Origin of the sequence: Pseudomonas sp. GM55, from assembly GCF_000282395.1 — a bacterium.
GTDB classification, from domain to species: Bacteria; Pseudomonadota; Gammaproteobacteria; order Pseudomonadales; family Pseudomonadaceae; genus Aquipseudomonas; species Aquipseudomonas fluorescens_CC.
On the sequence record NZ_AKJJ01000068.1, the window covers coordinates 1 to 42,440 of the forward strand.

The window sequence follows — 42,440 nt, forward strand, 5'->3', positions numbered from 1 at the left end:
CCGGCGATGCCTGCCGGGTGTGGCGGCTGGCCGATGGCGAACTGCATCGGGCGGGCGGGCGGATCTGGTGGCTGTCCGGCTGCTGGTTGCGTCCGCTACCCGCCGCTGGCGCGTGGCAGGACCCGGCTTCACCGCTGGCAATTGCGGACAACGGTGTGCTTTCGCTCACCGGGCAAATCCCCGATGGCCCGTTACAGATCCGCTATCGTGAAGGGGGAGAGATCATGGCTTTGCCTGGTCGCGGCCATCGGGACCTGAAACGTTTGCTCAATGAAAGCGGTGTACCGTCCTTCGTGCGCGGCAGATTGCCGCTGCTCTACAAAGAGGGGCAATTGCTCGCGGTAGCGAACCTCAAGGGGCTTGATGGTAGTGTGATCGGCGACTGGCATTTGCATTGGCAGCCACTGAACGAAGATCAAGGTTTGAGCTGAAAGGGGCTTTCCGGTAGACTACGCTCCCTTCTTGATACAACTTCTGTGGATTCGCCTGAATTGCAGGAGTTGCCGATTACCAAGCAGTCTTTGCTGGGCGATTCCAAAAAATGTGTAGCGAGCAACGAACCGGTGATTCTTTTTCCGGTCTGTCCCAACGCGGCGGTTTTTTTGAAAGGTGCACTGTGATTAATGCAGGTGATCGGGGGCTTCGGCCTTCCTTCGCTTTCCCCGGCGGCTCGGACCGCTTTAACGCAGACTTCTAGGGTTTTTCATGACGCGCTACATATTCGTCACGGGCGGTGTTGTTTCTTCATTGGGGAAAGGCATTGCATCGGCATCATTGGCGGCCATCCTGGAGGCGCGGGGACTTAAGGTCACCATGCTGAAGCTGGACCCGTACATCAACGTCGACCCGGGCACCATGAGCCCGTTCCAGCACGGTGAAGTGTTCGTCACCCACGACGGCGCCGAGACCGACCTGGACCTGGGTCACTACGAGCGGTTCATCCGCACGACCATGACCCAGAACAACAACTTCACCACCGGCCGTGTCTACGAACACGTGCTGCGCAAAGAGCGCCGTGGTGACTACCTGGGTGCAACCATCCAGGTGATCCCGCACATCACCGACGAAATCAAGCGCCGCATCATCAAGGGTGCCGGCGATGCCGACGTGGCAATGGTCGAGATCGGTGGCACCGTGGGTGACATCGAGTCGCAACCGTTCCTCGAGGCGATCCGCCAACTGCGTTTCGAAGTCGGCGCCAAGCGCGCGATGCTGATGCACCTGACTCTGGTGCCGTACATCGCCACTGCCGGCGAAACCAAAACCAAGCCAACCCAGCACTCGGTGAAGGAGCTGCGTTCCATCGGCCTGCAACCAGACGTGCTGGTCTGCCGCTCCGACCACCCGATCGATATATCCTCGCGTCGCAAGATCGCGCAGTTCACCAACGTTGAAGAGCGTGCGGTGATCGGCCTGGAAGACGCTGACACCATCTACAAGATCCCGGGCATCCTGCACTCCCAGGGCCTGGATGATTTTGTCGTCGAGCGTTTCGGCCTGCAATGCGGCGGCGCCGATCTGTCCGAGTGGGAAGCCGTGGTCGATGCCAAGCTCAACCCTGAGCACGAAGTCACCATCGCCATGGTCGGCAAGTACATGGAGCTGCTGGACGCCTACAAGTCGCTGATCGAAGCGATGAGTCACGCCGGCATCAGCAACCGTACCAAGGTCAACCTGCGCTACATCGATTCCGAAGACATCGAGAACCAGGGCACCGCGCTGCTTGAAGGCGTCGACGCCATCCTGGTGCCGGGCGGCTTCGGTCTGCGTGGCGTTGAAGGCAAGATCACTGCCGTTCAATACGCTCGCGAAAACAAGGTTCCGTACCTGGGTATCTGCCTGGGCATGCAAGTGGCCGTTATCGAGTTCGCCCGTAACGTGATGGGCTGGAAAGACGCCAACTCCACCGAGTTCGATCGTGCAAGCGGTCACCCGGTCGTGGGTCTGATCACCGAGTGGGAAGATGCCACCGGCGCAGTCGAAACCCGTACCGAAACTTCCGATCTGGGCGGCACCATGCGCCTGGGCGCGCAGGATTGCCTGCTGGAGCCGGGCTCGCTGGTTCACGGTTGCTACGGCAAGGACGTGATTGTCGAGCGTCATCGTCATCGCTACGAAGTGAACAACAACCTGCTGCCGCAAATCATGGAAGCCGGTTTGAAAATCTCCGGTCGTTCCGGTGATGGCGCACTGGTTGAGGTGGTTGAAGCACCGGATCACCCATGGTTCGTCGCTTGCCAGTTCCACCCTGAGTTCACCTCGACGCCACGCGACGGTCACCCGCTGTTCAGCGGTTTCGTCAAGGCAGCGTTGGCTCAACACCAGAAGAAGGCTTGAACCCTATGGCGCAGAAGATCATCCGTGTAGGCGATATCGAGATTGCCAACGACAAGCCAATGGTGCTGTTCGGCGGCATGAACGTGCTGGAAAGCCGTGACATGGCGATGCAGGTCTGCGAAGAGTACGTGAAGGTTACCCAGAAACTGGGTATTCCTTACGTGTTCAAGGCCAGCTTCGACAAGGCCAACCGTTCCTCCGTGACCTCGTATCGTGGCCCTGGCCTGGAAGAGGGCATGCGGATTTTCCAGGACATCAAGCAAGCCTTCGGCGTGCCGATCATCACCGACGTCCATGAGCCCGACCAGGCTGCGGTCGTCGCTGAAGTCTGCGACATCATTCAGTTGCCGGCCTTCCTGTCGCGCCAGACCGATCTGGTGGTCGCGATGGCCAAGACCGGTGCGGTGATCAACATCAAAAAAGCCCAGTTCCTCGCCCCCCAGGAAATGAAACACATCCTGAACAAGTGCGTGGAAGCAGGTAACGATCAGTTGATCCTCTGCGAGCGTGGTTCGAGCTTCGGCTACAACAACCTGGTCGTCGACATGCTCGGCTTCGGCATCATGAAGCAGTTCGAATACCCGGTGTTCTTCGACGTGACCCACGCGCTGCAAATGCCGGGCGGTCGCGCTGATTCCGCTGGTGGTCGTCGCGCCCAGGTCCTCGATCTGGCGAAAGCCGGCATGAGCCAGTCCCTGGCCGGCCTGTTCCTGGAAGCCCACCCGGATCCGGACAACGCCAAATGCGACGGTCCTTGCGCCTTGCGTCTGGACAAACTGGAGCCATTCCTGGCCCAGCTCAAAGCTCTGGACGAGCTGGTGAAGAGTTTTCCGACGGTAGAAACCGCGTAACATCGGAATCCGGTTGTAGGAGCCGGCTTGCTGGCGATAGCGTCCTTACGGGCCCCATCGCCAGCAAGCCGGCTCCTACAAATGTGACCTACAAGTTATAAATCGAGCAGTAAGCGTTTTCGTCAACTTTGGAGTGTTTACAACAATGGCTAAAATCGTCGACATCAAAGGTCGTGAAGTTCTCGACTCCCGTGGCAATCCCACCGTGGAAGCGGACGTGCTTCTCGACAACGGCATCATCGGCAGCGCCTGCGCGCCGTCCGGTGCTTCCACTGGCTCGCGTGAAGCGCTCGAGCTGCGTGATGGCGACAAGAGCCGTTACCTGGGCAAGGGCGTTCTCAAAGCTGTAGCCAACATCAACGGTCCGATCCGCGACCTGTTGAAAGGCATGGACCCAAGCGACCAGAAAGCGCTCGATCTGGCAATGATCAAGCTCGACGGTACTGAAAACAAAGGTTCCCTGGGCGCCAACGCGATCCTCGCCGTTTCCCTGGCCGCGGCCAAGGCAGCAGCACAGGACCAGGACCTGCCGCTGTACGCTCACATCGCCAACCTGAACGGCACCCCGGGTGTCTACTCGATGCCGGTTCCGATGATGAACATCATCAACGGCGGCGAGCACGCCGATAACAACGTCGATATCCAGGAGTTCATGGTTCAGCCGGTTGGCGCCAAGTCTTTCTCGGAAGGCCTGCGCATGGGCACCGAGATTTTCCACCACCTCAAAGCCGTGCTGAAGGCCCGTGGCCTGAGCACTGCCGTCGGTGACGAAGGCGGCTTCGCGCCAAACCTGGCTTCCAACGAAGACGCTTTGAAAGTGATCTCCGAAGCTGTGGCCAACGCCGGTTACAAGCTGGGCACCGACGTGACCCTGGCGCTGGACTGCGCGGCCAGCGAATTCTACGAAGACGGCAAGTACAACCTGTCCGGCGAAGGCCAGGTGTTCACCGCCGAAGGTTTCGCTGACTACCTCAAAGGCCTGACCGAGCGTTACCCGATCATCTCCATCGAAGATGGCCTGGACGAGTCCGACTGGGCTGGCTGGAAGATCCTCACCGACAAGATCGGCGAGAAGACCCAACTGGTAGGCGACGACCTGTTCGTAACCAACACCAAGATCCTGAAAGAAGGCATCGATAAAAAGATCGCCAACTCGATCCTGATCAAGTTCAACCAGATCGGCACCCTGACCGAAACCCTGGAAGCCATCCAGATGGCCAAGGCTGCCGGTTACACCGCCGTGATCTCGCACCGTTCCGGTGAAACCGAAGATTCGACCATTGCCGACCTGGCCGTGGGCACCTCGGCTGGCCAGATCAAGACCGGCTCCCTGTGCCGTTCCGACCGCGTTTCCAAGTACAACCAACTGCTGCGTATCGAAGAGCAGCTGAACGGCAAAGCCAAGTACAACGGTCGCGGCGAATTCCGCGGTTGATAAGGTAAAAAGTCAGCGGATTGTGTCGAAAAAAATCGCTACAGCGACGTTTTTGCCACTAATCTGATGCCTTATAAGCACAAGCCTGGGTCTTCCAGGCTTCGTGCTATCAGTAGTTTCACGTTTGGCATGGCTGTCTTTTTTCACTGGATACCTGATATTCGATGCGCAGTCCCAATTGGTTGTTCCTCGTCTTGCTCCTTCTGCTGGCTGGCCTGCAGTACCGCCTGTGGGTGGGAAATGGCAGCCTGGCGCAAGTGGCCGACCTGACTCAGCAGATCGCGGATCAGCAGGCCGAGAACCAGACATTGCTGGAGCGCAATCGGGTGATGGACGCTGAAGTCAGCGAGTTGAAAAAGGGCATGGAGACCGTTGAAGAGCGGGCTCGCCATGAGTTGGGCATGGTCAAGGACGGTGAAACCCTTTACCAGTTGGCCCAATGATCAAATCGTTACCGGCCTACTGGGCCGTGATTCCTGCCGCGGGCGTCGGTGCCCGTATGGCCGCGGACCGTCCCAAGCAATACTTGCAACTGGGCGGGCGCACTATTCTCGAACACAGCCTCGGCTGTTTCCTTGGTCATCCAGGCCTGAAAGGTTTGGTGGTCAGTCTTGCTGTTGACGATCCTTATTGGCCGAGCCTGGCGTGTGCCAGTGATCCGCGGATTGCCCGGGTCGAGGGCGGTTCTGAACGTTCAGGGTCGGTGCTCAATGCGTTGCTGTATTTGCACGCACAGGGTGCTGATGATGAGGATTGGGTTTTGGTTCATGATGCCGCACGGCCGAACCTCAGTCGTGACGACCTGGACAAGCTGCTGGCTGAACTGGCTGACGATCCTGTCGGCGGACTGCTGGCGGTCCCGGCGCGGGATACGCTCAAGCGCGTCGACAAGCACGGTCGTGTGGTCGAAACCGTGGATCGTAGCGTGATCTGGCAGGCCTACACGCCGCAGATGTTCCGCCTTGGGGCGTTGCATCGGGCATTGGCGGACAGTCTGGTGGCTGATGCGGTGATCACCGACGAAGCGTCGGCCATGGAGTGGGCGGGGCTGGCGCCACGGCTGATTGAAGGGCGGTCCGACAACCTCAAGGTTACGCGTCCTGAAGATCTTGAGTGGCTGAGACAGCGTTGGGCTAATCGCCGCTGATTCTTCCAGCGTCTGATAGATTGCCATCGCGGGCAAGCCCGCTCCCACAGGGTTCATTGGTGTTTACAAGGTTTGTTATCGCCTCCGACCACTGTGGGAGCGGCGGTGCGGCGACCCGACTTGCCCGCGATGGCGGCGGCCCGGACAACCAGCCTTCCGCTGACACACCGACCCATTTCTAACTCCGGTATTCCGGCCGTTCAGCCAACCCTTCCTTCAAATAATCCACCAGCTTGCGCACCTTCGGCGACAAATGCCGTTGCTGTGGGTACAGCGCCCAAACCGCAGTGTTCGGTGGTTGGTGCGCTTCCAGCAACGAAATTAACGCGCCACTATTCAAATGCTCCAACACGTAATAGTCCGGCAATTGACACAGCCCTACACCCTGTAGCGCGGCATCAAGTACTGCTTGCCCGCTGTTGCAGCGCCAGTTTCCCTGCACCCTTTGCGAAAATTCCCGCCCGTTCTGCTCCAGTTGCCAGAGGTCCGAGCTGCCGATGAGGCAGTTGTGGCGGCTCAGTTCCGAAAGGCTGTGTGGCCGACCGTAGCGTTCAAGGTAGGAAGGTGATGCACAGAGAAACATCCGTCGTGGCGCGAGGCGGGTGGCGACCAGTCGTGAATCCTGCAAACGCCCCAGGCGAATTGCCAGATCGAGGCCCTCATGTACCAGGTCGAGTTGCCGGTTGGTCAGTTCAATATCAATCCGCAGTTGCGGATACAGCCCCATGAAACGCGTCACCAGCGGCACGATGAAGCGTTCACCGTAAGCCACGGCGCACGTCATGCGCAGCATGCCTTTGGGTTCGCTGGTCAGGTCGCCGACCGCGCGCAATGCTTCTTCACGTCCATCCTGCAAGCGTTGGCAATGTTGCAGGAAGGTTTGCCCTGCCTCGGTCAGCGTGACCCGGCGGGTGCTGCGGTAGAGCAAACGGGTTTGCAGGCGTTCTTCGAGGCGTACAATTTGTCGACTGATGTGGGATGAAGAAACTCCGAGGCGTTCCGCGGCAGCGGTGAACTGGCTGCATTCGGCCACGGCGACAAATTCGTCGATGCCTTCCCAGCGGTTTTCGGACATGGATGATTATCCCTGTGCAGCAATAATGTTTTGCTTTTGTCTGGATTATTCACTGTAAGGCGCTGTATTACACTCCCTGTCTCGTTTTTATTCATTGGAGAACCACCATGATCAAGTCGCGCGCTGCCGTTGCCTTCGAGGCCAAGAAACCCCTCGAAATCGTAGAAGTCGATGTCGCCATGCCCAAGGCTGGTGAGGTGTTGCTGCGCGTGGTGGCCTCCGGTGTCTGCCATACCGATGCCTACACCCTGTCCGGGGCCGACCCGGAAGGCATCTTCCCGTCGATCCTCGGCCATGAAGGCGGGGCGATCGTGGAAGCTATTGGCGAGGGCGTGACGTCCGTTGCGGTCGGCGACCATGTGATCCCGCTGTACACCCCGGAATGCCGAAAGTGCAAATTCTGTCTGTCGGGCAAAACCAACCTCTGCCAGGCGATCCGCGCGACCCAAGGCAAAGGCTTGATGCCGGATGGCACCTCTCGCTTTTCCTACAAGGGCGAGACGATTTTCCACTACATGGGTACCTCGACCTTTTCCGAGTACACCGTGCTACCGGAAATCTCCGTGGCCAAGATCGCTAAAGAAGCGCCACTGGAAAAAGTCTGCCTGCTGGGCTGCGGTGTCACCACCGGCATCGGCGCGGTGCTGAACACCGCCAAGGTGAAACCGGGTGACACCGTGGCCATTTTCGGCCTCGGCGGCATCGGTCTGTCGGCCGTTATCGGCGCCGTAAAAGCCAAGGCTGCCCGGATCATCGCCATCGACATCAACCCGGCCAAATTCGAGATCGCCAAGCAGCTGGGTGCAACCGATTGCGTGAACCCGAAAGACTTCGATCGTCCGATCCAGGAAGTCATCGTCGACATGACCGATGGCGGCGTCGACTTCTCCTTCGAATGCATTGGCAACGTGCAGTTGATGCGTGCCGCGCTTGAGTGCTGCCACAAGGGTTGGGGCGAGTCGGTGATCATCGGTGTGGCCGGTGCCGGTCAGGAAATTTCAACCCGTCCGTTCCAGTTGGTCACCGGCCGCGTCTGGCGCGGTTCGGCGTTCGGTGGCGTGCGCGGCCGTACCGAGTTGCCGAGCTATGTGGAAATGGCCGAGACCGGTGAAATTCCTCTGGATACCTTCATCACCCACACCATGGGCCTGGAAGATATCAACAAGGCGTTTGACCTGATGCATGAAGGCAAAAGCATCCGTAGCGTCATTCATTTCTAAGGAGCAGCGAAAAGCTTCAAGCCATAAGCTGCAAGTGGGCTCACCGCCCTCTTGCAGCTCGAAGCTTGCAACTTGCAGCTGAAATTCATATGAGTTTGGAAAATATCTCCTGTCAGAAAAGTTTTGGTGGTTGGCACAAACGCTATCGCCATCGCTCAGAAGTACTCGGCTGCGACATGGTGTTTGCCGTGTACCTGCCGCCGCAAGCGGAGCAGGGCGGCAAGCTGCCGGTGTTGTACTGGCTGTCCGGCCTGACCTGTACCGACGAGAACTTCATGCAAAAGGCGGGCGCCATGCGCATGGCCGCCGAGTTGGGGCTGATCATCGTCGCACCGGACACCAGCCCGCGCGGTCCTGATGTGCCGGGCGATCCGGATGGTGCCTGGGACTTCGGTCTCGGTGCCGGGTTTTATCTGAACGCCACGCAGGAACCATGGTCGCGGCACTATCGGATGCATGACTACGTCGTGCAGGAATTGCCAGCATTGGTCGAAGCGCATTTCCCGGCGTCGGACAAGCGCGGCATCAGCGGCCACTCCATGGGCGGCCATGGTGCGCTGGTTTGCGCGTTGCGCAATCCAGGGCGTTATCAGTCGGTGTCGGCATTCTCACCAATCAACAACCCGATCGATTGCCCGTGGGGGCAGAAAGCCTTTTCCCGCTACTTGGGTGAAGACCGGTCGAAATGGCGCGAGTGGGATGCCTGTGCATTGATCGCCGAGGCCGACGAGAAGCTGCCGCTGCTGGTGGATCAGGGCGATCGCGACGATTTCCTCGCCACCCAACTCAAGCCTGAAGCCCTGCAACAGGCGGCTAAACTGGCTGGTCATCCGCTGACGTTGCGCCTGCAACCCGGCTACGACCACAGTTATTTCTTCATCGCCAGTTTCATCGACGACCACTTGCAGCATCACGGACGCGCTCTAGGCGTCTAATGCAGGTAGAATCACGCCCTGACAAAAATCGGGGCGTTTTTTTATGCGTATTGGCCACGGCTATGATGTGCACCGTTTCGCTGAAGGCGATTTCATCACTCTGGGCGGTGTGCGCATTGCACACAGTTTCGGATTGCTCGCTCACTCTGACGGTGACGTCCTCTTGCACGCCTTGAGCGATGCCTTGCTCGGCGCCGCGGCGCTGGGAGACATCGGCAAGCATTTCCCGGATACCGACCCGCAGTTCAAGGGCGCCGACAGCCGTGCGCTGTTGCGTCATGTCGTCGCACTGGTCCATGCCAAAGGCTGGAAAGTCGGCAACGTCGATAACACCATTGTCGCCCAAGCGCCGAAAATGGCCCCGCATATCGAATCGATGCGCGCGCTGATTGCCGCGGATCTTCAAGTAGAGTTGGATCAAGTGAACGTGAAAGCTACCACCACCGAAAAGCTTGGCTTCGTCGGTCGCGAAGAAGGCATTGCCGTGCACTCCGTTGCCTTGTTGCTGCGCGCATGAACGAACTGCAATTGCTCGGCCCGCGAGCTTACGGTGAGGCCCTCGGCACGGCGGTACTGAAAGCGATCGCGGAAGATTTTCAGGTCGACGAAGTCCTCGACATTCCCCTGAGTGGCGAAGGCGAACACCTGTGGATCTGGGTGGAAAAGCGTGGTCTGAACACAGAAGAAGCGGCGCGGCGGATTGCCAAGGCGGCTGGCGTGCCGTTGCGCACTGTCAGTTACGCAGGGCTCAAGGACCGTCAGGCGTTGACCCGTCAGTGGTTCAGTGTGCAACTGCCGGGCAAGGCCGACCCTGATCTGTCGGCCGCGGAAAACGATACTCTGAAGATCCTCAAGACCGCCCGCCACAAGCGCAAACTGCAACGCGGTGCGCACTCGGCCAACGGCTTCACGTTGCGCCTGACGCAATTGGCTGGCGACAAGGCAGCGATTGAGGAGCGTCTGCAACTGATCGCGAAACATGGCATCCCCAATTATTTCGGCGCTCAGCGCTTCGGCCATGACGGCGGTAACGTTGTCGATGCCCGCGCCTGGGCCGCACGCAAGGCCTTGCCGGAGCAGCGCAACGTGCGCTCGCGGCTGCTCTCCACAGCGCGCAGTTTTCTGTTCAATCAGGTGCTGGCCGCGCGTGTCGCCGATGGCACCTGGCAGCGTGCCCAGGTGGGCGATCTGCTGGCGTTCACCGACAGCCGCAGCTTTTTCCCGGCAGGCGAAGCCGAGTGCAGCGACCCGCGCCTGGCGATTCTCGATCTGCACCCGACCGGTCCGCAGTGGGGCGAAGGTGACTCGCCGACCACGGGCGTTGTCCATGAACTGGAGCAGGCCATCGCCGCACGCGAAGCGGATTTGCGTGACTGGTTGATCAACGCCGGTATGAGCCACGAACGTCGCATCCTGCGGCTGCCCATTGGCGGGTTGACGTGGCATTATCCCGAGCCTGACATTCTGCAACTGGAATTCGTCCTGCCGGCCGGATGCTTCGCCACCGTATTGGTGCGCGAGCTTGTTGATCTGGTGCCGGTGGGGCAGACGGACAGCCCATGCGTATTCTGATTTCTAACGACGATGGGGTAACCGCACCCGGACTCGCCGCGCTTTATGCTGCGCTGGCGGATTACACCGAATGCGTGGTTATCGCCCCGGACCAGGACAAAAGCGGCGCCAGCAGTTCGCTGACGCTCGACCGTCCGTTGCACCCGCAAACCCTGGCCAACGGCTTTATCAGCGTGAACGGCACGCCAACCGATTGCGTGCACCTGGGCCTCAACGGCCTGCTGGAGCGCGAAGCGGACATGGTGGTTTCCGGTATCAATCTGGGTGCGAACCTGGGGGACGATGTCCTGTATTCCGGTACGGTGGCGGCGGCCCTTGAGGGACGTTTCCTGAAGCACCCTTCGTTTGCCTTTTCACTGGTCTCACGTCAGGTAGAGAACCTTCCCACAGCTGCCTATTTCGCGCGCAAACTGGTCGAAGCCCATGCTGACCTGGATCTGCCACCGCGCACGGTACTGAACGTGAACATTCCCAATTTGCCGCTGGAGCGTATCCGCGGTATCCAGTTGACTCGCCTGGGCCATCGCGCCCGAGCCGCGGCACCGATGAAAGTGGTGGATCCGCGGGGCAAGTCCGGTTACTGGATCGCGGCGGCCGGGGATGCCGAAGACGGCGGCCCGGGTACCGATTTCCATGCGGTGATGCAGGGTTATGTTTCGATCACGCCACTGCAACTGGATCGCACATTCAATGATGCCTTCAGGAGTCTGGACGGCTGGCTGGAGGGGCTACGCTGATGAGTCGCGAACAAGACGATATGCTGCGTCGCGGCATCGGTATGACTTCCCAGCGGACCCGGGAGCGGCTCATCCAGCGCCTGTACGAGGAAGGCATTTCCAACGCCAGGGTGCTGGAGGTCATTCGTCGGACCCCGCGTCACCTGTTCGTCGACGAAGCGCTGGCGCACCGTGCCTATGAAGACACGGCGCTGCCGATTGGCAATAACCAGACCATCTCCCAGCCTTATATGGTGGCGCGCATGAGCGAGCTGCTGCTGGAAGCCGGTCCTCTCGACAAGGTGCTGGAGATCGGTACGGGGTCGGGTTATCAGACGGCGGTACTGTCGCAACTGGTCGAGCGAGTGTTCTCGGTCGAGCGCATCAAGGTTTTGCAGGATCGGGCAAAGGAACGCCTGGTCGAACTGAACCTGCGCAACGTGGTGTTCCGCTGGGGCGATGGCTGGGAGGGCTGGCCGGCACTGGCGCCATACAACGGGATTATCGTCACCGCAGTGGCGACCGATGTGCCCCAGGCACTGCTTGACCAGTTGGCGCCGGGAGGGCGAATGGTGATCCCGGTCGGGTCCGGTGAAGTCCAGCAGTTGATGCTGATCATCCGCGAGGAACAGGGTTTTTCCAGGCATGTTCTGGGGGCTGTGCGCTTCGTGCCATTGCTCAATGGGCCACTGGCCTGAGCATTTGTTTCGACACGCTGAATTCTCTTCGATTGCCTTTGTCTTACAGCGGCATCGTTCGGTTGAACGGGATTCATCGTCAGGCAGCAAACGTGTGCGCAACACCGATTCGCCACATAAAAGGTAAAGCGTGCACGGCCCGTTATACTTGCGACAGTTCATGCCGGACTCCGGTATTTCACATTTTCAGCCACCACAGAGGGAGCGGCGGGTGAGTCTCACAGTCATTGCGCAGCGTATGAGTAAAACGAGCTTTCAGCGCCTGGTGACTGGCCTTGTCTTGAGCACCTTGCTGGTTGGTTGTTCCAGCAACAAATCCAGCGATGTTCGTGTGGTGGACCGCAACAATGCCGCGGCCCAGCGTCCAGCAGTGACCACCGGACAATACGTCGTTCGGCCCAAGGACACCCTGTTCTCCATCGCCTTCCGTTACGGCTGGGACTACAAGGCCCTCGCGGCACGCAACAACATTGCCGCGCCTTACACTATCCATCCGGGTCAGACGATTCGCTTTGATGGTCGAAGCGATTCAGCGTCGACGGCGGTGGTCAGTTCGTCCAGTTCAACACCTTCGTCGTCGAGTAAAACCACGGTTATCCGTCGTCCGGTAAACGGTTCGACTGCCAGCACAACGACGGTTGTACCGTCCGTCGCGAACAAGCCTGCACCCGCTCCATTGCCCCCTCCCGGGCCAGCCCCGACCGGCTGGGGATGGCCATCTAATGGCATTCTGATTGGAAAATTCTCTTCAAACGGTAGTTTGAATAAAGGAATTGATATCGCCGGAGATTTGGGACAGCCTGTTTTAGCTGCGTCTGATGGGACGGTGGTTTACGCCGGGAGTGGCTTAAGGGGCTACGGCGAACTGGTGATCATCAAACACAGTGAAACCTACGTCAGTGCCTACGGACATAACCGCAGGTTGTTGGTTCGGGAGGGGCAGCAGGTCAAGGTTGGGCAGACAATTGCCGAAATGGGGTCAACGGGTACAGACCGGGTGAAACTGCATTTTGAGATTCGCCGCCAAGGTAAACCTGTAGATCCGCTGCAGTTCCTGCCACGACGTTGATCGCTTACCAGCCTGTTCCGTCGCGTAGAGGGGACAGGCTCCAGCGTTGCCAGGGATAAAGGCGCCGCTTGAGCTTGAGGTCGAACTCACCAAAGGACTATAACAATGGCTCTCAGTAAAGAAGTGCCGGAGTTTGACATCGACGATGAGGTTCTCCTGATGGAGAGCAGCATCGATACGGATTCGATGTCGAATGATGAAGGGGCGGCTCCACCTTCCGTTCGTGCCAAATCCAAACACTCCGCATCGTTGAAACAACATAAGTACATTGACTACACGCGGGCACTTGATGCCACGCAGCTGTATCTCAATGAAATTGGTTTCTCTCCTCTGCTGTCACCCGAAGAAGAAGTTCATTTTGCGCGCCTGTCGCAAAGTGGCGATCCGGCCGGGCGCAAACGCATGATTGAAAGTAACTTGCGACTGGTGGTGAAAATCGCCCGACGTTACGTCAATCGTGGGCTGTCGCTGCTGGACCTGATCGAAGAGGGCAACCTCGGCTTGATCCGGGCGGTGGAGAAGTTCGATCCGGAACGCGGTTTCCGCTTCTCGACCTACGCGACCTGGTGGATTCGCCAGACCATCGAACGCGCAATCATGAATCAGACCCGGACCATCCGGTTGCCGATCCATGTGGTCAAAGAGCTGAACGTGTACCTGCGGGCCGCGCGGGAGCTGACGCAAAAACTCGACCATGAACCCTCACCTGAAGAAATCGCCAACCTGCTGGAAAAACCGGTGGGAGAGGTCAAGCGTATGCTCGGCCTTAACGAGCGGGTTTCTTCGGTCGACGTCTCGCTGGGTCCGGATTCTGATAAAACCCTGCTGGACACCCTCACTGACGACCGCCCAACCGATCCATGCGAACTGTTGCAGGACGACGACCTGTCCCAGAGCATCGATCAATGGCTCTCGGAGCTGACCGACAAGCAACGCGAGGTGGTTGTACGCCGCTTCGGTTTGCGCGGTCATGAAAGCAGCACCCTTGAAGACGTGGGCCTGGAAATCGGCCTGACCCGGGAACGGGTCAGACAGATTCAGGTGGAAGGCTTGAAGCGGCTGCGCGAGATCCTGGAAAAAAATGGTCTGTCGAGCGAGTCGCTGTTCCAGTAAGGCACTCACTGCGATGGCATGAAAAACCCCGACTGGCTCGGGGTTTTTTTTTGCCTGGCCCGGGGGCAGAATCCGCTCGGGATTGTGGTTTCGTGCTGTAAGTCTTGGCTTACTCTTGCGTAAGTGTTCGTTATTTTTACACCCTGGCAGTCGTCTATATCGAACGCTGCATGTGTCTATCTTTTTGATTCATAGGGATATTTTTTATAGTCGATGAAGTGTGACAGTAAGGTTTCGCCCTAGGGGGCGATTGATCCCGGAGGGGAAAGCTCTAATATTCAGGCTGTGTCGACGGACAGACACGCCCTTCAAGGATGAGGGGAAAGGACATCGCAGGAAGCGATTCATCAGGACGATGAAAAGGAACACAGGGAGTAGGGAAAAAAATGCGGGCGGGTCAAACCGCCCCTTTTTTTGCCCGCAGAAAAGCAAAAAGGCCCTTGTGGGGCCTTTTTCGGGAACGCGGGGGTAATCAGCGTTCGAGGTCTGCGATCTTGCCTGGCTTGCCATCCCATTCTGCGGAATCGGGCAGCGGTTCTTTGCGTTCGGTGATGTTCGGCCAGATATCGGCCAACTCAGCGTTCAGCTCGATGAAGTTTTCCATGCCGGCCGGAACTTCATCTTCAGAGAAGATAGCCACAGCAGGGCATTCAGGTTCGCACAGCGCGCAATCGATGCACTCATCCGGGTGGATCACCAGGAAATTCGGGCCTTCGTAAAAGCAGTCCACCGGACAGACTTCTACGCAGTCGGTGTACTTGCACTTGATGCAGTTGTCGGTGACGACGAAGGTCATTTCTAATTTTCTCCTCAGGCGCGGCTTGCTGCGCCCCTTCTCGTAGGGGTCGCCAGGTTCGGGAGCGATAGTCTGCTGGCCAGGCTATTAGCCAGCAGCATCCCAAACCGCGCGAGATTCTAACAGCTTGCAAGCCGCTGCGTTAGATCCGTGTCTTTAGTGTATAGAGCATTTCGAGAGCACGACGTGGTGTCATGTCGTCCAGATCGAGCTTGGCCAGTTCCTCCAGCACCGGGTGCGGCAGGCTGGCAAACAGGTCGCTTTGCAGTGGCGCAGCCGGTTTGCCTTTGGCAGGTGCAGGCACCTCATGGGGCAGGGCGGTGTCTTCCAGGCGGCTCAAATGCTCACGAGCACGGGTGATGACCTCACTCGGTACACCCGCCAGTTGCGCAACGGCCAGGCCATAGCTCTGGCTGGCCGGCCCGGGCAGCACGTGGTGCAGGAACACGATGCGTTCATTGTGCTCGGTCGCATTGAGGTGCACGTTGGCCACCAGCGGCTGGGCTTCCGGCAGGACGGTCAGTTCAAAGTAGTGGGTGGCGAACAGCGTGTAGGCGCGCAGATGCGCCAGGCGTTCGGCTGCTGCCCATGCCAGGGACAGCCCGTCGAAGGTGCTGGTGCCGCGCCCGACTTCGTCCATCAGTACCAGGCTGCGCTCAGTGGCGTTGTGCAGAATGTTCGCGGTTTCGCTCATTTCCACCATGAAGGTCGAACGCCCGCCGGCCAGGTCATCGCTGGAGCCGATCCGGGTGAAGATGCGGTCGACCAGCGACAATTCGCAACTGGCCGCTGGCACGAAGCTGCCGATGTGCGCCAGGAGCACAATCAAGGCGGTCTGACGCATGTAGGTGGATTTACCACCCATGTTCGGGCCGGTGATCACCAGCATGCGGGTGTTGTCGTCCAGGCTCAGGTCGTTGGCCACGAACGGCGTGGTCAGCACTTGCTCGACCACCGGGTGGCGACCCTGGCTGATGCGCATGCACGGCTCGCTGACGAAGCGCGGGCAGTTCAGGTCGAGGTTCAGCGCACGCTCGGCCAGGTTGCTCAAGACGTCCAGTTCGGCCAGGGCGCCAGCGGTGTCCTGCAACGGTGGCAACTGGGCGATCAGGTCTTCGAGCAGCGCTTCGTAAAGCATCTTCTCGCGGGCCAGGGCGCGGCTCTTGGCTGACAATGCCTTGTCTTCGAACGCCTTGAGTTCCGGGGTAATGAAGCGCTCGGCGCCTTTGAGCGTCTGGCGGCGAATATAGTCGGCCGGTGCCGATTCCGCTTGCTTGCTTGGCAGCTCGATGAAGTAACCGTGGATGCGGTTGTAGCCGACCTTCAGGTGCGACAGGCCGGTGCGGGCCTTTTCCCGCGCTTCGAGGTCGATCAGGAATTGTCCGGCGTTTTCGCTGAGCGACTGCAGTTCGTCGAGTTCGCTGTCGTAGCCGTTTTTCAACACGCCGCCGTCACGAATGACTGCGGGCGGGTTGTCGATGATGGCTTTTTCCAGCAGGGCCGCCAGTTCCGGGTAGGTGCTGGTGATGGTGGCGAGTTGCTGGAGGTGCGGCGCTTCGAGTTCCGTCATCGCCACTTGCAGCTCGGGCAGTGCACCGAGGGCGTCACGCAAGCGGGCGAGGTCGCGCGGGCGGGCATTGCGCAGGCCGATCCGCGCAAGAATCCGCTCGATGTCGCCGATTTCCTTGAGCTGCGGTTGCAGTCTTTCGAAGCGGTAACCGTCGAGCAGGCAAGTGATCGAGGTCTGACGCGCCAACAGCACCGTCAAATCGCGTAACGGGCGATTCAGCCAGCGAGTCAGCAGGCGGCTGCCCATGGCGGTCTGGCAACGGTCCACCACCGATTGCAGGGTGTTGTCGCGGCCACCGGCCAGGTTGGTATCGAGCTCCAGGTTGCGACGGCTGGCGCCATCGAGCACCACGGTGTCGTCCAGGCGCTCATGACGCAGGCTGCGCAAATGGGGTAGGGCGGTGCGCTGGGTTTCCTTGGCGTAGGCCAGCAGGCAACCGGCGGCGCCGATCGCCAGGGTCAGGTTTTCGCAGCCAAAACCCTTGAGGTCCTGGGTCGAGAACTGCTGGCACAGGCTTTTCAGCGCCGAATCACGCTCGAAATCCCACGGCGCACGGCGACGCACACCGCGGCGTTTTTCCGCTGGCAAGTCCTTGGGCCAGTCATCCGGGATCAGCAGTTCCACCGGGTTGACCCGCTCCAGTTCCGCCAGCAGGTTTTCCCAACCCTTGATTTCCAGCACGCTGAAGTTGCCACTGGTGATGTCCAGCACCGCCAGGCCGAACAGGCGCTCATCACCCAAAACGGCAGCGATCAGGTTGTCCCGACGCTCGTCGAGCAGCGCCTCGTCACTCACCGTTCCCGGCGTGATGATGCGCACGACCTGCCGCTCCACCGGCCCCTTGCTGGTGGCAGGGTCGCCGACCTGCTCGCAGATCACCACCGACTCGCCGAGCTTCACCAGTTTCGCCAGATAACCTTCGGCGGCATGGTAAGGAATCCCGCACATCGGAATCGCCTGCCCGGCCGACTGTCCGCGGGCGGTCAGGGTGATGTCCAGCAACTTGGCGGCCTTCTTCGCGTCCTCATAGAAGATCTCGTAGAAGTCGCCCATGCGGTAGAACATCAGCTGGTCCGGGTGCTGGTTTTTCAGGCGCCAGTACTGCTGCATCATCGGGGTGTGGGAGGACAGGTCGGAGACGGCTTTATTCATCGGATTGTCAGGAAGCTCGTTGAAAGAGGTGGGGCAAAAGCAGGGCAATGGCCGGGCTTTTCCGCGATGGGCGCAAGGTTACCATGGGCGGTCTGCCCGACGCAGGCGCCACGGCCGGGTGACATCCTTTATGATGCAAAAATCATGTTATGCATCGATCATGCAAATCGGCATTGTCTTCTTCGAGAAGTGCAAGCACTATGCGCGTTATGCAAAAACGCAACGTATCTACCGTATTAAGAGCATTGCTCGATCAGCACGGGATCTCCCCTACGGAGCTTTACCGTCGTACCGGCGTGCCTCAATCCACGCTCTCGCGCATTCTCAGCGGGAAGATCGTCGATCCTTCGGATAAGCATATTTCGAAGATCGCCGAGTATTTCTCGGTGAGCACCGACCAGTTGCGTGGTCGCGCAAACGTCGCGCCTGCCGCTAACGCCGGGCGCGCTCCTGTGCATTCGGAACTCAAGGATATAAGTCTGTGGGACGACGATACCCCTGTCGATGACGACGAGGTGTCGGTCCCCTTTCTTCGCGAGGTTGAATTGGCTGCGGGATCAGGAAGATTCGTTATCGAGGAGAGCGAGCGCTCTAGTCTGCGCTTCGGCAAACGAAGCCTGCGCCATAACGGCGTGCAGTTCGACCAGGCCAAATGCGTGACAGTTCGGGGCAACAGCATGTTGCCGGTACTGCGCGACGGCGCCACGGTCGGGGTCAATGCCGGCAAGTGCGGCATTGGCGATATCGTTGACGGCGACCTTTATGCAATCAATCACAACGGTCAATTGCGGGTGAAGCAACTCTATCGCCTGCCGACCGGGATTCGCTTGCGCAGCTTCAATCGCGATGAGCATCCGGACGAAGATTACACCTTTCAGGAAATCCAGGAGGAGTCGATTGTTATCCTCGGACATGTCTTCTGGTGGGGTATGTACGCCCGCTAACCCCCATCCGTTTAGATCAAACCCGCTTCCCGAGCGGGTTTTTTTCGTGTGCTGAAAGCATTGGATATACTTTATTAATGCGTTTGTGCATTGACTGAGTATGCATCAGTGCATAGTCTTGTTGCCTGACCATTCAAGAATACGGTGTGATTACTCACTCAAGGAGGCATGAAATGACCGCTGAGCAATATGCGTTGCTGGACATGCCTCTGTGGCTGGTCATCAGCCTGCCAATACTGGGTGGCGCTACCGGTGAATTGTGGCGTGCCGATAAAGAGGGCGTTCGTGGCTGGCCCCTTGTCCGACGCCTGGGCCTGCGGTCTGGATCCAGCATGATCTGCGGCGCCTCGGTCATCATGTTGCTGCACGCCGCCAATGTTTCCATTTGGGCTGCGTGTGCAGGTGGTTGTTTAACGGCGATGGCCGGGACAGACGTCGTTTTAGGGTTGTATGAGCGTTGGGCGGCCAAGCGTATGGGTATCGCTCAGGTTCCGGCCGGTGAGGTGGAAGATTGATTGTCCGAGCCCCTTTCCAGAGCCTCTGATTCCTTACATTTTGATCGGTCCTGTCGCTTGCAAGTGCGGTCTGCTCGTGTACGGTTAACCTCATCCCGCCCGATCAGGAGATGACCGTGAACGAAATCACCCAGCTCGCCGCCGAACTTGGCAGACGCTTGCAGGTTCTCAATGCCCACGTCACCACGGCGGAGTCCTGCACTGGCGGAGGCATCGCCGAGGCTATTACCCGTATCCCCGGGAGTTCGGCCTGGTTCGAGGCCGGTTATGTCACTTATTCCAATCGGCAGAAAACCCTGCAACTGAATGTCCCGGTGGAGTTGTTCACCACTGTGGGCGCGGTCAGTCGCGAGGTGGTCGAGGCGATGGTCAGGGGCGCGCAGGAAAAGAACCGGGCGTATTTTTCCGTGGCGGTCAGTGGCATAGCCGGGCCGGATGGTGGAACGCCGGGCAAGCCGGTTGGCACGGTGTGGCTGGCCTGGGGCGTCGGAGATCAGGTGTTCTGTGAGCGGCAGCACTTCCCGGGCAATCGCAACGACGTCCGCCGACAAACGGTGAAGGCCGCGCTAGAGGGGCTGCTGAGGTATGCCGCGGCAGAAATCTCAAATCAGGGGTAGGCGATCCGGAAACGCTGTGGAATAATACTGGCTACTTATACAGGTGTTGGCCGTCAGGCCTTATTGATTACGTGAGGACTTTAATGGACGACAACAAGAAGAAAGCCTTGGCTGCGGCCCTGGGTCAGATCGAACGTCAATTCGGCAAGGGTGCCGTAATGCGTATGGGCGATCAGGACCGTCAGGCGATCCCGGCCATCTCCACTGGCTCTCTGGGTCTGGACATCGCTCTCGGCATCGGCGGTCTGCCAAAAGGCCGTATTGTTGAAATCTACGGTCCTGAATCTTCCGGTAAAACCACGCTGACCTTGTCCGTGATCGCCCAGGCTCAAAAAGCCGGCGCGACCTGCGCATTCGTCGACGCTGAACACGCCCTCGACCCTGAGTACGCCGGCAAGCTGGGCGTCAACGTTGACGACCTGCTGGTTTCCCAGCCGGACACCGGCGAGCAGGCCCTGGAAATCACCGACATGCTGGTGCGCTCCAACGCGGTTGACGTGATCATCGTCGACTCCGTGGCCGCCCTGGTGCCAAAGGCTGAAATCGAAGGCGAAATGGGTGACATGCACGTGGGCCTGCAAGCCCGTTTGATGTCCCAGGCGCTGCGTAAAATCACCGGTAACATCAAGAACGCCAACTGCCTGGTGATCTTCATCAACCAGATCCGTATGAAAATCGGCGTGATGTTCGGCAGCCCGGAAACCACCACCGGTGGTAACGCGCTGAAGTTCTACGCATCGGTTCGTCTGGACATCCGTCGTACTGGCGCGGTGAAAGAGGGTGATGAAGTCGTCGGTAGCGAAACCCGCGTCAAGGTTGTGAAGAACAAGGTGGCTTCGCCGTTCCGTCAGGCCGAGTTCCAGATTCTTTACGGCAAGGGCATCTACCTCAACGGCGAGATGATCGACTTGGGGGTTCTGCACGGTTTCGTTGAGAAGTCCGGCGCCTGGTATGCCTACGAAGGCACCAAGATCGGTCAGGGCAAGGCCAACTCGGCCAAGTTCCTGGCGGATAACCCGGAAGTCGCCGCGAAACTTGAGAAGCAGCTGCGTGACAAACTGCTGTCTCCGGCATCGGTAGCGGAATCCAAAGCTTCTGCGGTCAAAGAGACCGAAGACGACCTGGTTGACGCTGATATCTGATCGAAGCGATGACCGCCGTACTCGATACACTCGTCGCGGTGCGGCGAACCGCAATGGACCTGCTCGCACGACGCGAGCACGGTCGTGTCGAGCTGACGCGTAAACTGCGTCAGCGCGGCGCCCCCCCTGAAATGATCGAAACAGCACTCGACCGGTTGACGGAAGAGGGGTTGTTGTCCGAAACCCGTTACCTCGAAAGTTTCGTTTCCTACCGCGCCCGTTCCGGTTATGGCCCTTTACGCATTCGCGAAGAATTGAGCCAGCGTGGCTTGCAGCGTACCGATATTGAACTCGCCCTGCGTGAGAGCGGTATCGACTGGCAGGAGCAACTGGCCGATACCTGGCGACGCAAGTTCTCAGGACAATTGCCGACAGACGCTCGGGAGCGAGCGAAACAAGGCAGGTTCCTGGCGTATCGGGGATATTCCATGGAAATGATCAACCGCCTGTTCAGCGGTCGAGGGATGGATGATTGAACTGAAACGGCCCGCTATTTCGATAGCGGGCCGTTTTTTTATGCCTCACGTAACTTTTGACGGCTCCCGTGTGCGCTGCTGTACCTGGGCTTTTGATTGTGTCCAGTTTTCCGGCAGGTTGATGTAGTCCACAAGCTCGCGCAGGCGGCCGTGATTGCGGGCGTTGAAGTTGAAGACCAGCCGCGCCAGATGGCTGAATTCGGCTTCGTCGTGTTCTGCACCGCTGTAGGCATGCTGATGGAAATGATCGTTCAGACACAGATCGGCGAAAGCCACCTGTATGTGTTCGAGTGCGCTGTCGCTAAGTGCGTGATTCATGCGAATCAGGAACTGGTGCTTGAGCCAGCGACTGGAGTGGAAGTTGCCGTAGAACTGGTTGATGTGCTCTACCGCTTCTTCGACGTTGTAGACCAGTTTCATCAGCTTCATGTCAGTGGGCAGGATGTAGTGGTTTTCCTCCAGTTGCTGGTGAATGAAGTCCAGTGCGCCTTGCCAGAATTTGCCGCCCGGCGTGTCGAGCAGCACCACTGGTACCAATGGGCTTTTGCCGGTCTGGATCAGCGTCAGCACCTCCAGCGCTTCATCGAGGGTACCGAAGCCACCCGGGCACAGCACCAGGGCATCGGCTTCCTTGACGAAGAACAGCTTGCGGGTGAAGAAGAAGTGGAAGGGCAGCAGGCTGGTCGTGCCGTCGACAGTGGGGTTGGCATGCTGTTCGAACGGCAGCGTTATGTTGAACCCCAGGCTGTTTGCCAGTCCGGCGCCCTCATGGGCGGCGGCCATGATGCCGCCACCGGCGCCAGTGATGACCATCATGTCCGAGCGCGCCAGCGCAGCGCCGAGTTCCCGGGCCATGCTGTAGAGCGGATGTTCCATGGGGGTACGGGCCGAGCCGAAGACAGTGACCTTGCGCCGCCCCTTGAATTGTTCGAGCACGCGAAAAGCCTGTTCCAGTTCGCGCAGGGCTTGCAGGGTGATTTTGGCATTCCAGCGGTTGTGGTCTTCCTGGGCCATGCGTAGCACGGTCAGGATCATGTCGCGGTAGATCGGGGTGTTCGGGCTGTTGGGAGAAATCAGCTTGAGCTGTTCTTCGACCTTGCTGATGAGGTCGTGGCCGCTTTCTTCAAAATGACGGCTCAGGAGGTCATTCGGTTGGTAAGGCATTCAACTTCTCCTTCTGCACAGAACCCTCGGCCCGACAACGTACGTCGATGCCACGACACTTCATGTGTCGCTGTCTGCCCCGGCCCATGCCTGGGCGATCTACTTGACCCGAAAAACACCGGATCATCCAAACAGGCTCTGTTTTTTCCTTGGATGAAAGAAACATTCGCACAATACGACAAACGACGGGCAGCCCCTTTCCAGCCCTGAAAAAGTGAACGTGGATACCTGAAATCTAGACCTTCACAGTGATTTGCGCTGACTTGATCATTGCGCCACAAAGTCTTTCCTGGCAACCGCTTATTGACGATATGCAAGGTGGTTTCACCGCTCGTCCGAACGTACGTCGCATGTGCTGCACTCTGATTTACTAAGTTACAGGTGTCACACGACAGCTTTGCGTCAACGGCATGGCGCACGGTACAAGCGGTTCAAGGATTTATCGCTCAAACGAGAGTGAGGTGCAGGGAGGCGGGATACCATGACCAGAATCGTTCTGGAGATCGATACGCAGCTGTATCGATTGCTGAAATCATCAGCCGAGACCAATCATTTGAGTCTCGAAGAGGAGTGCTGCCGGCGTTTGCGTGGCGGCGAACGCCGTTCGCATTACTTGCAGGCGCTGCTGGCGGAATTGCGCGCCGAAGATGAACAACGGCGCGCCAATTCGCGGTGATTACTTTTTCTTCTTGGTCGGTTGCAGGCAATCCGATTCCTGGAAGCTTGCGGAGCCGACCGGACGGTTGGTCTTCACCTCGGTGAAGTCGTAACGCATGATCGCGCCCTTGGCCATCAGCTTGCGAAACCCTTCGTTTCTGCAGACAGAAGCTCCCAGCTGGAAGTACACCGCTTTCGGGTCTGCACGCATCTTGTCGGCGTGGCTGCTCTGCACGCTCAGATGGTTGATCAGCTGTTTGCCTTCAACGGTGTAGCCTTGATCGAGTATGTCTTCGTTGATCGCTCGTGGAGTGCCGACGCTGCTCTGGGTGGCGACGTTTTGCAGCATTTTGTTCAGTTCCGTGTCTTTCAGGGACGCCGCCTGGGCGTTGAAGGACGACGCCAGCAAAATGGCCGCGGTAGGAACGATAAGGCGCAGCATGAAACTCTCCTGGTTCAGTGATGGGGGTTTGACCCGTCACGTGACTGTGCGTTCAGTGGCGGCGAATTATAGGGGAGGCAGGCTGGACGGTACAGGCTTGCGCCGGGCGGTCTGTTAAACTGCTGGCACTTTTTACCCTGTCGAGTGTTTTTCGTGTCGATTTCCCTTCTCTGCGGGCGTTGCCCGCTATGAGTCATACCCCTGCGCGCTTTGCCTTGAATGCCGTAGCCCGCCTGCGCGATCAGCGCGAGGAGGAGGGCATCAAGCCGATTCAGGCCCGCGGCTGGCGCGCGCCGCGTTGCCGTGATTGCCGGGTGATCGAGAGTCACTGCCTGTGCGCATGGCGTCCGCAGGTCGCTACCCGCTCCGGCGTGTGCCTGATCATGACCAACAAGGAAGTGTTCAAGCCGAGCAACACAGGTTGGCTGATCGCCGACGTGGTCCCTGACAACCATGCCTTCATCTGGTCCCGTACGGAGGTCGATCCGAAGTTGCTGGCGCTGTTATCCGACCCGCAATGGCAGCCTTACCTGGTGTTTCCGGGGGAGTACGTCGCGCCTGAGCGTGTGACAAACAGCGTGGATGTCGATGACACGAAGCGCCCGTTGTTCATTCTGTTGGATGCGACCTGGACCGAAGCGCGGAAGATCTTTCGCAAGAGTCCCTATTTCGATCGCTTGCCGATCCTAAGCCTGCTGCCCGAGAAACTCTCCCGCTACCGGTTGCGCCGCTCGACCCGCAGCGAGCATCTGTGCACGGCGGAAGTGGCGGCGCTGTGCCTCGACCTTGCAGGCGATGTAGCCGCAGCCTCGGCGCTGGATGCCTACTTCGATGTGTTCAGCCAGCACTACCTCGACGCCAAACATCAGTTGGACATGAACGTTTCGACCCCGGCGCATGTCGAGTTGATGCCCTATGTCCAGCCGGTCACAGCATTGATGGACTGATTGTCGCGGATACTGCAATAAAGTGTACCGGCCCTGCTGCTTGACCACCCCGGCTTCGCTGGGCATGCTTGGCGCCGATTAGGGTGCGGCCAGAGTTTGCAACGCGTTTTTTGCGTTGAGCGTGCCTTGTAAGTGCAGCTCCGTGGCTGTGCCTTGAGTTGCTTTGGCGAAATCCGAATGCAGCGGGCGTTCCATGAAAAACAGGATCATTTGAAAAATGGCCACATACGAAATCCTGATTGCCGATGACCACCCACTTTTTCGTAGTGCCTTGCATCAAGCGCTGACACTGGGCCTTGGCCCGGATGTCCGTCTGGTGGAAGTGGCGAGCATCGCCGAGCTGGAAGTCCGCCTGACGGAAAAGTCCGACTGGGATCTGGTACTGCTGGACCTGAACATGCCGGGGGCCTACGGTTTTTCCGGACTGGTCCTGCTGCGCGGTCAGTACCCGCAGATTCCGGTGGTCATGGTCTCGGCCCAGGAAGAGGCGACCATTATGGTCAAGTCTCGTGAGTTCGGCGCCAGTGGCTTCATTCCCAAATCCAGCGACTTGAGTGTGATCCAGAAAGCCGTGCGGGCGGTCCTCGATGGCGACGTGTTCTGGCCGCCGCAGGCGTTCGAAGAGGTCAGCGTCTCAGAAGAGGCGAAGGCGGCCAGCGAAGGTCTTGCCAGCCTGACACCGCAGCAGTTCCGGGTGCTGACCATGGTCTGCGAAGGCTTGCTGAACAAGCAGATCGCCTACGAGCTGAGTGTTTCCGAGGCGACGATCAAGGCGCACGTCACCGCGATTTTCCGTAAACTGAATGTACGGACCCGGACCCAGGCCGCGCTGCTCTTGCAACAACTTGAGTCAATTTCCAGTCATTAAAGGCTGGCGACTTCACGCTTTTTTGACTTTGGTTGAACTAGCTTTCCCACTTCTTTTTTGTCAGTTGCCCACTCTATGTCACCTTTCAAAGGCCAGACCGGCCTGAAACGAATCCTCAATGCCTCCGGTTATTCGCTGGACGGCCTGCGCGCAGCCTTCACCGGTGAAGCCGCCTTTCGGCAACTGGTATTGCTCAACGTCATCCTGATTCCCTTGTCGTTCTTCCTGAATGTCAGCCGGGTCGAGCGGGCGTTGTTGATTGCGGTATGCCTGTTGGCATTGATCGTCGAGTTGCTCAACTCGGCAGTGGAAGCGGCCATCGACCGCATTTCCCTTGAGCGCCACCCACTGTCCAAGAATGCCAAGGACATGGGCAGTGCCGCCCAGTTCGTGGCATTGAGCATGATTGCCCTGGTGTGGGCGGTGATTCTGCTCTAGGCGATCGTTGGCAGTACGATCTCGTCGCTGCGCTGAACCCCGGCGGTGAAGGCGCGGCACAGGTCGAGGAATTCGCGCATCGCCGAGGTCTGATACTTCTGTTTATGCCAGATGAAATAAAACTGTCGCGCCAGATCCAGATCCGGCGTCTCGACAGGCACCAGGCTGCCGCGGCGGAATGCGTCGCGCAAAGCCAGCCTGGAAATGCAACCAATCCCCAGACCTGACTCCACTGCGCGCTTGATTGCTTCGGTGTGCTCAAGCTCCAGGCGGATATTCAAAGAAGTGCGGTGATGGCGCATGGCTTGATCGAAGGTCAACCGTGTGCCGGAGCCTTGTTCGCGCAAGATCCACGCTTCGTGACTCAACTCCTCCATGGTGGCCGTGCCGCGCTTGGCCAGCGGATGCTGAGGGGCGCAAAACACCACCAGTTCGTCCTCGACCCAGCTTTGTACTTCGATGTCCGGGTGACTGCAGTCACCTTCGATCAGACCCAGATCAATTTCATAGTGGGCCACTTGTTGCACGATATTGGCAGTGTTCTGCACGTGCAGCTTCACCTGGCTTTCCGGATGGCGCTGCATGAAGCTGCCGATCAGCAGGGTGGCCAGGTAATTGCCGATGGTCAGGGTCGCGCCCACGGCCAGCGAGCCGAAGCCGGACTTGCCGTTGAGCAGGTCTTCGATTTCCTTGGCCTGGTCCAGCAAGGCCACCGCCTGGGGCAGCAGCTGTTTGCCGAGCGCGTTGAGGCTCAGGCGTTTGCCGGCGCGGTCGAACAGCTGGCAGCTGCACTGGCGCTCCAGTTCGGTGATCGAGGTGCTCGCCGCCGATTGCGAGAGGTTGAGCAGGCCCGCAGCACGGGATACGCTTTCCTGCTGGGCGACGGCGACGAATACTTGAAGTTGACGGAGAGTAAATCGCATATCGATATAACCGATAACCCTTATCTTAATAATCCATTTAACAGATATTGTCGCTGCCATTAGAATGCGATGCAATTGTGCACATCATCGGCGCAGGCAAAATCTCCAGGAGTCCCACGTACATGAGCAACATGAACCACGAGCGTGTCCTCAGTGTTCACCACTGGAACGACACTCTGTTCAGCTTCAAGTGCACCCGTGATCCGGGTCTGCGCTTCGAGAACGGTCAGTTCGTGATGATCGGCCTGCAACAGCCCAACGGCCGCCCGCTTATGCGCGCTTACTCGATTGCCAGCCCGAACTGGGAAGAGCATCTCGAGTTCTTCAGCATCAAGGTGCCTGATGGTCCGCTGACTTCGCAGTTGCAGCATCTGAAGGAAGGCGACGAGATCATCATCAGCAAGAAGCCTACCGGCACGCTGGTACTGGATGACTTGAAGCCTGGCAAACATTTGTACCTGCTCAGCACCGGTACCGGTCTGGCGCCGTTCATGAGCGTCATCCAGGACCCGGAAACCTACGAGCGCTTCGAAAAAGTGATCCTGTGCCACGGCGTGCGTTACGTCAACGAAGTCGCCTACCGCGAATTCATTACCGAGCACCTGCCGCAGAACGAATTCTTCGGCGAAGCACTGCGTGACAAGTTGATCTACTACCCGACCGTGACCCGCGAGCCGTTCGAGAACGAAGGTCGTCTGACCGACCTGATGCGCAGCGGCAAGCTGTTCAGCGACATCGGTCTGCCACCGATCAACCCGCAGGACGACCGCGCCATGCTGTGCGGCAGCCCGAGCATGCTCGACGAGACCAGCGAAGTGCTGAACAGCTTCGGCCTGAAGGTTTCGCCGCGGATGCGCGAGCCGGGTGATTACCTGATCGAGCGTGCCTTCGTCGAGAAGTGACCGCAGGTCACCTGTAGGAGCGAGCATGCTCGCGATGCTCGTTAACGATAACGCGGGAAGCCTGACACCCCGCGGCGTCCTCAGGTTTTTCGCGAGCATGCTCGCTCCTACGGAAGAAGATTTGCAGCGCATCTAAAAAGCCCGCATGACCTGAGAAGGTCATGCGGGCTTTTTCGTTTCCGGAGTTCAGACCGTTGCGGGAATCACCTCGAGGACTCGGATCAAATCCGGCGTCGGGTAGTGCCAACGCACATCCAGATCCCAGAACTGCGCGCCATATTCCCGCTCGGGTGCAGGCGTTTGATAGGCCGGGCGAGGATCCTGCGCCAAACATTGCTCGATCAGCTCCACCAAGGGTTCTTCAAGGCGTTGAGCGTGCCTGTGAGCCTGTTCCAGGGCAGTGTCCGTCCACTGCACGGGAGTCAGCTGCGGCGCGGCGCTGGCGATGCTGTTGGTGGCTGTAGCGATGATGTCGGCATAGGGCACGTAGGGTTTGATATCGAGAATCGGCGTGCCATCGAGCAGATCGATGCCCGAGATCCACAAACGGTTGGCTTCGACCTTGTCCAGTTTCACCACTGACTGCCCGATGCCATTGGGGCGATGGGTTGCGCGGGTGGCAAACACGCCCATGGACTTATTGCCGCCGAGGCGAGGAGGGCGGACCTTCAAGCGTGGCTTTTCCTCCAGGGCCTGGTGGAACAGGAACAGCAGCCACACGTGACTGACCTGCTCCAGGCCCTGCACCGCGTCCCCTTGATCGAACGGTGTCACCAGTTCCAGCACCCCGCGGGCGGCCGGGGCCAGCTGCGGCTGGCGCGGAATGGCGAACTTCTCCTTGAAGCAGGAGCGCACGAAGCCGATGGGGGAAACGCTGTAGGTCATGGTTTGAGGTCGAGGCGGGATTTAAGGCAGGCATGATAACCCGATCAACCCTGGCATCGGTGTCGACTGTGAGTCCGCTATCGCGGGCAAGCCCGCTCCCACAAGGTTTTGTGTATGTCGCAGGATCCATGCACGACACATAACCTGTGGGAGCGGGCTTGCCCGCGATGGCCGCACCGCCGATCTAGAGACTGAATCCGCCATCCAAAGGAATAATATTTCCAGTCATATAGGCCCCGGCAGTACTCGCCAGGCTGATCGCCAGCGCCGCCATCTCTTCCTCGCGACCCCAACGCTTCATCGGGATCAACTCCGTATCCTGCGCCAGCGCCTGCTCATCATTGCCAATGTGCTGGGTCATCTTGCTCGGAAAGCGCCCTGGAGCGATCACATTGACGTTGATGTGCTGGCTCACCAGTTCGCGCGCCAGAATCCTCGACAGTTGATGCAGCGCAGCCTTGCTCGGCCCGTAGGCATACGCCTGTTCACCGAAGGATGAAATCCCAGCCACTGAGCCAATGTTGATGATCCGCGCGGGATTCTGTGCCGAGCCGGCCTTGCGCAGCAGGGGCAGGAATTGCTGGATACAGTTGAATACCGACGTCACGTTGAGTTGCATGACTTTTTCCCAGCCCTTGACCGGGTAGCTCTCCAGCGGTGCACCCCAGGTGGTGCCAGCATTGTTGACCAGGATGTCCAGATGGCTGATCTGCTCGCCCAGGCGTGTGGCCAGTTGCAGGACGCCCTCTTCGGTGGCGAGGTTGGCCGCCATGGCGTGGCAGCGTCCAAGCGCTGCGAGTTCATCGGCGGTCTGCTGGCAGGCCTCGGCATCGCGAGCACAGACGTACACGGTGGCGCCCGCCTCGACGTAGGCCTTGGCGATCATCTTGCCGATACCACGGGTGCCGCCGGTCACCAGGGCGGTGCGGCCTTGCAGGGAAAAGTAGGGGTGCATGGCGAATCCTGAAAACTGAGGTCTTTACACCCTAGTCGTCAGCCGCCAGAAGCGGAGCCACTATTTTTGCGCGGAATGAGGGAGCATACGACTGTGTAGGAGCTGGCTTGCCAGCGATGGTCGTTAACGATAACGCGGATTCACTGGATCACCGCGGCGTTATTGAGTTCTTCGCTGGCAAGCCAGCTCCTACAGAAAACAGATGTGTCTTGAGCTTATTGCGGGCGCACTCGCAGGGTCAGCCCCTTGAGGAAGTTGCGCAGCAACTGGTCGCCGCACGGGCGATAGTTGGTGTGGCCGAACTTGCGGAACAGCGCGCTCAGCTCAGGCTTGGACACCGGGAACTCGGCGGCCTTGAGGATCGCGTGCATGTCGTCTTCTTTCAGCTCGAACGCCACCCGCAGCTTTTTCAGGATGATGTTGTTGGTCACGGGCACTTCGATCGGTTGCGGCGCACGGCTTTCGTCCTTGCCACGCTTGAAGATCACCAGACCGTCGAGGAAATGCGCCATGACTTCGTCCGGGCAGCGTACGAAACCTTCCTCGTCTTCCTCTTTCTTGTCGAGGTAGGTCACCAGGTCCGGCAGGGCCACGTCCAGGCCGCCGAGCTTGATGATCTCGATGACTTTCTTGTCGCTGATGTCGAGCATGTAGCGCACGCTGCGCAGTACGTCGTTATGAATCATGTGTGCAGTCCTGATAATTCAGCTATGGGCGCCGCTGAAAACAGCAGCGCCGAAAGGTGTGGCGGCGCGGGAAGCCTTAGAACTTCTCTTTGCCGGACAAGTAGCGCCATTGCCCCACGGGCACTTTGCCGATGGACACACCGCCGATACGGATGCGGCGGATGGCGACGACCTTCAGGCCGACGGCCTGGCACAGCTGGGCGATGATGCCCGGTTGCGGGTTCTTCATGGCAAAGCGCAGGCGGTTTTCGTTCTGCCAGCTGGCCTTGACCGCCGGCAACTCCTTGCCCTTGTAGGTCAGGCCGTGATTCAGGCGGTTGAGGCCGTGAGCCACCATCTCGCCTTCAACCTCGACCACATACTCTTGCTCGATCTTGCTGGAGTCGGCGGTGAGTTTGCGCAGGATTTTCCAGTCCTGGGTGAACACCAGCAGACCGCTGGCGTTGGCCTGCAGGTCGGTGCTGGCGGTCAGTCGCAGGAAGTGCCCGCGCAACGGGCGCTTGCCGTAGCGGTGTTCTTCGCTCAGGGTCTCTGCGCCGAGGGTGGCCATGGCGGTGTCTGCGTCCATGCCGGCGGGCACATTCAGCAGCAGGGTCACCGGTTCCGGCGCAGTGGCCTTGGCTTCTGGATCAAGCTCGACTTTCTGGGTGTCGACCTTGAATTGCGGTTCGTCGATGACCTCACCGTCGACGGTGACCCAGCCGCCCTCAATGAACAGCTCAGCCTCCCGACGGGAACAGCCGACGAGTTCGATGAGGCGTTTGGAGAGACGAATCGGGTCAGTCATGTCAGGGCCGTAACAAAAAGGGGGTGGGCATTGTACCTGCCTGGCGCCGGTTAATCGCGATTCCATTTCAGCTCAGGGCTCTTTTGTAGGAGCTGGCTTGCCAGCGATGGATTCAAGAGCACCGTGTTTATCCTGAAAGAACGCGGCGCTCTCTCATTCTTCGCTGGCAAGCCAGCTCCTACAGTTGTACGTGTTGTGTCAGCCCTGTTGTGAAAGCTTCTGGTTTTGGCGCAAACGCATGTGCAGCAACGGATACGGTTGCCCCATGCCATCGACTTCCGAGCGGCCGATCACTTCGAAACCCTGCTTGAAGTAAAAACCGAGGGCCTGCGGGTTCTGTTCGTTGACGTCCAGTTCGTCGGCGTTCAGGTGTTCCAGGGCATAGCGCAACAGTTTCTTGCCCAGGCCCTGGCCGCGATGGTCAGGGTCGATGAAGAGCATTTCGACCTTGCCGGCCGCGACGCCGGCGAACCCGGTGATGCGTTGGTTCGAATCCTTGGTGCAGATCAACATCACCGCATCGAGGTAACGGGTCAACACCAGGTTTTTCAGCAATTCGATGTAACTGTCGGGCAGAAAGTCGTGGGTGGCGCGGACCGAGGCCTCCCAGACCCGGGTCAGTTCTTCGTAGTCGCTGAATTTCGGCGTGTGGATGACCGAATGCTGACGCATGCCTGTCTGCCCCTGATGCGTGAGTGATGTGATTCCGTTCAATCTCAAACGATAGCCGTAAAAAAGCCCCGCATCTCGTCAAGAGAGCGGGGCTTTGCGTATTTTTTGCGTTTAGATCTGTTCAGCCCACAGGTCGTATTCGTCGGCGTCGGTCACTTTGCACCAGACCTTGTCGCCCGGCTTGAGGTTGCTGCCGTTGTCGATGAATACGTTACCGTCGATTTCCGGGGCGTCGAAGAAGCAGCGGCCTACCGCACCTTGCTCGTCGACTTCATCGACCAGCACTTCGATCTCGCGGCCGATGCGCATTTGCAGGCGCGCCGAGCTGATGGCCTGCTGGTGCGCCATGAAGCGCTCCCAACGATCCTGCTTGACGTCGTCCGGGACGACTTCCAGGTCCAGGTCATTGGCCGGTGCACCTTCTACCGGCGAGTACTGGAAGCAGCCGACGCGGTCGAGCTGGGCTTCGGTCAGCCAGTTCAGCAGGTACTGGAAGTCTTCTTCGGTTTCGCCGGGGAAGCCGACGATGAAAGTCGAACGGATGATCAGGTCCGGGCAGATTTCGCGCCAGTTCTTGATGCGCGCCAGGGTCTTGTCTTCGAACGCCGGGCGTTTCATCGACTTGAGCACTTTCGGGCTGGCGTGCTGGAACGGGATGTCCAGGTACGGCAGGATCTTGCCGGCAGCCATCAGCGGGATCAGCTCGTCAACGTGCGGGTACGGGTAAACGTAGTGCAGGCGAACCCAGACGCCAAGGGTGCTCAGGGCTTCGCAGAGTTCGGTCATGCGGGTTTTCACCGGCGCGCCGTTCCAGAAACCGGTGCGGTATTTCACGTCGACGCCGTAGGCGCTGGTGTCCTGGGAGATCACCAAAAGCTCTTTGACGCCGGACTTGACCAGACGCTGGGCCTCGTCGAGCACATCGCCTACCGGACGGCTGACCAGTTTGCCGCGCATCGACGGGATGATGCAGAAACTGCAGCTGTGGTTGCAGCCTTCGGAAATCTTCAGGTAGGCGTAGTGGCGCGGAGTCAGCTTGATGCCTTGTGGCGGTACCAGGTCGATCAGCGGGTTGTGATCCTGGCGTGGCGGCACGACTTCGTGCACGGCATTGACCACTTGCTCGTACTGCTGCGGGCCGGTCACGGCCAGCACGCTCGGGTGTACGTCGCGGATGTTGCCTTCTTCGACGCCCATGCAGCCGGTCACGATGACCTTGCCGTTTTCCTTGATGGCTTCGCCGATCACTTCCAGGGACTCGGCCTTGGCCGAGTCGATGAAGCCGCAGGTGTTGACCACCACGACGTCGGCGTCCTGGTAGGTGGACACGACGTCATAGCCTTCCATGCGCAGCTGGGTAAGGATGCGCTCGGAGTCGACCAGTGCTTTGGGGCAGCCCAGGGATACGAAGCCAACCTTTGGATTGGCCGACGCAGGAGTGGTGGACATGTCTAACCTCGGTATTTTGTGACGCCTCGTGCCGAGTGCGGCAAGACGACGGACGGGCGCTTACTTGGCGCCTCTGATCAAAAAGTGCGCAATTCTAGCGATGGTAAGCGCACTTGACCAGCTTTATGCAGGGAAATACGACGAGTGCTGCGCTATGCTTCGCGCCGTTACGCTTTACTGTTTTTTTACAGTCAACAAAACGTCTGTAACGTGAAGTAAAACAGCGCATGCTGCACGACAAAGCATAGTGCTTCTTTCAAAGAAGCCCGAGTCTGGGTAGTAGGAGTGGTGGATGGGTCAGGCAAGTAGTCAGACTGCGGGCGCCGAGCATTCGGCGGTCAAGCCGATCGGTATGCTGGTCGCGGCAGTCGGGGTGGTTTATGGCGATATCGGCACCAGTCCGTTGTACACCCTTAAAGAAGTGTTTTCCGGAGGCTATGGCGTGCCGGTCAACCATGACGGGGTGCTGGGGATTCTGGCACTCATTTTCTGGTCGCTGATCTGGGTCGTGTCGATCAAGTACATGATGTTTGTACTGCGCGCCGACAACCAGGGCGAAGGCGGAATCATGGCCTTGACCGCGCTGGCGCGGCGGGCGGCGGCGGGGCACGCCAGATTGCGCACGTTGCTGGTGGTCTGCGGACTGATTGGTGCGGCGTTGTTCTATGGCGACAGCATGATCACCCCGGCGATCTCCGTGCTGTCGGCGATTGAAGGCCTGGGCCTGGCATTCGAGGGCATCGATCATTGGGTCGTGCCATTGTCGCTGGTGGTGCTGGTCGCGCTGTTTCTGATTCAGAGTCACGGGACCGCGCGCATCGGCATTCTGTTCGGGCCGATCATGGTCACCTGGTTCCTCGTGCTGGGCGCACTGGGTGTCTATGGCATCAGCCAGCATCCAGAAGTCCTGCAAGCGATGAATCCGGTATGGGGTGTACGTTTCTTCATGGTCCATCCGGGCATGGGCGTGACGATTCTCGGCGCCGTGGTGCTGGCATTGACCGGTGCCGAAGCGCTGTACGCGGACATGGGCCACTTCGGCCGCAAGCCGATTGCACGTGCCTGGTTCATCCTGGTACTGCCGGCGTTGGTGCTGAACTACTTCGGCCAGGGCGCCTTGCTGCTGGGCGACCCGGAAGCTGCCCGTAACCCGTTCTACCTGCTGGCACCGAGCTGGGCATTGATCCCGCTGGTCGGTCTGTCGACCCTGGCCACGGTGATTGCCTCGCAAGCGGTGATTTCCGGTGCGTTCTCCCTGACCCGTCAGGCGATCCAGCTCGGTTACATTCCGCGCATGCACATCCGGCACACCTCCAGCGCCGAACAGGGCCAGATCTACATCGCCGCGGTGAACTGGGCGCTGATGGTCGGTGTGGTGCTGTTGGTGTTGGGTTTCGAATCCTCCGGAGCTCTCGCCTCGGCCTATGGTGTGGCGGTGACCGGGACCATGCTGATGACCAGCATTCTGGTGTCCGCGGTGATCCTGCTGCTGTGGAAATGGCCACCGGTGCTTGTGGTCCCGATCCTGTTGGGTTTCCTGTTGGTAGATGGTGTGTACTTCGCCGCCAACGTGCCGAAAATCATTCAGGGCGGTGCATTCCCGGTAATCGCCGGTTTCGCCTTGTTTGTGCTGATGACCACCTGGAAGCGCGGCAAACAATTGCTGGTGGAGCGTATCGATGAAGGTGGACTGCCACTGCCGATCTTCATCAGCAGCATCGCCGTGCAACCGCCGCATCGTGTTCAAGGTACCGCCGTGTTCCTGACGGCTCGGCCGGATGCCGTGCCCCACGCGCTGTTGCACAACCTGCTGCATAACCAGGTGTTGCACGAGCAGGTGGTGCTGCTGACGGTGGTGTACGAAGACATCCCGCGGGTGCCGCCATCACGACGGTTCGAGGTCGATGCCTACGGCGAAGGTTTCTTCCGGGTGATCCTGCATTTCGGCTTCATTGATGAGCCGGACGTGCCCCAAGCGTTGAAGCTGTGTCATCTCGATGAACTGAACTTCAGCCCGATGCGCACCACGTACTTCCTCAGCCGCGAAACGGTCATCGCCTCCAAGCTTGAAGGCATGTCGCGCTGGCGCGAGGCGCTGTTTGCGTTCATGTTGCAGAACGCCAACGGCAACCTGCGTTTCTTCAATCTGCCGTTGAACCGGGTGATTGAACTGGGTACGCAGGTGGAAATGTAAACCTGATCCTGTAGGAGCGAGCCTGCTCGCGAAAAACCGGAGTTCACCGCGGACATTCAGGCAGCCAGCGTTATCGTTGACGACTATCGCGAGCAGGCTCGCTCCTACAGGGATTTGTGGCGTTGAATGAAAAAGCCCCCGCTATCGTGAGATGGCGGGGGCTTTTTCATTCAGCGGGGCTCAGATCACTCTTGAGCTTGCTCCTCTTTGGCTTGACGCTTCTCGATCACATCCACCAAACGCTTGGCCAACGCCGGGTAGTTCTCGTCGAAGTGGTGGCCGCCAGGCAGCTTGATGGCTTCGCCCACTGCCGTCTTGTCGGTGCAGCCACTCTCGTCGGTTTCCTCTTCACCGTAGATGCACACCACTTTGGCGGCTGGCAGCTTGGCCATTTCCGGGCCGGTGGCGGCTTCTTTGCCGGCGTTGCCGAGCCAGCCTTCGACTTCGATCTCGAAGCTGCCGGTACGGGCGAAGGCCAGCAGGATGATCGCGTCGACGCGTTGCTGCTCGGACTCGGCCAGGCGGTTGTAGATCGCCGGCAGGACATCGGCGCCGAACGAGTATCCGGTCAGGATGAAGCGCTTGGTGCCCCATTTCTGCCGGTAGTGTTGCATCAGTTCAGCCAGGTCCAGCGCGCTTTGCTCCGGGCTCTTGTGTTGCCAGTAGTAGCGCAGGGTATCGATGCCGACCACCGGGTAGCCGATCTTGGCCATCTCGCCCGCCACATCGCGGTCGAGGTCGCGCCAGCCGCCGTCACCGGACAGGAACAGGGTCACGGTGTCCCTGGCCTGGCCGGCGGGCACTTCGACCACCGGGATCTGCAGGCCGCCAGCGGCCTTGTCGCCACCGACGAGGATCTTGCGCAGTTCGTTGTTCAGCACTTGCGGCAGGTTGATGTCGTAGTCGCTGATGCTGGTTTCGGCGTTCGGTTGATCACGCACGAAGCCGGCACTGGTGTCGTCCGGGTTGTCGTTCCATGCGACCAGCCAATGTCCGTGGGCAGCGCTTTTTGGCAGCAGGTGAGTGCAGCCACCTTTTTCCAGGGCCAGGTCGACCGAGACGGCCTGGGCCTTGTCATTCTTCTGCTCGGACAACCAGCGCCAGGCCAGCACGGCACCCGGGCCGATACCGCTGACCAAGGTCGCCGGGCCTTTGAGTTCTCTGAGGCCCGATTGCAGGGCGCGGCTTTGCAACAGGCAGTCCTTGGGCAGGATCACCTGGACGATTTGCGCCGAGCCACTGCGGCTCAGGGTCAGCAATTGCTTGTCACTGAGCTTCTGGTCTTCGTTGATCGCCACCAGCACCTGGGCGCGAGGCGTAGTGCCGGGGATGACACGGGTCATCGCCGCACCATCGGCCGGGGTCAGCAATTCGAGGGTCGGTTCCGGTGCCGGGCGTTTCAGGTACCAGTAACCGCCACCGAGAATCAGGGCCACTATTACCAGTGTGCCCAATACATACCGCAAGGAGCGTTGAATCATCAGCGTTTCACCAATCCGGTCAAGCCGCCCGCGATCAGGGCAGCAGTGTCGGCCAGCGCAACCAGCGGATCGAGTCCGGCGGGCACGGCCATATAACGGGGTTCCCAATCAGGCTGGAACTTGTCTTTGAAGCGGCGCAAGCCTTGGAAGTTGTAGAGCTGCTCACCACGGCGGAATACCATCGAGCCCAGGCGCTGGGTCAAGGGTGCGCCGCGACGGGGTTGCAACCCCGACAACGGCACCATGCCCAGGCTGAAGCGCGCGTATCCATGATTTTTATAATGCTGGATCAGGCCGACCATCATGAACTCCATGGTCAGCTTCGGGGCGTCCGGATGCGCGCGCATCAGGTCGAGGCTGGCCAGGTCGTGGCCGTAGGTCTCGAGCAAGTTGGCGAATGCGACCGGGCGACCTTCGAAACGAATCACCGCGATGCGGAAATACTTGAGGTAGTCATCGCCGAAGCGACCCAGCGAAAAACCTTTCTCCCGGACGTTTTTGCCGGTCAGCCAGGCGTCGGAAATCACTTTGAGCTCATCCATCGGCGCGTGGCCCGGCTCAAAGATTTCCAGCGAGAGGCCGTCACGGGTGCCGCGGTTCCAGGTGTAGCGCAGGTCTTTCATCTCCTTGCCCTTGGCTTCGAGATCAAACCGCTTGAGATCGACCCGGGCTTCTTCGCCGAGCTTGATCGCGGTCAGGCCGATGTCCATGTAGTACGGCAGGTTCTCTGCGCGCACCTGATAGAACACAGGACGGGCGTGGTGGATGTCGCACAGGTCGCGGAACTGCCAGATCATTTCCGCCCGTTGCTGGCCCGGGCCGATCGGGTCATACAACGCCACCAGGCTGCGGCCACGGCGGGCGTACATCAGGAACGCTTCGTCATTGGGGTGAAACAGCAGCGCCTTGTCTCCGGTCAGGGCCAGGCCGCCATCCGGTTGGGCCGATGCCATGAGGATCTTGCTGGCGCGCTCCAGTTCGTCGGGCGTCGGCAGGTGAATGACCGGACGCGCGGTGCGCAGCAGCCAGGTCAGCGACACCACCACCAACAGCACGGCAGCCCCGAGCAGCGAGCGCAGGCCGCGAGGGGCATCGGCATCCAGGGTGAACTGCCACCAGAGCTGGTGGCTGTACGGAACGTCCTGATAGGCGAACAGCAGCAACCAGATCGACGCACCGAGCACGCACAGGCTGGCCACCAGGTACAGCGGCGAGAACGGCACTTCGGTCAGGCGGCTGGGGCGATAGAATGAGCGGCGGAATACCCCGAGCAGGCTCGCTGTCAGCACCATCAGGCTGGCTTCTTCCCAGTCGAAGCCTTTGAGCAGTGAGAGCAGGGCGCCGACCAGCAACAGAATGGTGGTCAGCATCCACGCAGCCGACAGCCGGCGGCGCAGCCCCTGGGCCAGCAACAGACAAAGAACGCCGACCAGGCTGGCGCCAAAGTGCGAAGCATCGACCAGTCGATGGGGGATCAGAAACCCGATGTGTTCCAGGCGGGTATCGATTTCCGGGGTGGCCCCGGAGAACAGCAGGACAACGCCGGACAGGAATACCAGCACCGCCAGGATCGGAGCCGCCAGGCCTGAGGCTGCGCGCAATGTCTGGCGTGTCTGGAACAGGCGCTGACCTTCGTTGATCAGCAACAGCAGGCAGGCCACCAGCAAGGGCAGGACCACGTAGATCAAGCGATAAAGCAGCAGGGCGGCCGCCAGTGGTGCGGCACCCAGGGTATCGGAAAACGCCGCCAGCAAAATCGCCTCGAACACCCCGACACCGCCCGGCACATGGCTGAGCACCCCGGCGGCGAGGGCCAGCAGGTAAACCAGAAGGAACGCACCGAAGGGTGGCGTTTCCGGCAGCAACAGATAAAGCACGGTCGCGGCGGCGGCTACGTCCAGGGCGGTGATGATCAATTGCAGGAACGTCAGGCGGCTCCCGGGCAAGCGCAAGGTGCGGCGCCCGACCTTGACCAGCAGGTTGTCCGGGTACGGCTGTTCCGGCAGGCGACGACGGTAGATGCCGATGGCCAGCACCGAAAACAGCACGAGCACGGCGCTTGCCACCACGCCCAGCAACGTCTCGGAGAGCCCCAGGGCGGTGGACGCGGCCGGCAGGTCGCTGAGTGTCGCCAGGGCGGCCAGCGGCGGCAGGGCGCAACCCAGCGAGAGGCTGGCGAACAGTGTCATGCGGGCGACTTCACCCGCTCCCACACCATGGCGGGCATAGAGGCGATAGCGAACCGAACCGCCCGACAACATTGAAAGACCGATGGCGTTGCCGATGGCAAAGGCCGTGAAACCGCCCAGTGCCAGTGTGCGCGGTGCCAGGCTCACGCCGGCATAGCGGCTGGCCGACCATTCGTAGCCGAGCAGAATGATGAAACCCACTACAGTGGCGGCCAGGGCGCCCATCAAGGCAGGTTGTGGAACTTCGAGGATCGAATCGTGCAGCGCGTAAAGGTCGAGTTCGCTCAACAGGTGGCGACAGGCAATCAGCGCGATTGCGAACAACAGCAGGGTGATCGCCAGGCCAATGGGTTGACGGTACTTGCTCAACAGATCAAGCAGGCGCAGACGTTCGGCCTTGATCGGTTGTGTCGCTGTGACAGTGTCTTGTGAATCAGACGAGTTGGCGCGCATCAATCACCTCTTGGATTGTGCGCGACAGGATGGGGGTATCCAGCCAAGTTACCAATCCCTGTAGAAAAAAATAATCACAAATATTAACGCCTATCACCGGGCAGCGGGGACGGCGCGACATCAGTCGTGAAGGCTTCAGCCTGCGATAGAGCATAGTCTGAACCCGGCGCATGGGTGACCCCAAACGGCTTGTTACACAGTGACAGATCATTGTTGCGAAAGGACTTTTTCAACAGATACAAAAAAGGCCACTCTTTCGAGTAGCCTTTTTTGATGTTTGGTTGCGGGAGCCGGATTTGAACCGACGACCTTCGGGTTATGAGCCCGACGAGCTACCAGACTGCTCCATCCCGCGTCTGTGTGGCGGCATTCTATAGAGTAATGCCGGGGTGTCAACCGTTAATCCTGAAGCAGGTCAAATAAACGTTGAATCGCGGCAAACGGTCGCAGCCGTGGCCTAAGTTTCGGAATCAGAACGATTTCTGCTTTCTGCTCGATTGAGCAGGTTGGCTGGTTTCGGTGCTGCAAAACAAGCGCGCACAAAAAAGGCCACTCTTTCGAGTAGCCTTTTTTGATGTTTGGTTGCGGGAGCCGGATTTGAACCGACGACCTTCGGGTTATGAGCCCGACGAGCTACCAGACTGCTCCATCCCGCGTCTGTGTGCCGGCATTCTATAGAGATACGCCAGGGTGTCAACCTTCAATTCAGATAAAACCTGTTCCGCTTCAATCGGTTAGCTTGTCGAAGGGCGGGTTGGTCAGCCTGCGAGGCAGGCGGGGCAAGGCCTGCGGCTCTATCGTGAGTGTTTTTTCGATTGAAAAAATAAATTCACCAACGACATTTCCCACGAGTCGAAAAGAACATTCAGACTACTGGTGCTATATACAGGTGTCGGTGAGATACTGCATATCCGTCATACCCAGACGCCTTTTCCTTGCCATGAACACTGCTTTGCCATGACTCAGCGAAAGATCATCCACGTCGATTGTGACTGTTTCTACGCCGCCATTGAGATGCGTGACGACCCGCGGCTGGCCGGCAAGCCATTGGCCGTGGGCGGGTCCGCGGATCGGCGTGGGGTGATCGCTACCTGCAATTATGAGGCGCGAGCGTACGGGGTGCGTTCGGCAATGTCCTCTGGGCATGCCTTGAAACTGTGCCCGGACCTGATCATTGTCAAGCCACGTATGGATGCCTATAGAGAAGCGTCCAGGGAAATTCACACGATCTTTCGCGACTACACCGAGATCATCGAGCCGCTCTCACTCGATGAGGCGTACCTCGATGTGTCGGACAGCGCGCATTTCGCGGGCAGTGCGACACGAATCGCCCAGGATATCCGGCGCCGGGTCTCCAACCAATTGCATATCACCGTGTCGGCGGGTGTGGCGCCAAACAAGTTTCTGGCCAAGATCGCCAGTGACTGGAAAAAGCCCAACGGCCTGTTCGTCATTACTCCGGACCAGGTCGAGGACTTTGTCAGTGGCTTGCCGGTGAGCAAATTGCACGGGGTCGGCAAAGTCACCGCCGACAAGCTCGGCAAGCTGGGTATCTCCGACTGCCGGCAATTGCGCGAGTGGGACAAGTTGGCGCTGGTGCGTGAGTTCGGCAGTTTTGGCGAGCGGCTCTGGAGCCTGGCCCGTGGGATCGATGACCGCGTGGTGCATAACGATAGTCGCCGTCAGTCGATCAGTGTTGAAAACACCTACGACGTTGACCTGCCGGACCTGAAGAGTTGCCTGGACAAGTTGCCCGAGCTGCTGGAGACCCTGGCCGGTCGCATGGCACGAATAGACAGCAGTTATCGTCCGGGCAAGCCATTCGTCAAAGTGAAGTTCCACGATTTTACCCAGACGACATTGGAGCAGGCCGGGGCAGGGCGGGATCTGGGAAGTTATCAGTTGATGCTGACACAGGCCTTCAATCGCGGCGGTAAACCGGTGCGGTTATTGGGCGTCGGCGTGCGGCTGGAGGACTTGCGGGGCGGGTTCGAGCAGATGGAGTTGTTTGAGCGGTAGTTCGGAGGTGAATCTGCGGGCCCTTTCGTCGGATCGCCGCCCGGAGCAAGCCCGCTCCCACAATAGATCGCGGATCAACGGTGGGAGCGAGCCGGCTCCGGGCGGCTTTCCGACGAAGCTTTTGGCTTTTTAGTTCAGCCCCGGATTCGCCACCAGTCGTTCGCCATTGCGGGCCAGCGACTTGAGGAATTCGCTCTGCAATTCGGGATCATTGCGCGTCAGTTCGATCAGGCTCTGTTCCAGCTCGCTGGCTTCTTCTTCAAGACCCAGTTCCGACAGGCGTTTGACCCGGTGTACCCACTGACTCACCTCATCGCCTTCGAGGTCGTCGTAGATCAGGCCGTGGGCCTCATACAGCTTGCTGCGCAGGTTGCTGCTGATGGCCAGGGTGGAATCGCTGTGCACGTTGCCCTGGGCATCCTCGACACGGATCAGCAACCGGCTCAGATGATTGATGTCATGTTCGGCGAACGGGCTGTCCAACAGATTCAGGCGCAACACGCCGTTTTTGTCGGTGGTCAGCTCGAAGGTTTCCTTGCCGGCCTTGACCTCGACCGGACGCTCGCTCCAGGGCAGGCTTGAATACTCAGTGCGTTTGTCGCGCTGGACTTCACCAATACCGGCCAGGTTTTGCTGCGCGCGGCCGTGGGACTGCACGTTCATGAACGGGTTGAGCCCGGCGAAACCGTAGCTCAGCCAGTCCTTGGTCATGCTGTCCGGCAGATTGCCGAGGGTGAACACATTGACCACGTTGGCACCGATACCCGCCACCACGGCCACCGCGCCCAGCGGGATTTCGTAAATTTCCCGCCAGGGTTGGTACGGCGTATAGCGGTCGTAGTGACGCGTGACTTCGTACTCGGTGACTTCGAACGTCTTCTGCTCGTGGATTTTCACCCGCCGTTGCGGCAGGTCAAGCACCTTGGGCTCACCGACATCGATCTGCAGG

The 42,440-nt window shown here is 59.3% G+C and carries 42 protein-coding genes and 2 tRNA genes; 26 read left to right on the forward strand and 18 right to left on the reverse strand.

The genetic code is table 11. The features are described 5' to 3' along the window. From tilS to ispD, 6 genes are all read left to right on the forward strand, one after another. The coding region (gene tilS, locus PMI31_RS18485; RefSeq protein WP_008019780.1) for a tRNA lysidine(34) synthetase TilS at window positions 1-431 on the forward strand (431 nt) is incomplete at its 5' end. Between the two features lie 274 nt (window positions 432-705). Next, entirely contained in the window at window positions 706-2,337 is a 1,632-nt protein-coding gene (locus PMI31_RS18490; protein ID WP_008019781.1) for a CTP synthase, read from the forward strand. Window positions 2,338-2,342: 5 nt separating this feature from the next. Beyond that, window positions 2,343-3,188 carry a 3-deoxy-8-phosphooctulonate synthase gene (kdsA, locus tag PMI31_RS18495; protein WP_008019782.1) on the forward strand — a complete coding sequence of 282 codons (846 nt, stop codon included), beginning with the start codon at window positions 2,343-2,345 and terminating at the stop codon, window positions 3,186-3,188. A gap of 145 nt (window positions 3,189-3,333) precedes the next feature. After that, window positions 3,334-4,623: a phosphopyruvate hydratase gene (eno, locus tag PMI31_RS18500; protein WP_008019783.1), complete on the forward strand. Its 1,290-nt coding sequence runs from the start codon at window positions 3,334-3,336 to the stop codon at window positions 4,621-4,623. Between the two features lie 164 nt (window positions 4,624-4,787). Next, window positions 4,788-5,066, forward strand: coding sequence for a cell division protein FtsB (gene ftsB / locus PMI31_RS18505; protein WP_008019784.1), 279 nt, complete (start codon window positions 4,788-4,790; stop codon window positions 5,064-5,066). Next, window positions 5,063-5,770, forward strand: a complete 708-nt coding sequence (gene ispD / locus PMI31_RS18510; RefSeq protein ID WP_008019786.1) for a 2-C-methyl-D-erythritol 4-phosphate cytidylyltransferase — start codon at window positions 5,063-5,065, stop codon at window positions 5,768-5,770. The genes ftsB and ispD overlap by 4 nt, the downstream gene beginning before the upstream one ends. Window positions 5,771-5,948: 178 nt before the next feature. On the opposite strand, the gene PMI31_RS18515 is transcribed toward ispD, so the two are convergent. Next, window positions 5,949-6,845 carry a LysR substrate-binding domain-containing protein gene (locus PMI31_RS18515; protein ID WP_008019787.1) on the reverse strand — a complete coding sequence of 299 codons (897 nt, stop codon included), beginning with the start codon at window positions 6,843-6,845 and terminating at the stop codon, window positions 5,949-5,951. Window positions 6,846-6,952: 107 nt separating this feature from the next. Between PMI31_RS18515 and PMI31_RS18520 the strand changes: the two genes are divergently transcribed. The 8 genes from PMI31_RS18520 to rpoS all read left to right on the forward strand — a co-directional run bounded on the left by PMI31_RS18520 (window position 6,953) and on the right by rpoS (window position 14,168). Then, complete coding sequence (locus PMI31_RS18520) at window positions 6,953-8,065, forward strand: S-(hydroxymethyl)glutathione dehydrogenase/class III alcohol dehydrogenase (RefSeq protein ID WP_008019788.1); 1,113 nt, start codon at window positions 6,953-6,955, stop codon at window positions 8,063-8,065. A gap of 89 nt (window positions 8,066-8,154) precedes the next feature. Continuing rightward, window positions 8,155-9,000 carry an S-formylglutathione hydrolase gene (gene fghA / locus PMI31_RS18525; protein WP_008019789.1) on the forward strand — a complete coding sequence of 282 codons (846 nt, stop codon included), beginning with the start codon at window positions 8,155-8,157 and terminating at the stop codon, window positions 8,998-9,000. 43 nt (window positions 9,001-9,043) lie between these two features. After that, window positions 9,044-9,517: a 2-C-methyl-D-erythritol 2,4-cyclodiphosphate synthase gene (gene ispF / locus PMI31_RS18530; RefSeq protein ID WP_007970721.1), complete on the forward strand. Its 474-nt coding sequence runs from the start codon at window positions 9,044-9,046 to the stop codon at window positions 9,515-9,517. Next, window positions 9,514-10,572: a tRNA pseudouridine(13) synthase TruD gene (truD, locus tag PMI31_RS18535; RefSeq protein ID WP_008019790.1), complete on the forward strand. Its 1,059-nt coding sequence runs from the start codon at window positions 9,514-9,516 to the stop codon at window positions 10,570-10,572. Before ispF ends, truD begins: the two co-directional genes overlap by 4 nt. Next, window positions 10,560-11,309, forward strand: a complete 750-nt coding sequence (gene surE, locus PMI31_RS18540; RefSeq protein WP_008019791.1) for a 5'/3'-nucleotidase SurE — start codon at window positions 10,560-10,562, stop codon at window positions 11,307-11,309. Before truD ends, surE begins: the two co-directional genes overlap by 13 nt. Before the next feature lie 41 nt (window positions 11,310-11,350). Beyond that, on the forward strand, window positions 11,351-11,986 hold the full coding sequence (locus tag PMI31_RS18545) for a protein-L-isoaspartate(D-aspartate) O-methyltransferase (RefSeq protein ID WP_177323574.1): 636 nt from the start codon (window positions 11,351-11,353) through the stop codon (window positions 11,984-11,986). Between the two features lie 211 nt (window positions 11,987-12,197). Further along, window positions 12,198-13,055, forward strand: coding sequence for a peptidoglycan DD-metalloendopeptidase family protein (locus PMI31_RS18550; RefSeq protein ID WP_008019793.1), 858 nt, complete (start codon window positions 12,198-12,200; stop codon window positions 13,053-13,055). A gap of 105 nt (window positions 13,056-13,160) precedes the next feature. After that, window positions 13,161-14,168, forward strand: coding sequence for an RNA polymerase sigma factor RpoS (gene rpoS / locus PMI31_RS18555; RefSeq protein ID WP_007990225.1), 1,008 nt, complete (start codon window positions 13,161-13,163; stop codon window positions 14,166-14,168). 472 nt (window positions 14,169-14,640) lie between these two features. On the opposite strand, the gene fdxA is transcribed toward rpoS, so the two are convergent. Both fdxA and mutS read right to left on the reverse strand, forming a co-directional pair. Next, window positions 14,641-14,964, reverse strand: coding sequence for a ferredoxin FdxA (gene fdxA, locus PMI31_RS18560; protein WP_008019794.1), 324 nt, complete (start codon window positions 14,962-14,964; stop codon window positions 14,641-14,643). A gap of 142 nt (window positions 14,965-15,106) precedes the next feature. Next, the gene (gene mutS, locus PMI31_RS18565; RefSeq protein WP_008019795.1) at window positions 15,107-17,686 is read right to left on the reverse strand and encodes a DNA mismatch repair protein MutS; all 2,580 of its coding nucleotides are present in this window, start codon (window positions 17,684-17,686) and stop codon (window positions 15,107-15,109) included. A gap of 209 nt (window positions 17,687-17,895) precedes the next feature. On the opposite strand from mutS, the gene PMI31_RS18570 reads away from it, so the two are divergent. The 5 genes from PMI31_RS18570 to recX all read left to right on the forward strand — a co-directional run bounded on the left by PMI31_RS18570 (window position 17,896) and on the right by recX (window position 21,380). After that, the gene (locus PMI31_RS18570; protein WP_043302484.1) at window positions 17,896-18,630 is read left to right on the forward strand and encodes a LexA family transcriptional regulator; all 735 of its coding nucleotides are present in this window, start codon (window positions 17,896-17,898) and stop codon (window positions 18,628-18,630) included. Between the two features lie 173 nt (window positions 18,631-18,803). Next, on the forward strand, window positions 18,804-19,145 hold the full coding sequence (locus PMI31_RS18575; RefSeq protein ID WP_008019797.1) for a phage holin family protein: 342 nt from the start codon (window positions 18,804-18,806) through the stop codon (window positions 19,143-19,145). A 116-nt stretch (window positions 19,146-19,261) separates the two neighbouring features. Then, window positions 19,262-19,762, forward strand: a complete 501-nt coding sequence (locus PMI31_RS18580) for a CinA family protein (protein ID WP_008019799.1) — start codon at window positions 19,262-19,264, stop codon at window positions 19,760-19,762. 83 nt (window positions 19,763-19,845) lie between these two features. After that, window positions 19,846-20,904, forward strand: a complete 1,059-nt coding sequence (recA, locus tag PMI31_RS18585) for a recombinase RecA (RefSeq protein WP_008019800.1) — start codon at window positions 19,846-19,848, stop codon at window positions 20,902-20,904. An 8-nt stretch (window positions 20,905-20,912) separates the two neighbouring features. Continuing rightward, window positions 20,913-21,380, forward strand: coding sequence for a recombination regulator RecX (gene recX / locus PMI31_RS18590; RefSeq protein ID WP_008019801.1), 468 nt, complete (start codon window positions 20,913-20,915; stop codon window positions 21,378-21,380). A 45-nt stretch (window positions 21,381-21,425) separates the two neighbouring features. Here the strand turns inward: recX and PMI31_RS18595 are convergent, their stop codons facing one another. Continuing rightward, complete coding sequence (locus PMI31_RS18595; RefSeq protein ID WP_008019802.1) at window positions 21,426-22,544, reverse strand: TIGR00730 family Rossman fold protein; 1,119 nt, start codon at window positions 22,542-22,544, stop codon at window positions 21,426-21,428. A 481-nt stretch (window positions 22,545-23,025) separates the two neighbouring features. Between PMI31_RS18595 and PMI31_RS18600 the strand changes: the two genes are divergently transcribed. Then, a complete protein-coding gene (locus tag PMI31_RS18600; RefSeq protein WP_008019803.1) occupies window positions 23,026-23,220 on the forward strand; it encodes a hypothetical protein in 195 nt (64 codons plus the stop codon). Here the strand turns inward: PMI31_RS18600 and PMI31_RS18605 are convergent, their stop codons facing one another. Further along, complete coding sequence (locus PMI31_RS18605; protein ID WP_008019804.1) at window positions 23,221-23,643, reverse strand: quorum-sensing-regulated virulence factor family protein; 423 nt, start codon at window positions 23,641-23,643, stop codon at window positions 23,221-23,223. Between the two features lie 188 nt (window positions 23,644-23,831). Between PMI31_RS18605 and PMI31_RS18610 the strand changes: the two genes are divergently transcribed. Then, on the forward strand, window positions 23,832-24,590 hold the full coding sequence (locus PMI31_RS18610; protein ID WP_008019806.1) for a tRNA-uridine aminocarboxypropyltransferase: 759 nt from the start codon (window positions 23,832-23,834) through the stop codon (window positions 24,588-24,590). A 78-nt stretch (window positions 24,591-24,668) separates the two neighbouring features. Here the strand turns inward: PMI31_RS18610 and PMI31_RS30810 are convergent, their stop codons facing one another. Continuing rightward, on the reverse strand, window positions 24,669-24,815 hold the full coding sequence (locus tag PMI31_RS30810) for a hypothetical protein (RefSeq protein WP_157213290.1): 147 nt from the start codon (window positions 24,813-24,815) through the stop codon (window positions 24,669-24,671). On the opposite strand from PMI31_RS30810, the gene erdR reads away from it, so the two are divergent. Both erdR and PMI31_RS18620 read left to right on the forward strand, forming a co-directional pair. Next, window positions 24,808-25,458: a response regulator transcription factor ErdR gene (erdR, locus tag PMI31_RS18615; protein ID WP_008019807.1), complete on the forward strand. Its 651-nt coding sequence runs from the start codon at window positions 24,808-24,810 to the stop codon at window positions 25,456-25,458. The genes PMI31_RS30810 and erdR overlap by 8 nt on opposite strands. A 75-nt stretch (window positions 25,459-25,533) precedes the next feature. After that, the gene (locus tag PMI31_RS18620; RefSeq protein WP_007996906.1) at window positions 25,534-25,896 is read left to right on the forward strand and encodes a diacylglycerol kinase; all 363 of its coding nucleotides are present in this window, start codon (window positions 25,534-25,536) and stop codon (window positions 25,894-25,896) included. Here the strand turns inward: PMI31_RS18620 and PMI31_RS18625 are convergent. Further along, window positions 25,893-26,819 carry a LysR family transcriptional regulator gene (locus PMI31_RS18625; RefSeq protein WP_043302480.1) on the reverse strand — a complete coding sequence of 309 codons (927 nt, stop codon included), beginning with the start codon at window positions 26,817-26,819 and terminating at the stop codon, window positions 25,893-25,895. The genes PMI31_RS18620 and PMI31_RS18625 overlap by 4 nt on opposite strands. Window positions 26,820-26,941: 122 nt before the next feature. Between PMI31_RS18625 and fpr the strand changes: the two genes are divergently transcribed. Beyond that, complete coding sequence (gene fpr / locus PMI31_RS18630; RefSeq protein WP_003443014.1) at window positions 26,942-27,721, forward strand: ferredoxin-NADP reductase; 780 nt, start codon at window positions 26,942-26,944, stop codon at window positions 27,719-27,721. Between the two features lie 186 nt (window positions 27,722-27,907). Here the strand turns inward: fpr and tsaA are convergent, their stop codons facing one another. From tsaA to rimO, 6 genes are all read right to left on the reverse strand, one after another. Next, window positions 27,908-28,606 carry a tRNA (N6-threonylcarbamoyladenosine(37)-N6)-methyltransferase TrmO gene (tsaA, locus tag PMI31_RS18635; protein WP_008019810.1) on the reverse strand — a complete coding sequence of 233 codons (699 nt, stop codon included), beginning with the start codon at window positions 28,604-28,606 and terminating at the stop codon, window positions 27,908-27,910. Window positions 28,607-28,790: 184 nt separating this feature from the next. Continuing rightward, a complete protein-coding gene (locus PMI31_RS18640; RefSeq protein ID WP_008019811.1) occupies window positions 28,791-29,561 on the reverse strand; it encodes an SDR family oxidoreductase in 771 nt (256 codons plus the stop codon). Between the two features lie 215 nt (window positions 29,562-29,776). Next, on the reverse strand, window positions 29,777-30,247 hold the full coding sequence (locus tag PMI31_RS18645) for a DUF1456 family protein (RefSeq protein WP_008019812.1): 471 nt from the start codon (window positions 30,245-30,247) through the stop codon (window positions 29,777-29,779). Window positions 30,248-30,323: 76 nt separating this feature from the next. After that, complete coding sequence (locus PMI31_RS18650) at window positions 30,324-31,034, reverse strand: rRNA pseudouridine synthase (protein ID WP_043302481.1); 711 nt, start codon at window positions 31,032-31,034, stop codon at window positions 30,324-30,326. A 198-nt stretch (window positions 31,035-31,232) separates the two neighbouring features. Continuing rightward, window positions 31,233-31,706, reverse strand: a complete 474-nt coding sequence (locus tag PMI31_RS18655; RefSeq protein WP_008019814.1) for a GNAT family N-acetyltransferase — start codon at window positions 31,704-31,706, stop codon at window positions 31,233-31,235. A gap of 111 nt (window positions 31,707-31,817) precedes the next feature. Next, window positions 31,818-33,155, reverse strand: coding sequence for a 30S ribosomal protein S12 methylthiotransferase RimO (rimO, locus tag PMI31_RS18660; RefSeq protein WP_007971167.1), 1,338 nt, complete (start codon window positions 33,153-33,155; stop codon window positions 31,818-31,820). A gap of 292 nt (window positions 33,156-33,447) precedes the next feature. Between rimO and PMI31_RS18665 the strand changes: the two genes are divergently transcribed. After that, window positions 33,448-35,349, forward strand: a complete 1,902-nt coding sequence (locus PMI31_RS18665; protein WP_008019815.1) for a potassium transporter Kup — start codon at window positions 33,448-33,450, stop codon at window positions 35,347-35,349. Between the two features lie 185 nt (window positions 35,350-35,534). Here the strand turns inward: PMI31_RS18665 and PMI31_RS18670 are convergent, their stop codons facing one another. The 4 genes from PMI31_RS18670 to PMI31_RS18690 form a co-directional block, all read right to left on the reverse strand. Continuing rightward, the gene (locus tag PMI31_RS18670) at window positions 35,535-36,830 is read right to left on the reverse strand and encodes a virulence factor family protein (RefSeq protein ID WP_008019816.1); all 1,296 of its coding nucleotides are present in this window, start codon (window positions 36,828-36,830) and stop codon (window positions 35,535-35,537) included. Then, the gene (gene mprF, locus PMI31_RS18675) at window positions 36,830-39,472 is read right to left on the reverse strand and encodes a bifunctional lysylphosphatidylglycerol flippase/synthetase MprF (RefSeq protein ID WP_008019818.1); all 2,643 of its coding nucleotides are present in this window, start codon (window positions 39,470-39,472) and stop codon (window positions 36,830-36,832) included. The genes PMI31_RS18670 and mprF overlap by 1 nt, the downstream gene beginning before the upstream one ends. A gap of 278 nt (window positions 39,473-39,750) precedes the next feature. Next, window positions 39,751-39,827, reverse strand: a tRNA-Met gene (locus PMI31_RS18685). 224 nt (window positions 39,828-40,051) lie between these two features. Continuing rightward, window positions 40,052-40,128: transfer RNA gene (locus PMI31_RS18690), tRNA-Met, on the reverse strand. A 301-nt stretch (window positions 40,129-40,429) separates the two neighbouring features. On the opposite strand from PMI31_RS18690, the gene dinB reads away from it, so the two are divergent. Continuing rightward, window positions 40,430-41,491 carry a DNA polymerase IV gene (gene dinB, locus PMI31_RS18695; protein WP_008019819.1) on the forward strand — a complete coding sequence of 354 codons (1,062 nt, stop codon included), beginning with the start codon at window positions 40,430-40,432 and terminating at the stop codon, window positions 41,489-41,491. Window positions 41,492-41,620: 129 nt separating this feature from the next. Here dinB and PMI31_RS18700 read toward each other — a convergent pair. Further along, a partial coding sequence (locus PMI31_RS18700) for a hypothetical protein (protein WP_043302483.1) occupies window positions 41,621-42,440 on the reverse strand: 820 nt, incomplete at its 5' end.

What these genes read in the sequence shown, in the direction of transcription:
- ispF (WP_007970721.1), top strand. Translation starts at nt 9,044, where the DNA reads ATGCGTATTGGCCACGGCTATGATGTGCACCGTTTCGCTGAAGGCGAT.
- rimO (WP_007971167.1), bottom strand. Translation starts at nt 33,155, where the DNA reads ATGTCCACCACTCCTGCGTCGGCCAATCCAAAGGTTGGCTTCGTATCC.
- ispD (WP_008019786.1), top strand. Translation starts at nt 5,063, where the DNA reads ATGATCAAATCGTTACCGGCCTACTGGGCCGTGATTCCTGCCGCGGGC.
- surE (WP_008019791.1), top strand. Translation starts at nt 10,560, where the DNA reads ATGCGTATTCTGATTTCTAACGACGATGGGGTAACCGCACCCGGACTC.
- PMI31_RS18670 (WP_008019816.1), bottom strand. Translation starts at nt 36,830, where the DNA reads ATGATTCAACGCTCCTTGCGGTATGTATTGGGCACACTGGTAATAGTG.
- kdsA (WP_008019782.1), top strand. Translation starts at nt 2,343, where the DNA reads ATGGCGCAGAAGATCATCCGTGTAGGCGATATCGAGATTGCCAACGAC.
- fpr (WP_003443014.1), top strand. Translation starts at nt 26,942, where the DNA reads ATGAGCAACATGAACCACGAGCGTGTCCTCAGTGTTCACCACTGGAAC.
- PMI31_RS18545 (WP_177323574.1), top strand. Translation starts at nt 11,351, where the DNA reads ATGACTTCCCAGCGGACCCGGGAGCGGCTCATCCAGCGCCTGTACGAG.
- PMI31_RS18600 (WP_008019803.1), top strand. Translation starts at nt 23,026, where the DNA reads ATGACCAGAATCGTTCTGGAGATCGATACGCAGCTGTATCGATTGCTG.
- recA (WP_008019800.1), top strand. Translation starts at nt 19,846, where the DNA reads ATGGACGACAACAAGAAGAAAGCCTTGGCTGCGGCCCTGGGTCAGATC.
- PMI31_RS18595 (WP_008019802.1), bottom strand. Translation starts at nt 22,544, where the DNA reads ATGCCTTACCAACCGAATGACCTCCTGAGCCGTCATTTTGAAGAAAGC.
- PMI31_RS18605 (WP_008019804.1), bottom strand. Translation starts at nt 23,643, where the DNA reads ATGCTGCGCCTTATCGTTCCTACCGCGGCCATTTTGCTGGCGTCGTCC.
- truD (WP_008019790.1), top strand. Translation starts at nt 9,514, where the DNA reads ATGAACGAACTGCAATTGCTCGGCCCGCGAGCTTACGGTGAGGCCCTC.
- rpoS (WP_007990225.1), top strand. Translation starts at nt 13,161, where the DNA reads ATGGCTCTCAGTAAAGAAGTGCCGGAGTTTGACATCGACGATGAGGTT.
- PMI31_RS18665 (WP_008019815.1), top strand. Translation starts at nt 33,448, where the DNA reads ATGGGTCAGGCAAGTAGTCAGACTGCGGGCGCCGAGCATTCGGCGGTC.
- PMI31_RS18610 (WP_008019806.1), top strand. Translation starts at nt 23,832, where the DNA reads ATGAGTCATACCCCTGCGCGCTTTGCCTTGAATGCCGTAGCCCGCCTG.
- ftsB (WP_008019784.1), top strand. Translation starts at nt 4,788, where the DNA reads ATGCGCAGTCCCAATTGGTTGTTCCTCGTCTTGCTCCTTCTGCTGGCT.
- recX (WP_008019801.1), top strand. Translation starts at nt 20,913, where the DNA reads ATGACCGCCGTACTCGATACACTCGTCGCGGTGCGGCGAACCGCAATG.
- PMI31_RS18490 (WP_008019781.1), top strand. Translation starts at nt 706, where the DNA reads ATGACGCGCTACATATTCGTCACGGGCGGTGTTGTTTCTTCATTGGGG.
- fghA (WP_008019789.1), top strand. Translation starts at nt 8,155, where the DNA reads ATGAGTTTGGAAAATATCTCCTGTCAGAAAAGTTTTGGTGGTTGGCAC.
- fdxA (WP_008019794.1), bottom strand. Translation starts at nt 14,964, where the DNA reads ATGACCTTCGTCGTCACCGACAACTGCATCAAGTGCAAGTACACCGAC.
- PMI31_RS18640 (WP_008019811.1), bottom strand. Translation starts at nt 29,561, where the DNA reads ATGCACCCCTACTTTTCCCTGCAAGGCCGCACCGCCCTGGTGACCGGC.
- erdR (WP_008019807.1), top strand. Translation starts at nt 24,808, where the DNA reads ATGGCCACATACGAAATCCTGATTGCCGATGACCACCCACTTTTTCGT.
- PMI31_RS18620 (WP_007996906.1), top strand. Translation starts at nt 25,534, where the DNA reads ATGTCACCTTTCAAAGGCCAGACCGGCCTGAAACGAATCCTCAATGCC.
- PMI31_RS18570 (WP_043302484.1), top strand. Translation starts at nt 17,896, where the DNA reads ATGCAAAAACGCAACGTATCTACCGTATTAAGAGCATTGCTCGATCAG.
- eno (WP_008019783.1), top strand. Translation starts at nt 3,334, where the DNA reads ATGGCTAAAATCGTCGACATCAAAGGTCGTGAAGTTCTCGACTCCCGT.
- tsaA (WP_008019810.1), bottom strand. Translation starts at nt 28,606, where the DNA reads ATGACCTACAGCGTTTCCCCCATCGGCTTCGTGCGCTCCTGCTTCAAG.
- PMI31_RS18575 (WP_008019797.1), top strand. Translation starts at nt 18,804, where the DNA reads ATGACCGCTGAGCAATATGCGTTGCTGGACATGCCTCTGTGGCTGGTC.
- mprF (WP_008019818.1), bottom strand. Translation starts at nt 39,472, where the DNA reads ATGCGCGCCAACTCGTCTGATTCACAAGACACTGTCACAGCGACACAA.
- PMI31_RS18515 (WP_008019787.1), bottom strand. Translation starts at nt 6,845, where the DNA reads ATGTCCGAAAACCGCTGGGAAGGCATCGACGAATTTGTCGCCGTGGCC.
- PMI31_RS18655 (WP_008019814.1), bottom strand. Translation starts at nt 31,706, where the DNA reads ATGCGTCAGCATTCGGTCATCCACACGCCGAAATTCAGCGACTACGAA.
- PMI31_RS18650 (WP_043302481.1), bottom strand. Translation starts at nt 31,034, where the DNA reads ATGACTGACCCGATTCGTCTCTCCAAACGCCTCATCGAACTCGTCGGC.
- PMI31_RS18645 (WP_008019812.1), bottom strand. Translation starts at nt 30,247, where the DNA reads ATGATTCATAACGACGTACTGCGCAGCGTGCGCTACATGCTCGACATC.
- dinB (WP_008019819.1), top strand. Translation starts at nt 40,430, where the DNA reads ATGACTCAGCGAAAGATCATCCACGTCGATTGTGACTGTTTCTACGCC.
- mutS (WP_008019795.1), bottom strand. Translation starts at nt 17,686, where the DNA reads ATGAATAAAGCCGTCTCCGACCTGTCCTCCCACACCCCGATGATGCAG.
- PMI31_RS18520 (WP_008019788.1), top strand. Translation starts at nt 6,953, where the DNA reads ATGATCAAGTCGCGCGCTGCCGTTGCCTTCGAGGCCAAGAAACCCCTC.
- PMI31_RS18625 (WP_043302480.1), bottom strand. Translation starts at nt 26,819, where the DNA reads ATGCGATTTACTCTCCGTCAACTTCAAGTATTCGTCGCCGTCGCCCAG.